Here is a 50634-nt window from a genome sequence, read left to right on the forward strand (position 1 = left end):
CTGATGTCGGTTAACTCCAGCAGTTCTCGACTGATTCTTGTTGTGGCAAGCTGACTTTTCTGAGAAAGGCTGACGTTTTCCCGCACGATCGCATAGCCGCTGATGGCGGATACGATTCCCATGCCGGCAATGGAGGCGAGAATCCCGGCAATCACCAGAGAAATGATGATTTCGATAAGCGTATAACCGGCATCACTACTCAACCGGTCCCGTTTCTCAATTTCAGACGCTGCGGGTTTCATCTGATCCGTAATCCTGCTATCGGGTAAACAACGACGTCAATGAATGGTCGCCCATTGAAATCGTTACCTTCAGTATCCGGCAATCCGGCGTATTGCAGGGCACTTCGACCTGGCTGCCGTCGAAGCGGATATAGGTGCTGTCAGACAGCACATAGGTTCCATACCATCCGGGGGTTTCAACCCTCGTTTTAAACGTATCGAGAGGGGTGTTGTCGGTGAGCAGCAACTGCTTGTAGTCCGCATTCATGCTTTCAAAGATACTTTGCAGGGCCATGCCTTCCTGCATGGATACGATTGGCTCCGCACTCCTGGAAAGGCTGGTGCCCATGAACTGCACCAGCATGACCGAAAGGATGGCCGTAACGGTAAGGGTGACGATGATTTCGATCAGTGTAAACCCCGATTTATCCAACAATTTTAATTTCATGGGATAAATCCTGTGTTACGGGTTACGCGAATGGTTGTGTTGGCACCGCCGCCAGCCAAGAGAGTCAGCAACAGATCATCTTCAATGGGTTGGGTGCCAAGGTCGTCGTCGCAAGGTCGGCCCCGGTCGTCAAAAGAAAGAGTCGCAGCTGTCAGGGTCAGCTTGAATTGGGCGAGATCGACGATGATGGTTTCTTCGCCGGGCAGTTTTCGTTGGTTATTGACATCGTCTGGATCGCCGTCAACAAAAAGCCAGTAGGACTGGCCCGCGGCGCCGCAGCGGATTCCCCATATCCGGCTGGAATTCATGGACAGGGACTGAGCGTAGCGGATATGGGACTTGATGACCTCGGTCTGTGCCAGAAGGTCGGTCTGGCCGATATGACTGCGGCCGATAACCGTCACGCTGATGATGCCGATGATGATCAGCACCACCAGTACTTCCAGGGGAGTAAAACCCGTCTGGTCCCGTGATTGGCGAATTGGCGGCATGCCAATTGATTACCAGAAGTGAAGGCCGAATAAAACCTCAAATCGATGGGTCGCCGTTTTTCAACCTAACGGAGCTTTCGGTCCTTAACGAATTGTATTTACCATTATTTTAACGTAATAAGGAGGCAGGGAAAAAATACAAACCGTTGTCACGCGCATATATACCAAGATACAAGGCTTGGATGTGAACCCACAGATTCATTCGGCCCGGAGCAAGGCGAAAAAAGCAATCGATGCATCTGCAGACCCCTTTACCCTGGATTTCGGTCAATCGACCAGACAGACGGTTACGGCACTGCTATTTTTTATCGTCGTGCTTCTCCTGGTTTATTCATCCAGCTTTCAAGGCGTCTGGATATACGACGACGAACCCAACATCCTGGACAATGAAAACGTTCATTTAGTGCAGATCGATGTCGCCTCCCTGAAAAAAACATTTTTTTTGAAATCACAGGACCTATCTGCCGGTGAAAGGATCAAGCGCCCGTTGGCATACCTGAGTTTTGCCCTGAACTGGTATGTAGGAAAGAATCAGGTGTTCGGCTACCACGCGGTCAATTTTATAATCCATTTAACCGCCACTGTATTTCTATATCTGTTCCTTAAAAACTCCCTGATGTTGCCCCTCTTCGACAACAAGTACCACCGCACGGCCCACACGATCGCATTTTTATCGGCCATGATATGGGCCATTCATCCCATTCACGTTACGGCGGTAACCTACATCGTTCAGCGAATGGCATCCATGGCCGGCATGTTCACCATCATGAGCATGTATGGGTATCTCAAGGCGAGAACCGCTGATAGCCGGAACAGGGCAATCAGTTATTTCGCTGCAAGTGGATGGTGCGCGCTATGCGCCTTTGCCACCAAAGAGAACAGCGCCATGCTGCCGGTTTCCCTGTTTTTCTGTGAGCTTTTTTTGCTTCGGGGCGTGGCAGGTAAGGATTTAAAAAAAATGTGGCGATGGGGCGTACCGGCGCTGGCCATGGTTATCCTTGTCGGCCTGCTTTACAGCGACCCGTCACGGCTGTTCGACGGTTATCAAAATCGGCCCTTTTCCCCAGTTGAAAGGATGCTGACGCAATCGCGAGTGGTCCTGGTTTATCTGAAGATGCTTTTTTATCCACTGCAGTCCGAGCTGACGCTGGTGCATGATATCGATGTGTCGACCTCCCTCTGGTCACCTTGGACGACCCTGCCATGCATCATCCTGGTGGTTGTTTCTCTTCTCACCGCCTTTTTTTGGATTTCCAGGAGGCAGCCGCTTATCGCCTTTGCGGTTGTCTTCTTCTTTATCAACCATGCCATTGAAGGGTCCTTTATTGGCCTCGAATTGATTTACGAACACCGCAATTACATCCCCTCCATGATGCTGTTTTTAATTCCGGTCCTGTTGTTGCTCCAATCCCTTCGCTATTTTTCATACAACCGTAAAATTACAGCGATGGTTGTGCTCAGCGTGGCTGTGGTCCTGGCGTCAATCGGGCATTCCACCTACGCTTACAGCAATCTGTTTCGCCATGGTCTGGTTTTTTGGAGGGACAACGCCAGAAAGTCGCCTCGCTTGAGTGTCGTGCAGAACAATTACGGCATCGAGTTGATGAAACAGGGTTACTATCCCGAGGCTTTTCAGGCGCTTCAGCGGGCTGACGAATTAGACCGCTATTTCAACCTTTCGCAGAAAGGCGTGACCTACCACAACCTGGGATTATTTTACGAAACGATCGAAAACGACTATCCGCAAGCCTTGTCCTATTTTAAAAGGGCGATCGGCATCACCTTGAATTCCAAAACCATGTGGCTGGCCTATTCCATTTGCGAATTGGTCAACGGAAATGTGGAAAAGGCTGAGGTCCACCTCGAGGCATGCATCAACAAATGGCCGGATGATCCCGGGATTCTAACGGCGATGGGAAAAATCCAGCTGTTGAAGGGAAGAACGGAGACGGCTCTTGCCTATGCCCAACAAGCCCGGCGTGCAGAGGCGGGCGCTGTGGAGCCGCTGGCGATTGTCGGTGAATGCTATCGGTTGAAGGGAAACCGGAAAAAAGCCACTTTTTTCTGGCAGGCCTATCGACGCCAACGGCCGGACAGCCTGGTCGCCGCTCTGATTCTGTGTGAACTTTACTATCAGGCCGGAAATTACGATCGGCTCAGCCGCGTTGTCTCCGATCTTCTGGCCGCAAAAGGCGAAAGGGCTTGGGATGACTGGCTGAAGGAGGGCTTGACCCGTGCAATACTATATGAAGCGGTGGCATATACCAATAATGCTGAATTCCTGTTGTCGGTAATTTCGTTTTCGTTGCAGCGTGAATCGGAAAACGCCGGGAAAGGCCGTTGACACAAGAAAGGCCCTTTTCCCGGCTATGATTGTTTTTCAAAGTGCGACATCGAGCTGTGCCCCCTGCCTGCGGCGAGGTCACCCGGCGACCTGAATAGCGGGGATCAGCATTCAATTGAAGAGCAAAGGTAAGCGATCAAGGTGAACCGGGGCGGGGAATGGTCCTGCTCTTTGTATTGCCGGCCAACTGGGTGCCGGCATTCCCTGTAATACCCAGAGTGATCGTATTTCCAGCCACGCTTGTGTTTAACGTGAAGTCACCGAGATTTGTTCCGATGGTGGTGTTGCTATAGATGATCTCGCCGGGCGTGTCCCCTAAAAGCAATTGTTTGGCGAAATGCTGATTGACCCTGCCAACGCCTTCACCCAGGGCGGCATCCAGGGCTTTATCCCGGGCCTCTTCCTGGAGGTTGAAATATTTGGGGATAGCAACGGCCGCCAATATACCCAGAATGACCAATACGGCGATGATTTCAACGAGGGTAAAACCCTTCTGGTTCTCGAGAACATTTTTCGGATTGCGATCGTTTTTCATAATTCCTCGGTTCTAGCATGGAAGCGGTTGTCGTCTCTCTAAATACCAGCACGGATAATGCCAACCCAAATAAAATAATCTGTTCAGGATGCGTTAACTATAAGGAAAAATAGAATAATAGATCTTCCAAAAAAAGATCGCCAACGATAGATCTTCGACCCAAATTCAGGCAACAAAAGCAAATCCTACAAAATTTGTAGTTTGCGCCTTCGTAATTTGTAGGTCATGGGTTTGCCTATGCCTATGGTTTGAATTCGGCGATATCGATCTGGTGCTTTTTTATCCGGTGCCACAAACTTCGTTCCTTGATGCCCAGTAGGGTGGCGGCCTTGACTTGAACACCGCCAGAGCGGCGAAGCGCATCAACGATTATTCTCCGCTCATAATCCTTGATGCGCTGATCCAGATCCGCGTTCCCATTCGAATCGATTGTCGTTTCGTTCAAGTGGATGCTTGACACATGTTGGCTTCCATTTCGCTTTAATGACATGGGCAGGTTGGACGGTAGAATCTTTTCATCTGCCAGGACGGCCGCCGATTCCAGTGCATTTTTGAGCTCGCGTACATTTCCCGGCCAATCATTGGTCATCAGCACCTGAAGCGCTTCCGACGACAAGTGCCGTTCTTTGTCCATTTCATTCAAAAACTTTTCGGTAAGCAAGGGGATATCTTCACGCCGGTGTCTCAACGGCGGCAATAGAATCGAAAAGACATTCAACCGGTAGAACAGGTCCTGCCGAAAAAGGCCCCTGTCGACCATCTCTTCGAGATTGCGATTCGTAGCGGCAATAAACCGGACGTTGACCGTTGTCGGCTTGATGGCGCCCACGCGCTCGATGGCGCTCTCCTCTATGGCACGAAGCACCTTGGCTTGGGTTTCAAGGGGCATGTCGCCGATTTCATCCAAGAAAAGGGTGCCGCCATCAGCCAGTTCGAATTTCCCCGGTTTTTTTGTATTTGCACCGGTGAACGCCCCTTTTTCGTAGCCGAACAATTCGCTTTCCAGCAGGGCTTCAGGAATGGCGGCACAATTGATCGCGACGAATGGCCGGTCCTGCCGCTTGCTGTGCTGGTGAATGCTTCGGGCAATCAATTCTTTGCCCGTTCCGGTTTCACCGGTAATCAGCACCGTGGATTCTTTGGGCGCCACTTTGACAATTTGGTTGAACACACCGCGCATCACCTTGCTCTGCCCGATGATATCCGGAAACAGCTGACGGGCTTCTACCTTGCTCAGCAATTCCGAAACCTGTTCGAATACCATGGTAAACTTACCCATATCATCGGTGGCGGCGGAGGCATTTTGTTGAGGACTGACATTTTTGACGATGCCTAACCCTTTTGTCTTTATAACAAAACGCTTCACCGGATCGATCAGCAGTTTTACGATAAGAATGCCGCAGATCAAGGTGAAGGCGATCAGCAGCATCCCCCACCAAACCACCGGCCACATGGGGTTCAAGGCTCTTGAAAGATAATAAGTGGTCGTATTGTAGGTGACGATGATGGACAAGATGGCGATTCCGGCAAAAATAACCGGAATAATGACATACAGGCTGATATGAAAGCGAATATCTTTCATGGATTGACCATTTTCACCATGTCCCACATGGGCAGATAGATGGCCAGGGCAAAGAACAACACCATGGCCGCCAGACATACCGTCAGTATCGGACCGATGGAATCGGAGATTCGCTTCATGGCGAACTCGAGCTCTGAATCGTAGTGTCCGGCCGCTTCGTGGAGCATTTCATCGAGATTCCCGGATTCTTCACCGATGGCAACCATGTTGATGATGATCGGTGTGAAATAAGGTGATGTGGCCAGCGGACCGGATATTCCGCGGCCTTCTTCCAGGCGTTCGGTAATATTTTCGAATGCCCGGGACAATGCGGCGTTGTTGATGGTTTCGGACAGTATGGACATGGTTTCCAATACGGATATGCCGCTGGCTTGCAGAATGGCGAAGATACTCGCAAACCGCGCCATGGCTGCTTTGCGGACCAACACGCCAAACAGGGGCAGGTGAAGCAGCAGCCGATCGCGCCTGAAGCGCCCGATCTCGCTTTTCAGATAAATGTTGATAAAAATACCCAACCCGATGGCCAGGAAAATCAACGCCGGCCAGTAGGAGATCAAGATGGCGTACAATTTCACGCAGATCACCGTGGGCAGGGGCAGTTCGAGTCCTGATTTTTGAAAAATAGCGGCGAATTTGGGAATGACCATCGTCAGTAAAATGAGGAAAGCCGCCAGCAGGGAGACCATGACGATGGCTGGGTACTGGAGTGCCGATCGGATATCGGATCGAATTTTTTGGTCATGGTCCATGATATAGATCAGGCGGTCCAGGATCTCGGGCAGGGCGCCGCTGGTTTCGCCGGCATGAAGCATGCTGCAATACAGCGGAGAAAAAACCGAAGGGTACTTGCGGAAGCCGTCATATAAGCTCCCGCCTTCCCGGATATCCTGCGATATGGAGACGATGATCCGCTTCAGCTTGATGTTTTCGCTCTGATTTTCAAGTACCTGGAGGAGTTTCAGCATGGGTACTCCGGCGCGGATCAGTGTCCTGAGCTGCTTGGTGAAGAGGATCAATTCCGGCAATTTGACAATGGTGAATCGTTCCTGCAGCTCGGTCAGGAAAAAACCAATCCCTGATTTTGACGCATCGGTAATTTTCTGAGGGATGTATCCCCTGGCCACCAGCGCACTGGTGGCGCCTTCCGCAGAGTCGGCATCGATGGCGCCGGACACGGAGCTCCCGTTTTCAGTAATTGCCTGATAGTAAAATTTTGCCATGAAGTTACTTTATAAAATCTCAGGCGGCTACATCATTACCGCTGTTACTGCTTCGTCGAGGGTTGTTTCCCCCTCGATCACTTTCCGTGTGGCGTCGTCTTTCAAGGTTCGCAGGCGGCCGGATTCCCTGGCGGCGCGCATAATTTCCTGGGAGGACGCCCGACGAAGGATCATCTCCTGGACCATCTCATCGATGACCAGTATTTCAAATATGCCGGTCCGGCCTTTATACCCCTTGTCCATGCAGCTGTAGCAGCCTTTTCCCTGAACGAAATCGGCACCCTGGACTTTATCCAGACCCCAGTAGGAAAGGGCGGCTGAGGGCGGTTTCCATGGTTTTTTGCAAAATGGACATACTTTCCGTACCAGGCGCTGGGCAATCGAAACCAGCATCACCGATGAGACGAGAAAGGGCTCGATCCCCATGTCGATAAAGCGGGTGATGGCCCCGGCAGCATCGTTGGTGTGAACCGTGCTTAACACCCGGTGGCCGGTGAGGGCACTTTGAACGGCAATGCTGGCCGTTTCCGAGTCGCGGATCTCCCCGACCATGATAACATCCGGATCCTGGCGCATGATGGACCGCAGTCCGCTGGCAAAGGACATGCCCGCTTTGCGGTTGAGCTGGATCTGGCGGATTTTGTTTATGCGGTATTCTACCGGGTCTTCGATGGTGATGATGTTGATGTCCGGCTGGTTGATCTTCTTGAGTATGGAATACAGCGTCGTACTCTTGCCGCTTCCGGTGGGTCCCGTGCTCAAGATCATACCGTATGGTTTGTTGATGATCGGTTCCAGTTTGAGAATATCTGCTTCGCTCATTCCCAGATGTTCGAGCGAATAGACGCCGCCGCTGGTGTCGAGCAGTCGCAACACCATGTTTTCTCCGTAGATGGTGGGAATGGTCGATGCCCGGATATTGATCTCCTTGTTGTCCATGCGAATCGTAAAGCGGCCGTCCTGGGGGATCCGTGAAAGGGAGATATCCATATTGGATAAAATTTTAAGCCTTGAGATGATTAGAAGCAGCAACGATTTGGGTGGGGCCGGCACTTCATGAAGCTTGCCGTCCACCCGGAAGCGAACCTGGACGAAATCCTTTTCCGGCGAAATATGGATGTCGCTGGCACTCTCGCGTACGGCCTGGGAAAGAATCGAATTGACCAGGCGTATGACCGGCGCTTCTTCAGCCATGTCGTGCAGGGAACTGACTTCCACATCCTCAGAGACGGATGCCGTTTCGGCATCCTGGGCGCTCTCGATCTGCATGTCGCTCATGCCGTCAAGCACCCCGCCGATAGCGGAATAAGTGCCGTAAAGGCTTGAAATCATGTGGTTGAGTTCTTGGTAGGTGCAGATTACCGCCTCCACCTCGATATTCGTGTACACTTCGATGGCGTCAAGGGCGTTGATCTCCATGGGGTCGGTCATGGCAATCTTCAGCAGATGGCCGCTTCTCTCGATGGGAACCAATTGATATTTCTGGCACATCTCAAGCGGAATGACACTGGACAGAGAGATGTCAATGGGATAGGCGTCCGGCCTGTATTTTTCGATGGTCAACTGCTGGGAAACCAGGTTTACGATCTCGGAGCTGCTGACAATTCCTTCCCGTACGAGGTATTCACCCAATTTCATATTGTTGCGTTTATGATCGGCAACGGCCTGTTTGAGCTGATCTTCGGTCAGCAGTCCGCCATCGATGAGCATTTCGCCGAGTTTTTTCTTTTCTTTCACATTTCCACCCGCATCCTTTAGCGGCCCTGCAGTCGTCAATAGCCTTTTCCCAGAAATGGATCGGAAAAAAGAACGGTTTGGTCAGCCCAGCCGGAGATGATTTCGGCCGAGCCGGACAACTCACCAGGCAAACTGGCCAGCATATTTTCGGCCTCGGCCGGACTAAAAAAGTAACCGGCAACAAAAATTCCGTATTTCAGTCCGGCCTGATCGTCCCATTGGGTAATTATCCGCATCAGCGGTGCGCCCTTGGTTTTAGATGCTTCGACCGATCGTCGAAAAGCGGCTTCCAAAGAGCTGGTTTGGTCCACCTTAAGCCACCATAGCGGGTACGCGCGTTGAACAAACGCTGCCGGAATGGCCGGAAAGGCAATGGTATCGCCTACGCGGATGGCATCGGCATGGTCAATGTGGGGATTGGCATCCAGCACCGCCTCGAGGATGCGGTCACGAAAGTCACCATAGATGATCTTGACCATCAACCCCAGCGTATCGTTTCTCCGCACGGTCAATGCACCGAGAAGCGACGGCGGTGCCAGTTTGAGGTCATCCGTTTGCTGCGTCGACCCAGCGGGCGCGGGGGGGGACATAACCGTTTCAGTGAACGCCGGCGTTTCCGAAATAGAAGCGGCCTGGATCAGTGACGGTGGAGACACCTCCCTGACCGGGGCGGCTGGCAACGCATCGGCTGGCCCGATGGTGTCGGCAGTCGAACCATTCGCCTGAATCGGCTTCATTGGCGGCGGCCTATGGGAATCAACCATCGGTTGGTGATGGTGCGCGTTCACCGTCGCCGGCCTTGTCGGTTGGCTGCCGGTAATCCAAGCGGAGACCGGTGGAAACCAGGCCGGGGCAACCATATACCCAATCCCGATGACAGCGGAAAAAACCAACGCCGAGAAGACCAGCGTGCGGCGATGGCGATGGGCTTGCCCGTGCCCGGACAGGGTCCGGTCCATGCATGAGCGGACCAGGCGCCAGGTGACCCGGGAGCGGTTCTGAACGATAAGCGCCAGCATGCATTGGTGGCACAAGTTAATAATTTTCCTGGGGTAGCCTCCTGTCAGGCGGTAAATGGCGAGCAGGGCCGGTCCCGTGAAGAGCTGTGGCGGACGGGGTTGACCGCTGGCATGTTTGATCCGGAAACCGATCATCCGGCGGGTATCGGTTAGGCTCATCGGTCCCAGAAAATGGATCAGGTTCACCCGGTCGGCCAGATTGGCGTGACGATCCAGAATATCCTGGAATTCCTCCTGGGCGAATAAGACGATTTGAAGCAGTTTGTGGTCGTTGGTTTCGTAGTTCAACAATTCCCTGAGGATTTCAAGGCAGAACAGGGGAAGCTTCTGCCCCTCGTCAATGATCAATACGATGGTTTTATTTTCATCCACGCCTTTTTGAAACAGGTGATTTTTGATCTGTTCCCTGAAACCATGACCGTCGCTGGCGGGGATTTGATTGCCGACGATCGTGGTACAAATATGTTCCAGAAAAGCCAACGGGGAGTTGAACGAAGGGTCAAGAATCAGGTGAGACTCGATGGTGCTGTCGGAGGCGAATTTTTTAAGCAAGGTTCGGCACAGCGTGGTTTTTCCGGCTCCCACGGCGCCGATAACGATGTTGAGTCCCCGCTTCAGTCGAAGGGCCAGCTCGAGCTTCTGCAGGCAGTCCACATGCTGCCTGGATTGGAAAAAAAAATCCGGATCAGGGGAGTTGGAGAAGGGTTCCCGGTCCAGGTTGAGTATGTTGAAATAGTCCATAAAAGCATTGAACCCTCCCCGCGGCAAGCCGCGGGGAATCTTCACCGTAAGGATGAAAAATCAATTTTCAGTTCGCTCGCCAACCCCGCCGCAAGCGACGGGAAATGCGCTCGCTATCGCGGTTCACCCGGGGCGCATAAATCATTGTCGGCGCGCCGCATCGACGCCCAAAAACTGTTATTCGGCCGGCGCCGACTCGACTTTAGGCATGGGTGCCAATGCCGACGCCGGTCGTGTTTTTTGGTTGTGGGGCGTTATAAAGATCAACAGATCCTGCATCTGGTTGTTTTTAGATTCCCCTTTGAACAGATATCCCAGGCCGGGGATTTTTCGAAACCAGGGGATGCCGTAATCAACGCCCCGATCGGTCTGTTTGTTCAAACCGCCGATCACCGTCGTCTGGCCGTCGAAGAGAACCACATTGGTCTTGGCCTTTTTCGTGATCACCGTGGGATTTCCCGATACGGTGCGGGTAAAATCCAATTCATCCTTGTTGGTCATGATGTCCATCTTCAACGTATCGCCTTCGATGACATGCGGGGTGACCTCCAATCGAAGAACCGCCTTTTTATATTCGATCTGAACTTTGTTGTCGTCTACCGTCTGGAAGGGGACCTCATCACCACTTTCGATGATAGCCGTCTGGTTGTCCAGGGTGGTAATGGATGGATTGGACAATATATTGAGTTTGCCTTCCTCTTCCAGTGCATTGAGTTGGGCGGAGAGCAGCAGATCGCCGGACTGGACAATCATGCCCAGGGCAAATCCGGAACCGGCAACAGTGGCGCCGGACAGATCGGCCGGAAAAGTCGCCGCCCATCCGGATGACGGATTGACCGTGTCTGCGGCACTCAAACCGATGGCATCGCCGGCATTGGGGGTCACCCAATAGTCGTTGCCGGTGTAAAGGCCGCCCCATTGCACACCCAACTCCCGGGCCGTTTCACTGGTGGCTTCGATGATATGCGCTTCAATGAGTACCTGGGCTGTGGGCTGATCCAGTTCGGTAATCAATGCGATCATGCGTTCGAGGTCGTTCCGGGTGGCTTGGATGATCAAGGCGTTGTTGTGTTCGTCCAACAACACCGAACCCAGTATTTTTCCGCTGTCCGCTTCCGTCAGAAACTTTTCCAGATTGGTTTTCAGCTTACCGGCATCAGCGTAATCGACGTGAACGATTTTGGTCAGCAGCGGCTCGGAAAGCTCCATCTGCCTTCGCGTGGAGAGAATTTTCTGGTCCGCCTCCAACTGGCGGACGATATTGGCTTTGTCGTCGAGGGTGACGATGCGCAGCAGGTCGCCCTCCCATGCGTAGGAGAGCCCGTGTGTTTTAAGGATACCTTCGAACACCTGATTCCATGGAAGCTTAACGACATTGAGACTGGTGACCCCTTTGACCGAGTTGTTGATGATGATGCTGATGCCAACCGAACGCGACAGGGCCCGCAGCAGCACAGAGATGTCCGCCTGGTGTATTTTCAATGTGACCGGCTTGTCGGGCAGCGGTCTATCGATCCGCTTCTGGTCAACCACCGTTTTATCGGATGGTGGCAGATTTTCCGGCATATCGATGATGCGATGCTGTTCGGGCGGAGAGAACCCCCGCGATTCGGCTGCCCGGGCCTGCCACTGATCGAAAACGGTCTCTTTCTTCTGAACTTTCTGTTGGCTGCATCCGCTGAAACAGGTCAGCAGAAAAAGGGTTGCCAACACCAACACTACCCATTGATTTCGATGATTGGATGACATGGGGCTCCCTGATGGTCTGTCCGAATTTAAGTGTCCATCCATAATCGGCGTTCTCGAATTATTAACCTTCTGGGGCCGGATCTGATGCGGCCCGCCATCTGCTCTTTTCCGGAAAAGACTAGTTGCCGGTAATGGCTTCGTATTCCATCAACCTCAATGTGATAACTCCTGGTGTATGTTGATTGCCGATTTCAACCTGATGCGGATGAATACGGCGAACGTAGTGTCCCTGGTCATCAATGGCTTCCCCCGAAGTGTACTCTATTCCATTGATAATGGCCAGGCGCTGCGTCCCCACTTCGAGAAAACCGGTGTAAATCAGAGTCGGCCGGGTGTCGGCGGTTACTGTTGCATTATCCGGAACGTCGAGCTGCGGGGTATCCGACAGCACGATGTCGGTTTTTAAAAACGGATCCTTTTCCCACTTGCGTTCGGCACTGCGGATGGTGAACAGCTCCTTGGACAACGCCTTGTCTTCCTTGAGCTGTTGGATAACTTTTTGGGCAAATTCGAGAGCCTGGTCGTCAGGCTTTTTGTCAACTCCCTGTCGACCGCCGGTCGTCACTGGACCCCAATACAGATAACCACCCAGCAATACGGTCGCCGCCATGATAGAGACGATTATTTTTTCCCGTCTAGTCATCGATACCACGAATCCTCATTGCGCGCTGAACGACATTAACGGTGCAGCAGCGATACGGAGAGCATGATCGATTTGTTCTCCTCTGCGCATCGGATTTGGATTTTATTAATCCGGTCTACAAAAGGCTGCTCGACGATGGTGTTGATCAGCGGTTGAACATTTAAAAATTCACCTTTGAAAACGACTTCTACCATCAGCAGGCCGTTTCCCTGGTCAAAGGTCTGTGCATCGGGGGTTACGCTCTCAAGCCTCAGTCCGGCGGTGTTGGCAATATGTTGAAAAAGTTGAGTCAGCCGACCTGTGTTCTCGATATCCAGCGCCGTTTTATCAGGAGATTTCAGTTGGGTAGACGGTGCGATGCGTGCTTGGGCAGCCAGCTTGCTGTATATGGGAGACAGTGCCTGCCGCAAGGCAATTTCTCCGTTCAGCACGGATATCTGACGGTCGTAATCCTTCATGCTGCGGTAGTTCGGATAGATCACCAGGGCCAGAAAGGCCAGCAGGCCGAAGGCGCAGAGAATCACTAAAATGGGGCTGCTTTGGTTTTTCGTGTCGGCCATCGTATTATCGCATGGGTCTTGTTTTTCCCGGATGTCGCTCAGGCGAGTTCGAAGTGGATTAAAAACCGCAGAACCGGTCGGTCGTCCAAGAACTGAAGCCGCTTGCTTTTGACAACGGGCTTGTTGAATAGCGGTGAATCATCGATGGTTAGCATGAAGCTCGCCAAATCCGTTTCGAAGCGGATCTTGTCACCCGTGACAACCCCTTCGATCACCAAGGACGGCTCGGTTTTGTTTTTAGAATTCGCAACGCGTGCATCCATGTCGGCACTCAGGGCGATCAATTGAATATTCGCCGGTGTGAGATGGATGACCTCTGCTATGACCGCGGAACCGTAATACTGCCGACTCAAGGTGGTAATCCGGCCTCGTTTCTGGTTTACCTTTGCATAGAGGGCCATGACCAGTTCCTGTGTCAGCGGCACATTGAAGGCGTCCCGCTGCTGGATTAAACGGTCCACTTGGGCGGCTTTTACGGATATGTGGTGTTCCTGCCATAAAAAGCCGCATAACAGCAACGCCAGGAAACCGATGCTGGCGGCTGAGATGCCGATCCGGATCTGGCGTGCCCGGTTCCTTTTTTCCCGGTGACGATAGGTGAAAAGGAAATTGGGAGTCAGTTCATTGGAGGATAGTCCGATCCCGACAGCCGGAACAAAACTCTCCTTATCCGCCGGGAGTTCCGGAATGGTCACCTTCTGAGTAAAGGCGTGTGGATGGGGAAACGGATTCAGAATGTTGACGGGCACTCCCAGTTGAGATCCGATGTGGGAAATGACCGCCGTGTTGGCTGTCATTTTGCCGGAAATAAGAATGTCGCTGACGCCGGATCGTTTGAAATGAAGGGAAAAGTGGGCGATGGTGCGCTCCACCTGCTTGATCAGGCGATCGATGGCGGGATAGATGGTTTGGAAGATATCGACCGGCTGACCATTTTGATGCCGTGTGGCGGTGGTGCTGCCAGTATCCAGGAACCGGTAAAAGTCTTCCTGGGCGGCAGTAAAATATTCATCTCTTTCTTCGGCGGGGAGAACGTCGCGTTCCTCCATGACCAACGCCGATGGCATGCCGCTGGATGACGGATGTCGATATTGCTCGGCGATGGCATCGATCATGCTGTGCATACCGGCCTTGATGCCCCGCGAAAGGATCAGGTCGCCATTGGCGTAAATAGTGATGCGCGACCAGTCCCGGCCGATGAACAGGCAGCAGGTGTTCTGCCCGGTTTCCTGAACCAAACCCGTCTTCAACAGATTTTGGATGGCAAAGGGGACGATCGAAATGCCGGCAAGCGGATAGCCGGACCGACTGAAAAGCTTCTTCAGGGCTTCCGTTTCGGCAATGGGAATGGTGAATGTCATGACCTGGGTTTTGGTCAATCCGTTTTCATTCACATCCCCCAGTATCCTGAAATCCAGCAACATCTCTTTATCGCTGAAAGTGACTTCTTTCGAAAATGTCCAGAAGACTGCATTTGGAATTTGCTTTTTAGGTAGTTTGGGTATGCGGATGCAGCGGGTTTCCACTTTTGCCGATGCCACACAACACCAGATATCATATCGCTTCAGGCCACTGCAGAATCGTGACAATATCGTAGCCAAGGCCCTGGCCAGGTACGGCGTATCCAACCCGTCGGCCTGTTCGATCTCGATGGTGTCGTAGTCCAGAAGTTCAAAGGTCTTGTCCGAGATTCGGTTGACCTTGGCTATCTTGATGCAGCGGTTGCCTATTTCAACACCGATGCCGATGGCTTTCTGAAAGGATAGTGCCTTTAGCAGCGCCATTTTTTGGGATGGTGCGGCAGGTTCGGTTGGATTGGCAGATGACTGGGGGGGAGTATTGTATCGGATCAGATCCAGTAGTTTTTCAGTAGAGGAAATCTCGTCCTTTCGCGCCAATTCAGTACTCCGTATCGATATGGCTGTCGTGTCTCGAAAACGCGCTTCAGTGGCCAAAAGCATTCCGGATCATTGCGGCAAAAACTGCACAAAGCCGGTAACACATTCAAACGGTTACGATTTTGAACCATTTCGCCGGTGTTTGTCAAGGCTTAATAGTCGGGGACGATGGGACTTATCATTTTTTTATTATTGGATATTTGCCGAATCGCCAGCCGATGCTCCAGTTTTGTACCACCCTGATCTAAAACCGTTCATCCGACTCGGTAATAACGAAAATTCTAAAGAATGGCGCATTAGTTCTTGAAAAAAAATGAACCGCCTTCTATTTTCATCAGGACGACAGCCTTGGAATAATCGCTTTTTTCTACAATATGGAAAGATACCGGAAGAGCCGGAAAGACAGATCGGCCTTCAAACCGCCTGTCAGATGGCACAGGACAGGATGACAAGCACTTTTGTTCCGGAAAAACGTCTATGAAGATGCCCAATCGCTCTGTTCGCCTGACCGACCACATGATGCTGATCGGTTTTATGCTGGCGGTGGTCTACTGGATTCTTGACTCCATATTGTCCATATTCACCAGTTACGGCAATCTGCTCGAACAAATGCTGGGCATAAACCTCGACGAGGTGTGGACGCGGATCATCGTGCTGTGTTTGTTTGCCATTTTCGGTTCCCACGCACAATATACCATCAATGAACGGAAAAAAGCCGAAGCCTCGCTCGAACGTGACGCCGCCACTCGTGAACGCTTTCAGCGCCTGCTGTCGCCTGATCTCGCCGAAAGGGTCGTATCCGGCGAACTGAAGGTTGAAAAGGGCGGAAAAGACCGGGTCGCAACGGTCCTTTTTGTGGATATCCGGGGTTTCACCACAATCAGCGAAAACAACCAGGCCTCTGAAGTGCTGCGCCTTCTCAATGAGTACTACGAGGTGTTGGTGGAAGTGGTATTTCGCCATGAAGGAACCGTGGATAAGTTCATTGGAGATGAGATGATGGTGATCTGGGGAGCGCCGGTCGCTCATGATGACGATCCCCAACGGGCCGTGATGGCCGCTCTGGAAATGAAAACCGCACTCGCCGACTTCAACCGTAAAAGAGCGGATGCGAAACGTCCGGAAATCAAGTTCGGCATCGGCATCAACACCGGCAATCTCATGGCGGGGTATATCGGTTCCTCGCATACCATGAGCTATTCAGTCATTGGCGACACTGTCAACACCGCCTCACGATTGTGCTCCGCGGCACAGCCTGATCAGATTCTGATCTCCGAGAATACGTGGGCCCAGGTAAAACACCGATTTGATGCCCATCCATTGGGTAAGATTCATGCCAAGGGTAAATTCAAACCGATCAACGCGTTCGCCGTCGCCGGTGAAAAAAGACACTCCGGATGATTGTCGTTCACTTGCTTTCCTGCCGTGGTTCCCCATCGGTCACAAAACCAGGTGCTGCTTTACGGCGAATGTCAAATATGCTAAGAAGCCTGCTCTTATCATTACTTGAAACGATTGTTCGCTCAATATGACACGTATCGGGTTGGGATATGACATTCATCGGTTGGTGCCGGGCAGGAAGTTGGTGCTAGGCGGCGAAACCATCCCGTTTGAAAAGGGGTTGCTGGGGCATTCTGACGCCGACGTTCTGGTGCATGCCGCCTGTGATGCGCTTCTGGGCGCGATGGGAATGGGGGACATTGGCGACAGTTTTCCCGATACGGACCCCCGTTACCTCAATATCTACAGTATCGACCTGTTGACGGCGGTCTACCGCCGGGTAAACGCATCGGGACTCGAACTGGTCAACATGGATGCCACCGTGTTTGCCCAGGAGCCCCGTCTATCTCCTTACAAAGACCGGATGGCCGAGCGGATGGCCGACAGCATGTCGGTGGATAAGGGGCTGATCAACATCAAGGCGACGACCACCGAAGGGCTTGGGGCCATCGGCCATGGAGACGGCATAGCCGCCATGTGTGTGGTCCTGCTTCGATCCGCAACGCCGAAATCAGGCAATTCGTGTCCTTCCGGAAATGGCTGACCCGGGTTGAGGCCAGGGCTCCAGCGACATTGAAAGCGACGGATGCGTTGGGGATAGCGCTACGCTTCACCTCGTGCTCAATGGAGCGAGAAAGCGGGCCGGGACCGGAATCGACCCATTTGTTGACGGACTCGATGAGAACGCGAGAGGCTTCCTACTGATGGTTATGCGTATCTACAACACACTGACCAAATCAAAAGAGACATTTGAACCGGTGGTACCCGGTCAGGTGATGATATATGTGTGCGGCCCGACCGTTTATGACTCCTGCCATGTGGGTCATGCCCGATCGGTCGTGGTGTTCGATGTGGTGGTTCGTTATTTTCGTGCTATGGATTATCAGGTCACCTACATCCGTAACTTCACGGATGTGGATGACAAGATCATCAACCGGGCCAACATGGTTGGCATGGATGCACGCCATCTTGCGGAAAAATATATCGACGAGTTCCACCGTGACATGGATGCACTCAATGTGATGCGTGCCGACCGGGAACCGAGGGTCACGGAACACATCGCCGACATCATTGACATCATCGAGAACCTGGTGGAAAAAAAGGCCGCCTACCTGGTCGGCGGGGATGTGTTTTACGCGGTGGAGACCTTCAAAGACTATGGAAAGCTATCCGGACGCAAACTGGCCGATATGGTTGCCGGCAGCCGGATCGAAATCAACGAGAACAAGCGTAATCCTTTTGATTTCGTGCTTTGGAAATCCGCCAAACCGGGTGAACCGTCATGGCCGAGCCCCTGGGGTGCGGGTCGTCCCGGCTGGCATATCGAATGCTCGGCCATGAGCAGCCGGTTTCTCGGCGAAACCTTTGATATTCACGGAGGTGGCAAGGACCTGATCTTTCCCCACCACGAAAACGAAATCGCGCAATCCGAAGCTGCCCACGGCAAACCGTTCGCCCGATATTGGATGCACAATGGATTCGTGAACATCAATAACGAAAAAATGTCCAAATCCTTGAACAATTTCCTGATGATCAAGGATATCCTGAAATCCTACCACCCCGAAACGGTCCGCCTGTTCCTGCTCTCGAGCCATTACCGCAGCCCCATTGATTTTTCCGATCAGAATCTGAAAGAATCGGAAAAGGCGCTGGATAAAATTTATGGCCTGCTCAAGCGTCTGGACGAGGAGGCCGGTCATACCGAGGCAGACGATCCGACAACCGGTAAAAACTATTGGCCGGCCTTCCGTGAGGCCATGAACGATGATTTCAACACGGCCAAAGGTGTCGGCATACTGTTTAACTTGGTGAAAGAAGCAAACCGGATACTGGATGAAGAGGGCCGGTCGTCGAAGGCCGAGGGTGATCTGGCATCCCTGAGCATCGACCTGATGCGCATAGGCGGTGTGCTTGGGATTCTCCAACAATCCTGGCAATCCTTTTTCGAGCAGCGGACCAGCAGCCAGCTACAGAATGTGGCGGTCTCCACCGAAGCGATCGACGCACTGGTGGCTGAACGTGCCGCCGCCCGCAAAAACAAAGACTGGAAACGGGCCGACGAAATCAGGGCCCAGCTCGAAGAAGCCGGAATCCTCCTCGAAGACAAAGGCGACGGAACCCATTGGAAAGTGGCCACCTGATCCCGCATGTCATCTTTTAAGCTCGTATCTGAATTCACCCCCTGCGGCGACCAGTCCCGGGCCATCCACACCATCTCCGAACAGATCCTAAGCGGTGTGCACAGCCAGGTCCTGCTGGGAGTGACTGGTTCCGGCAAGACCTTCACCATGGCCAACATCATCGCCACGGTCAATCGCCCGGCGCTGATTCTGGCGCCTAACAAAACCCTAGCGGCCCAACTCTACAACGAATTTCGTTCCCTTTTCCCGGAAAACAGCGTCGAGTATTTCGTCAGCTACTACGACTATTACCAGCCGGAAGCCTATCTCCCCACCACGGACACTTACATCCAAAAGGATTCTTCGATCAATGAACTGATCGATAAAATGCGCCATTCCGCCACCCGCAACGTGCTGTCTCGATCCGATGTCGTCGTGGTAGCCAGTGTCTCCTGCATTTTCGGCTTGGGTGCCCCGGAGGATTACCTCTCCATGCGTGTCACCATTACGACCGGTATGGATCTTCCCCGGGAGCGGTTGCTCTATCAGTTGGTGTCCATCCACTACCAGCGAAACGATATGGATTTCCATCGTGGTGTCTTTCGGGTGCGGGGGGATCGGGTGGAAATTTTTCCCGCCTACGAGGAGGACACGGCGGTCCGCATCGATTTTTTTGGGGATGAAATCGAAAATATCTTTGAATTCGATCCCCTGAAAGGCACCACTATCAGGTGCCTGGACGAGATCACCCTGTTTCCTGCCAGCCACTACGTGACGCGCAAAGCCACGCTCGAGCGGGCCACGAAAACCATCGTTCGGGAACTGAAGGATCGCGTCGATTATTTCCGGAATGAAAACAAGCTCATCGAAGCCCAACGCATCGAAGAGCGCACGCTCTTCGATCTTGAAATGATCCAGGAGATCGGGTACTGCAACGGCATCGAAAACTACTCCAGGCACCTGACCGGCCGTCTGGCCGGCCAGCCACCGCCGACACTGCTCGATTACTTCCCTAAAGATTTCCTCATTTTCGTGGATGAGAGCCACATCGCCGTGTCCCAGATCCGGGCCATGTATAAAGGAGACCGCTCTCGTAAAACCACGTTGGTCAATTATGGGTTCCGGTTACCCTCGGCCCTTGACAACCGGCCGCTCAAGTTCGACGAGTGGTCCAGCCGCATCAATCAGGTCGTTTATGTATCGGCCACACCGGCAGAGTATGAACTGACCGCCTCGAACGGCCGGGTCGTGGAGCAGATCGTCCGGCCCACCGGACTCATCGACCCGGTGGTGCACGTGCGGGGAGCCCGCAATCAGGTGGATGACCTTTATGGTGAAATCAGGAACCGGCAGCAGCGCGGGGAGCGCATTCTGGTGACCACACTGACCAAACGAATGGCGGAAGACCTCACTGAATATTATACGGATCTGGGGCTGTCCGTGCGATACTTGCATTCCGATATCCACACCATGGAGCGCATGGACATCATCCGGGATTTACGGGTAGGCAAGTTCGATGCGCTGATTGGCATCAATCTGCTGCGGGAGGGCTTGGATATCCCCGAGGTGTCCTTGGTTGCCATCCTGGATGCGGACAAGGAAGGCTTTTTGCGATCCAAGCGCTCACTGATTCAAACTTTTGGCCGTGCGGCCAGAAACATCAACGGCACCGTGGTGCTCTATGCCGACCGGATCACTGCTTCCATGAAGGAGGCGATTGAAGAAACCAACCGGCGGCGGGAGATCCAGCAGCAGTACAATGAAATGCACCACATCACCCCGCAATCCATTCACAAGAGCATAACGGATATATTCGACAGCGCCTATCAGTCACCGGATACCGAACCGATGCAGGTGGCCGAAGTTCCGGTTGACTTCGGCCCGGATGATAACATCGAATCCGTTATCCGTGATCTGGAAACCCAAATGAAGGCCGCGGCCCGGGACCTGGCGTTCGAGAAAGCCGCTTCGATCCGGGACCGGATCAAAGCGCTACGAAAACGGCTGCTGTTTGAATCATAAGCATTGGTGAGCGTCATGGTACAACCGATGGGCCGTATGGATTCATCAGACCACCTGTCCGGGATTATTGGCGCCATTTCCGACGGTCCCGGTGTCTACCTGATGAAAGATACCAGCGGAGAAATCATCTATGTAGGCAAAGCGATCAACCTGCAAAAACGGGTGGCATCCTACTTCCAGCGGCAGGATGCCCATGGCGCGAAAACCGAATTGATGGTCGCCCGGGTGGCTGACATTGAAACCGTGGTTACGGCTTCGGAAAAAGAGGCATTGATCCTCGAATCCAACCTGATCAAGCGGCACAGGCCCCGTTTCAATGTGGTGCTCAAGGACGACAAACGGTATCCTTCCCTTCGAATCGATATCAACTCGACCTATCCTAAAATTGAAATCGTCCGTAAAACGCCAAAGGATGGAGCCGTTTATTTCGGACCGTATTCATCCGCCCAAGCCGTGCGGCAGACCGTCAAACTGATCAATAAAACGTTTCCGCTTCGAAAGTGCAGTGATCGCACGTTGAACCACCGCACCCGGCCGTGCATCCACCATCAGATGGGCCAATGTCTGGCTCCCTGTTGCCTGCCGGTTGATCCGAAAGCCTACCGGGAAATGGTTAAGGACGTCATCCTCTTTCTAAAAGGGCGCACCCCGGAGCTGATCAGGCGGATCCGGCGCCACATGCAAAAGGCCTCCGATGCGTTGGAATTTGAAACGGCGGCGGCGCTGAGAGATCGGATGGTTGCCCTGGAAAAAACCCTGGAGCGCCAAGTAACCGTAACCACCGACTTTCTGGATCGTGATGTGATCGGTATCAGTGGCAACAGCGACTTCAGGTTGGTGAGCGTGATGAACCTTCGCCGCGGTTTTCTGCAGGGGATCCGTCATTTTGAAATCAGTCACGCCGCGCCTGAAAAAGGTGAATTGATGGCCCAGTTTCTGGCGCAGTATTACCAACAGACCCACGGGATCCCAGGAGAAGTGCTGGTACCTGAACTGCCGGAAAATAGCGAACTGCTGGAAGAGACCCTCTCTGAGTGGAAGCGGAGGCGGGTGAGGATTCGTCACCCCAAAAGGGGTGAAAAAAAACGGCTGCTGGAGATGGCTGAAAACAATTCTGAAAACACCCTTCGTGAGCGGCTCCAGAAGGCCTCCCGTGAAGCCGCTGTCCTCGATGGGCTGAAACGGCGGCTTCGTATGGATCGACTGCCGCAGCGGATCGAGTGTTTCGACAATTCCAACTTGGCCGGCACGAACCCGGTTTCAGCCATGGTCGTTTTTGTCGAAGGCCGGCCTTATAAGGCCGGCTATCGCCGTTACACCACCCGCACGGTATCCTCCCCGGACGATTATGCCAGTATGGCCGAAGTACTGACGCGACGGTACAGCAAGCTCGGGTCGTCCGGTCCTGAACCGGACCTGCTGCTGGTGGACGGTGGAAAAGGGCAGGTGAATATAGCCGTCGCGGTAATGGAACGGTTGGGATTGACGGGGCGGTTTGCCATCGCAGGGATCGCCAAAATGGACGCGGATAAAAAAGAGACCGAAGACAAGATCTATCTGCCTAATAGAGCCAACCCCGTCAACCTGGGGGCGGATGGCAGGCTTTTGTTGCTGCTCCAGCAGATAAGGGACGAGGCCCATCGCTTTGCCGTGACGTTTCAGCGCAAACAGCGGGCCCGCAAGATGATCAAATCCGCGCTGGACGGCGTCGCCGGGGTGGGGCCCAAACGAAAGCGCCTGCTGATGAGGCATTTCGGCAGCCTGAATAAGATCCGGGCAGCCACTGAGAATGAGCTCAGCAGACTGCCCGGCATCAATGAATCCCTGGCCAAGGCCATCAAACAGGCACTAGTTTAACTTGGCAAGATCGTTCTTCAGCTCCTGAACGGCAGCAGCGGATTTCATCAAGGCATTCTTCTCATCCTCGGTCAGCGTAATTTCAATCACCTGTTCCATGCCGTTTTTACCCAGCTTGACCGGTACACCGATAAAAAGGTCGTTTATTCCGTATTCACCCTGGAGATAGGCGGCACAGGGCAAGACTTTTTTCTTGTCTTTTAGTATGGATTCAGCCATTTCCACGGCGGCGGAAGCCGGTGCGTAATAGGCGCTGCCGGTCTTCAGCAGACCGACGATTTCAGCCCCGCCGTTTGCGGTGCGCTTCACCAGTGCGTCGATGCGGTCCTTGGGCAGCAGTTCGGTGATGGGAATTCCGGCCACCGTCGAGTAGCGGGGCAGTGGAACCATGGTGTCTCCATGCCCGCCCAACACGAAGGCGTGGGTATTTTCCACGGACACATCCAGTTCCATGGCAATGAACGCCCGGAAACGGGCTGAGTCCAGCACGCCGGCCATACCCAGAACCCGGTTCTTGGGGAAACCGGAAGCTTCAAAGGCCACGTGGCACATGGCGTCGAGGGGATTGCTGACGATAATCAGGATGGCGTCCGGGGAATGTTTGGCGATCTGCTGGGTAACGCTTTTGATGATCCCGGCGTTGGTGCTGATCAAATCGTCCCGGCTCATGCCGGGTTTACGGGGAATACCGGCGGTGATGATTACGATGTCCGATCCCGCGGTCGCTTCATATCCGTTGGTACCTGTCAGTTTGGCATCGTGCTTTTCAATAGGTGCGGCCTCTGTCAGGTCAAGGGCCTTTCCCTGGGGAACGCCTTCGACGATGTCCACCAGAACGACATCGCAAAGTTCTTTTTCAGCCAGCCGCTGGGCTGCGGTCGCACCAACATTTCCAGCGCCGACAACGGTAACTTTTTTGTCCATAACATGCTCCTTTGAGGGTTGAAGGGTTATTATTTCGATTTTTAGAAATTGTTCGGAAGAAGAAAACTTGATAACACACAGTCAGTTTATGTCAATATGTTTGTTTTATAAGAAGTTAGTTCTCAAATGTTGACAATAAAAGGGCAAACAGGATAAAACACCTTTTGTGACAAAATATTAGGTTCATTGGGAATCATTTCACGCCGTAAGCGATGAAAATTCGGAAAGAACCGAAAAATGACAAGTTGGGTTGCCGCGTTTTCCCAGTCCCCACAGGACAATGGCGGCAAAACCACTGTTTGACTGCCAGCAAAAACAGGATCGTGAATGGACATCAGCCTGCAAATCAAATCCCTGCTTAATGAAGCCGAATTGTACCGTGCCCAGGGACTGTTTCCCGAAGCAAAGGATAAGTACCATGCAGCGTCAGCCATGATCCACAAGATCGATAAGCTTAAAAACAAGGACAGTCTGCTGAAGGCCATTTCGGACAAGATTCATTCCCTTGAAAAAAAGACGGAGAAGGTTGAAACCGGTCCCTCCTCTCCGGAATTGTCTGAAAAAGGGCAGAACCTGATAAAGAGCCTGTTTGGTGAAAACGATCTGCAAAAAGCTGTCGCCTTAGCCAAGTTCGGTCAATTCGAGCGGGCTATCGTCGAGTTGGAAGCCTTGCTGAAAGACGATGTATACCGCGTGGATGCAGGCAAAAACATTATCCGATGCAAGATGGCGATCGCTTCTGTGGACGATGCCATCGACCAATACCATCGATGGCTTTCCGGAGACCTGTTCAACGGCCATCAACTGGAGTCCATACGGACCTATCTTCAGCCGATTATTGACAGGAAAGGCATCGATAAGATCCTGCCCGTGCCGGTGAGTGAAAGAGATGAAATTCATGCCGGCGCCGATTCAGGCGGAATCGAGTTCAGCATGCCCGAACCCGAAGAGGAAATACTGGATATCACTTCCATCGGCATCACCTTTACCAGTGGCACCCATAAGGGAAAAATGGTCGAGTTCGATGTCAATTTTCAGTCCGGTGGGACATTGAGCCTGATCATCTCCAAAAACGATAAAGGCCTGATCGACGAGTTGAAAACAGGAGATAACCTCGACGATATCCAGTTCTACTCACCCATTGCCATGTTCAAAGGAACGGCCGTCGTTGCCAACAAGACACGGATCGATGCCGGGCCGAAACAGGGCGATTTTTGTCTCGACTTAAAAGTTACTAGCACTTGACGATTAATTAACGCTGCAGTCAAACTTTGAATGCGAACACCGTATTGCGGCTAAACAAGGTCTCCAGCGCTTACATCATTACATCAGCTAAGGACAATCTTTATGGCCATTTTCAACCTGAAGAAAAGGGAAATCGAGTGTAAGGTCGTATACTACGGGCCGGGTCGGTGCGGCAAGACAACGAACCTCGAATATGTATTCAAATCATACAAAAAACAGGTGACCGGAGAAATGGTTTCCATCAATACGGAAGGTGACCGCACCCTGTTTTTCGACTTTTTACCAATCGGTTTGGGGAAGATAAAAGGATGCGACATCCGTGTACAACTCTACACCGTACCCGGACAGGTCAAATACAGCTCGACGCGCAAACTTGTTTTGCGTGGCGTGGACGGCATCGTTTTTGTGGCGGATTCTCTGGAGGTGCGTCGGGAAAAAAATATGATCTCCCTGAAGGATCTGCAGAGCAACCTCAAGGAATATGGCAAAAGCATATTCAAGGTTCCGCTTATTATGCAGTATAACAAAAGAGATCTTGCGGATGAGGGAATCCCACTGATGTCCATCGAACAGATGGATCGTGACTTGAACCGGCAGTTGAAAGTCCCTGCTTTCCCGGGCAGTGCGGTGAAGGGGACGGGGGTGGGAGTGACACTGAAGGCGTGTTTAATGGAAACACTGAAATCCTTGCAAAGGGAATTCAAGTGGGCAAAATAGGGGCCGGTCCTTCCGATGAATGAAAGCGTTGCGTTATCGGGAAGCCTGGGCTTCCTCTCCCTGGGTGACATCATTCAACTGCTTGGTTCAAGCGGTAGCACGGGGGTGCTCCGTCTGATCAACCGTTATGCACCGGATCCGGGATTCATCTATTTTATCGAGGGAAATCCGATCAATGCCCAGAGCGGAGATGTCGAGGGGCTCGATGCCCTATACTCTCTTTTTGGATGGGTCAACGGTTCTTTTGAGTTCACTCGAGAGGCCGTGTTGGCCGATAAACGAATCAACAAGAGCCGGATGGGGATCATCCTGGAGGGCATGAAGCTGCTGGATGACGGTCATATCAAGAAGGTCGGACCGGCCAATGCCGCCGAGAAAGCTGCCGACATGAAACGATTGCTTTCCAAGACCGCCATCGTCAAGGGCCCGCTCGTGGATTACATGTACGTCGTCGATGAGGAGGACTTTTTCGACAGCGAGCATATCGTAGAAGAAGGTAAGCACGGAAGCTGGATCTGGGTGATATTGGAGGGCGTCGTCGATATCGTCAAAGAGGTGGAGTCGGGCACTATTCCCATTATCCGTATTGGCGACGGCTCATTTATCGGCAGTATGGCCTCTTTTCTGTTGCAGGGCCACATCCGCACCGCCACGGCTATCGCCGTGGGCAATGTCCAACTGGGTGTTCTGGATTCCCAGCGCCTGGCCCAGGAATACGCCGGCATGTCACTGGAATTCCGAACCTTCTTAACCAGCCTGGACAAGCGAATGAAACAGCTGACCGATCGCATCGTTGAATATCATGACGGGAATATTCAGACCGCTGAGATCCTGAAAGATAAAAAGGTGCTCCTCCGACAAGGAAAAGCCGAAGAACAACAGCTTTACGTGCTGAAACAGGGCCGGGCCTCCGTTGTGAGAGATACCGAAAACGGCCCGGTCGTTCTGTGCCATCTTTACAAAGGCGACTTTTTTGGCGATGTGCCTTTCCTGCACCTGGGACAAGAGCCCGAAGGCGCATCCATCTATGGTTCGGAAAATATAAAAATCGCCAAGATAGAAGCCGTATCGCTGCAAAAGGAATACAACCGACTCTCGACCACGTTTAAAAACATTGTGGATAATATGGCCACCTGCATGTCTGTGACCGCGGACATCGTCTGCCGTTCCCTGGCTTCCAAAAAAGAGGTGGCCGCGGACACAAACGCCCGGCAATAAATAGGAATGGCCATCGTCGGCATCGGAAACCCCTTACCATCGGGACAAAGGTGAACCCCAATGAACGAAAAGAGAAAGCATTCCAGAGTGGATTCGATCTATCTGCTCAATTATGTGAATCTGGATGAGAATGACAAAGAGATGATGCAAGGCATGGGGCGCACGATCAACGTCTCCGAGTCGGGGATCATGCTGGAAACCCACGTGCCATTCAGCGAGAATGATACGGTGGACGTCGTCGTGGGGCTCAAAGAGGACATGGTGACCATTCGCGGAAAAGTGGTCTTCAGCCGGACCACCGATGCCGGGTTGCATCAGTCCGGCATCCAGTTTCTGTCCATCGAAGATGCATCGTTGGCGACCCTTCGCCGTTACATCGATGCATTCAATGCCTTTTCCGCCAATGCTTGAACTCGATCAGGTGAACATCATCGAATGAATCGACCCCGGAAGGCCAGCCTGTCGGGTAAACAAAGGAATCTTACACATGACACGTGTGGTACGAGAAACTGGTTTTTCAAACTTGAAATTAATTCAACGCGGCAAAGTCCGAGACATGTATGATCTGGGCGATGCCTATCTGATGGTAGCGACGGACCGGATGTCTGCGTTTGATGTGGTCCTGCCCGATCCCATACCGGATAAAGGCGTCGTGCTTACCCAGATTTCCCTTTTCTGGTTCGACATCATGAAGCCGCTGATCGGCAATCACGTCATCACCGCCGATGTCTCTCGCTTTCCTGAATCCTGCCGACCCTATGCCCGGGATCTTCAAGGACGCAGCATCGTCGTCAAAAAAGCCAAGCCGCTTCCAGTGGAGTGCGTGGTCCGCGGCTACATTACCGGGTCCGGTTGGAAGTCCTACCTCAAGGACGGGACCGTTTGCGGCATCCGTCTTCCGGAAGCGCTGGTCGAATCCGACCGGTTGCCAATGCCGATTTTCACACCGTCTACCAAGGAAGAGATCGGCAAGCACGATATCAATATCGACTTCGACGAAATGGTTAAGCGGATCGGCGCGCCGTTGGCGGAACAGGTCAGGGATCTATCACTGGCCATATATAAAAAAGGTGCACAGATCGCCGATGAAAAAGGGATCCTCATCGCCGATACCAAATTCGAGTTCGGCCTGGTGGATGGTAAACTGATTCTCATCGATGAAGTGTTGACCCCTGATTCATCGCGGTTCTGGCCTAAAGCCACCTACACTCCAGGAGGATCGCAGAAGAGTTTCGATAAGCAGTATCTGCGCGATTACCTGCATTCGCTGGACTGGAACAAAACCGCACCGGGGCCCCGACTTCCCCAGGCGGTGATAGACAATACGCGAGCCAAGTATGTGGAGGCCCTGACGCTGCTTTGCGGCGACAGCCATGGACTTTGAAATCACCCCCGTTTTGATGAGGCAGATCAAAACGGAAGATCATACCTTTAAAATAACCACGAAAACCGAAAAAACCGAACTGGCTGGGTGCATCCGCGCCATCGGTCTCCTGCAACCGCCGGTGCTTATAAAATCAGGGCAAGATTTCACCATCGTTTGCGGATTCCGCCGGATCAACGCGTGTGAAACCTTGAACAGGCAAACGATTCCGGCCCGAATACTCCCATCCACGGTCTCAACCATTCGGTGTGCCCAGATCGCCGTATTGGATAACGCTTCACAACGCCCATTAAACATTGTCGAACAATCCCGTGCATACGCGTTGATCCGAAAGTATGCTGATGATTCAACCGCCTGGTTGAAGATTGCCGAATCGGCAGGATTGGCCGGCAGTCAAACTGCAGTGGATCGGATCACCCCAATAGCCGACATGCCGGTACCCATGCAGGAAGCCATCCTCGAGGGAAGCATTGCCCCTCCCATCGCCCTTCAGCTCAGCCAGTTGGCGGGCGATGATGCCAACGCCCTGTGTCGCTTTTTCCGGCAACTTAACACCGGTTTGAACATCCAGCGAGAACTGTTGGCGTTGGTTTCTGAAATCTCACTCAGGGATGATGTTCCCATCGCCGGGTTGATAGCGCAGGCAGATATTGCCGATACTATGAATAATGCGGATTTACCCGCACCACAAAAAGCGCAACAATTGAGAATGACGCTTAAGTCGAAGCGCTTCCCCCAATTGAGCAAAGCCGAAGCGGCGTACAACCAAAAGGTGAAATCCCTTAAATTGAACCCTCGTGTTCAAATTCATCCTCCGCGGTTTTTTGAAGGAACGTCCTACCGGTTGAGCTTGACCATTGATTCCCGCCGGGAGTTGAAATCCCTGCAATCCGAATTGGATAAGCTGGTTCTCCACCCCAATCTGCTTCCGGAATAGATTCCTAAGCAAACGCTTCCTTTTGCACGATACGATGGCGATCCGCTGATGAAATGATCTGTGTATGCCGCCGGCTTATATAGCTAAATGGCTATGATTGTAACGCAGAGCCCCCCTGTGGCTTGCCGCAGCGGATGATTGGCTTGAGTCGCGTCAGTGCATATTAAGGAACCGTTTCGATGATCATCGATTTTACATCCACTCGACAACTCCCCGCTTCACCGATGGCCGGAATACCTGCTTCGTTCCAGGAAACAAGGGAGTAAAGGCTATCGTAGCTATCGTCCTCCTCGTTGCCTTCATCTCTGAAAATCTCTAACAATCTGTAATTTAATAAAATATATTACATTGCGTCAACATGTTTTGCATGTTTCCGGCGGCGAACTAAAAATACATAGAAAATATGGTTATAATTAAAAAACATGAACAAATATTACTTGACAAATACAAGGCAAGATATATAAGCTCTTTTAAGAAATAAATGGAATTCATTTAATATGGGGATTCAGGAACGAAAAGAGAGGGAGCGTGAACGACGCCGGCAACAGATCATGGTTGCCGCCAAGCGGGTCTTTACCAACAAGGGGTTCGCCAAGGCAACCATGGAAGACATTGCCAAAGAAGCCGAACTTAGCCCCGGTACATTATACCTTTATTTTAAAAACAAGGACGAACTATACGCCTCTCTGTCTCTTCGAATTCTTCAATACCTGATGATCCGCCTTGAACACGTCAACGCCGAACCGTTCACCGATGCGTCACAACGCTTGAACGCCCTGAAAGAAGCCATGTTCGATGTTTACGAGTTCGATCCGCTCATTCTGATCAACATGTTCCACATGCAGTCCAGTGAAACGCTGAAGAACCTTTCTCCGGATTTGTTGAACCAGATTGAATCGCTGAGTCGCAGTTCCCTGAAAGTCATGGCAAACATTTTTGAAGAGGGTATCCGCAAAAACATGTTTGTGGACAGACACCCGACAGCCGTTGCCGATATCCTCTGGTCTCTTTTTTCCGGCATCATTCTCTGGGAAACCAGCAAAAAAATCATCAATGGCGAAAAAGACTTTTTAAAAGAGACTTTCGATACCGCATTTGAAATCTTTTCCCGCGGGATCATGCGCCATTGAGCGGCGCACCAACCATTATCTGTTTGACGACAACACTTAACTGGAATGGATGAAAGGGGGGATTAAACAAGGGGAGGGGGACTTCTTTTCAAATGCAATCACCTCGGAAAGATGGTTTGAGAACTAAGGGGCAGACGACAGGGAGCAAATGAAAGACGCACTGAAAAGAAGCCAAACGCACACCAGTCCGACTGAACTTACAACTTTAATCGGAGGAGAGTGACCCATGGCAGAAAAAGAAGTTGTCGAAACATCAGAGGCGCAAATTGCCGTACACTGGCAGGAAGAGGGATACTACTATCCGTCCACCGAGTTCATCGCCCAGGCAAACATGACGGACAAAGGCATCTACGACCGGTTCAGCCTGGATAATTTCCCAAATTGCTTCAAGGAATATGCCGATCTCTTAACCTGGTACGAATACTGGGACGAAATTCTGGATACCAGCGATGCACCCTGCTACAAGTGGTTCAAGGGCGGAAAGATCAACGCCAGCTACAACTGCGTGGACCGTCACCTGAAGAATAACAAGAACAAGACCGCCATCCACTTTGTTCCCGAGCCGCTGGATGAGAAATACGAGCACATCACCTACCAGGAGCTCTATGTGCGGGTGAATGAATTTGCCGCCCTGCTCAAGGATTTTGCCGGTCTGAAACGCGGTGACCGGGTTACCCTGCATATGCCCATGATTCCCGAACTGCCCATCACCATGCTGGCCTGCGCCCGTTTGGGCGTGATTCATTCCCAGGTGTTCGGCGGGTTCAGCGGGACCGCCTGTGCCGACCGCATCGTCGACTCTGGCAGCCATGTCCTGATCACGGCAGATGCCTACTACCGCAGCGGTACGCTCCTCGACCACAAGCAGAACGCGGACATCGCCGTCAAGCATGCCGAAAAAGACGGGCAGAAGGTCGACAAAGTACTGGTCTGGCAGCGCTACCCCGGCAAGTACTCCGCCAAGACCCCCATGGTCGACGGACGCGACTTTTTCGTCAACGACCTGCTGAAGAAATACTATGGCGCCCGGGTGGAACCGGAACGCATGAACTCCGAAGACCCGCTGTTTTTGATGTACACCTCAGGCACCACCGGCAAACCCAAAGGCTGTCAGCACGGCACTGGCGGCTACCTCTCCTACGTCACCGGAACCTCCAAGTTCGTTCAGGACATCCATCCCGAAGATGTCTATTGGTGCATGGCCGATATCGGCTGGATTACCGGCCACTCCTACATTGTTTACGGCCCGCTGGCCAACTGCGCCTCGACGGTCATCTACGAGGGCGTGCCCACCTATCCGGATGCCGGGCGCGCCTGGCGCATCGCCCAGGACCTGGACGTGAATATCTTCCACACCGCCCCCACGGCCATTCGCGCCCTCAGGAAAATCGGCCCTGACGAACCGGCCAAGTACACCTACCACTTCAAGCACATGACCACCGTGGGCGAACCCATCGAGCCGGCCGTATGGAAGTGGTACCACAAGGAAGTCGGCAAGGGTGAAGCCATTATCGTAGATACCTGGTGGCAGACCGAAACCGGCGGTTTCCTTTGCAGCACCCTGCCGGCCATCACCCCCATGAAACCGGGCAGCGCCGGGCCGGGCATGCCGGGTATTCACCCCATCATTTACGACGACGACGGCAATGTGGTTCCCCGGGGAGCCGGGAAGGCCGGCAACATCTGCATCCAGAACCCCTGGCCAGGCATGTTCATGACCATCTGGGGCGACCGTGATCGCTTCGTTGACACTTATTTTGCCCGCTACTGCAAGGATCCCAAAAGCACGGATTGGCGGGATTGGCCCTACCTGACCGGTGACGCCGCCGTGGAGGCCGAAGACGGCTATTACCGGATCCTGGGGCGCATCGACGACGTCATCAACGTGTCCGGGCACCGCCTGGGGACCAAGGAAATCGAATCCGCCGCCCTGGTGGTGCCGGAAGTGGCCGAAGCCGCCGTCGTTCCGGTCAACCACGAGATCAAGGGCAAGGAACCGGATCTTTACATCGCGCTCAAACCCGGTTTCACAGCCAGCGACGAAATGGCCAAGAAGATTTCCGATGTGGTCTGTGACCAGATCGGCAAGATTGCCAAGCCGCGCAAGGTATGGATCGTCAAGGATATGCCCAAGACCCGCTCTGGCAAGATCATGCGCCGGGTGCTGGGTGCACTGTCCAACAACCGCGATGTGGGTGACGTCATGACTCTGGCCAACCCCGAAATTGTCGAAGAGATCAAACAGATGGTCAAATAATCATTTTCAAACAAAACGGACCGGGATCGGAAGTGCTTTCCGATCCCGGTCCGAAAGAGTCATGAAAGGAGGTGAGGGCGCGCCCTGAGCGATCAGGAGAACCAGTAATTTATTTGGCGGCCGGTCAACTTCATTGACGAAAAGGCACAGGAGGAAAAACTATGGCAGGAACCACGTGGGTTTACATCATGTTGGGTCTTTATATTATCTACTGTTTTTATTGGGGGCTTAAAGGGTATTTCACGGAAAAGACCTCTTCCGGTTACTCCATCGCCGGACGATCCATTCCCTTTTTCGCCTTTCTGCTGGCGGCAACGGCGGCATCGTTTTCGGGATGGACCTTCATCGGCCATCCGGGTCTCATCTGGCGGGACGGTCTGTCCTATGCGTTCGCCTCGTTTTACGTGCTGACCATTCCCATCACCGGTACGTTCTTTTCAAAGCGCACCTGGCTGTTGGGCAAACGCTACGGCTTCGTTACCCCGGGCGACATGTACGCCTACTACTTCAATTCTGAACCGTTGCGGTTTCTGGTTGTCCTCACGGCGGTTCTGTACTCCATCTTTTACTCGGCGGTGCAGCTGATGGCCTCCGCCGCCCTGTTTAACGTCATCGCCGGTGTACCGGTGACCTTCGGCGCCATCTTCATGGCCTTCATCGTCTGGTTCTACGTCTGCACCGGCGGCCTCAAGGCCAGCACCAGGGTCGGCGTGATCCAGTTCGTACTGCTGGTCGGTGGGATCGTCATCCTCGGCCTGTTCGTGGTCACCTCGGAGCAGTTTGGCGGCTGGTCGGGATTCTCGGCGGCGGTACACAATCTGGACGCCAAGCTCCTCGAAGTTCCCCGGGTAATCAACACGGTCGATTATTTAGGCGGTGCACCGGGTGAAAGCGCCTGGACCGCGGTAATGATCCTCACCTACATGTTCGCCCTGATGGGAATCCAAAGCTCTCCGGCCTTCACCATGTGGACATTCGGCATCAAGTCCCCCAAACCCTTGGCTTGGCAGCAGGCCTTCATGTCTACCTTCGTGGTCGGCTTCGCCCTGTTCTTTTTCACCGCCTTCCAAGGCATGGGCGGTAAAGTGCTCCAACTGGCCGGACATGCGGCGTTCCAAGATATAACCCAGGCCACACTTGTACCGACACTGATGGTTGAATTCCTGCCTCCCTTCATGCTCGGCGTCGTGTTCATGGGTGCCATCGCGGCCATCCACTCCACGGCAGCGCCTTACATCGGCACCGGCGGATCCATCCTGCTGCGTGATGTCTACTGGCGTTACATCCGCAACCAGGAAGCCAGCCATGCTGAGCAGATCTGGATGAACCGTGTTTTCGCCACGCTTCTGACTATCCTGGCGCTGACCGTAGGCATGACGTCCAAGGCGGCCCTGGTTATCCTCGGTGCACTGGCCACGGCCTTCGGATTCGTCATGTACGTCCTTCTGGTCGGCGTGATCTGGGGCTTCAAATTCCCACGGGTCGGTGCCGTGCTGGGCGTGCTCACCGGCATGATCGCCGTCTATCTCACCTATGCAGTCTGGCCTAACCCGCTATCCATGCACTGTGCGTTCTGGGGTACGGCAAGCGGTTTAACCGTTGCATTCATCTGCAGGGGGCTCGGTTTCAAGGATGACGAAGAGACCGTCAAACGCCAGGCAGAGATCAGGAACTTTCTCGACGACATCGATGCGCCCAGCGCATCGGGCAAGCAGTGGCGCAGCATCATGAAGATCGCCACCCCCGTCTGGTATTTCTTTGCCATCGGCCCGGCCTGTATTCTGGGCAATAAGGCCTTCTCTTTTGCCGGGTTTACCCCCCTGTGGTCCTGGCAGATCGCCTGGTGGATCCTGGGTATCGTCATGATGTGGGCCCTGTGCTTCAAAGCGGAAATGGCGACCACCAACGAAGTTCAGATCGACCGTGCCGAAAAGGAAACCAACATCGTCGTCAAGGAAGCCTAAACGATAAAGGAGGCATCACCCATGAAAAAAGAAGACATGTGGATGATTGGACTGGTTGTGTTCTCCATCCTGTGGACTGCATCCTTTGGATGGGGGCTGTTCGGGTAGGCCGAACGGGCTGCTGTTAATCGATCCGGGCACCGAAAGATCGTTCGCTGCCGGTGCCCGGAAAGCAACGCTTGACTGAGAAGGCACAGGGAGATGTCCCTTCCTGTGCCTTCCCGAAAAAGCGCTGTCTCCCTACAAAATAAAGGACGACATCATGTCACTCAAACCCAAAGCCGTCACCTGCCAGTGCGGACACACGTTCACTTCCAATCGTGATCGCATGTGGTGCGAACGCTGCGCACACGCCGTCTATTACCACGAGAAAGATAAAAACAAATATAAACTGAGCAACATGTACATTACCGGCGTCATCGTGGCTGTAATTACTTTTTTAACCTACGTTTTTATGGAACTCATAGCAACACCGTTACTTTCTTTGTAATACGGTGGTGCTGCAATACCCGATTGCGGTATAGTCGACCGCCCTTATTTTGCAATTCCCGCTCTCACCGCGGCAACACAGCGGCCGCTTTATCTTTCTGCATCCTTTTGCATCCATTGGCTGTATCGTCCGGAACTAAAATCCGTCGTCACAACGTTTGTATTCTTGAAATCCTTTAAAATCGAGGGTATAGATTATTATGGCCAACAAGATTCTGATTGTCGATGACGAACCGAGCATTACTGTACCATTGAAGTTTCTGATGGAACAGAACCAGTTCGAAGTAATGGTCGTTCACAGCGGGGAAGATGCCCTTGCCGCCATTGAGACGTTCGCGCCTGATCTGGTTCTGCTGGATGTCATGCTGCCAACCGTCGATGGGTTTCAAGTTTGCCAGAACTTGAAATCTGACCCGCGCCACGAATCGATCAAAGTGGTTTTTCTTTCTGCAATGACGCGTGATATGGACATCGCCAAAGGACATACACTGGCCGCGGATGCCTACATCACCAAACCTTTTTCCAATGCCGAAGTGGTCAGGCAGGTCGAAGAACTCCTCAACGGATGAAACTGAACAATAAATTCTGGCTGTTCGCTGTTGTCTGCATGGCCTTTACGGCGGTTATCGCCGTGACCCTGGCGGTACTTTTCTGGCGGGAACTCAATCCGTCTGAACAGCAACTGTTGATGCGCCTGTTTAAAGAACAGTTCTGGTACTTTTTCAGTACCGGCGTGTTCCTGTTTGCGGCGTTCGGATTCACCCTGGACTGGTTCTTCCGTTTTTACATCCTGCCGTTGAATCAGCTCATCGAAGAAACCCAGGTGATGAACACCGTCAATCCGGCCCACCGATTGAAGATAGACGGCAGCCGCGAAGTCCAGAAACTGGCGAAATTGATCAATGTCTGCGGGGATCAATACGAGGCCGCCAAGAACATCATCGATCAGTCCGTTGAAACGGCAAAAGCCAAGACGGAAGCGGAAAAAAACATATTGGCCACGATCATGGCCGAACTGACCCAAGGGGTATTGATCTGTGACACGGTCGGCCGAATCTTGCTGTATAACCGGCAAGCGCAACGCGTACTCAACAAGGTTCAACGTCCCAGCACTTCGGATAATGCCGAGAAAGATTACGATTTGGAAACGGACGGCTTTGTCGGTTTACATCGTTCGATTTATTCTCTGATCGACAGGAATCTGGTTCAATATGCGCTAAAAGACATTCAGACCAAGCTTGACCAAAAAAAGGAGAATGTATCCTCTCACTTTGCCGTGGTGACCCAAAACCGGAGGCATATCCGGGTGGAAACCCTTCCCATCCTGGACGAGGACAAACGTTTTGCCGGTTTCGTTCTGATCTTTTCGGACATCACTCACCAGCTGGAACATGCCAGTCGATTGAACCAACAATTAAAAAGAACGGCAAAAAATCTTCGATCGTCAATTGCCGCCATCCGGTCCACTGTTGACTTGATGATCCAGTTTCCCGACATGGGTGCCGACCAGAAGGCCGCTTTCCTTGAAAACATCGCTGCGGAAACCCAGTCATTGAGCCGGCTGTTGAGAACGGAGCTAACCGAAACGGCCAGTTATGCCAATTCTCGCTGGCCGCTTTCACCGATCCTCGCCAGCGAATTCATCCAGACCCTCAAGAACGAAACCATGCCGAACGCCGATCTGGAGCTTGACATCAGCGAATGTGATTCCCGTTGCATGATCCGGGTGGATAGCTACTCACTGGTTTCGGCAATCGGCTTCGTAGTGGCATGTCTCAAAAAAGAGTATGATACGGAATGTCACCGCATACGATTGACCGCGCCTGGCAATCTGGTTCAAATTGACCTGATCTGGCAGGGCGAGCCGGTAAAGATCGAAACCCTGCGGCAATGGAGCGACCGGCCGTTGACCGGAACCCAAAAAGGCTATCCGCTGAGCTTGAAGGAAGTCCTCGACCACCATCACGCAGAAATCTGGCCACATACCGATAAGCAGAACAGTGACCAATCCTGCCTTCGATTCTTTATTCCTATGGTTCAATCAGAAGGTGTGCCGGAAAATATTCGCCATGTTACACTGCTGCCAAAAGGCCGGCCGGAATTCTACGATTTCGATTTGTTTGATCAAGCTGGACAAACTCCGGAAATGGGCCAACGGATGCTCGGAGAACTCAACTATACGGTATTCGATACGGAAACCACCGGGTTGGATCCGCGAGGTGGTGATGAAATAATATCCATTGGTGCCATCCGGGTAGTCAACGGGCGCCTGCTTCACACGGAGACCATCAATCAACTGATTGACCCATGTCGGTCCGTACCTGCCGAATCCATCAAGTATCATGGTCTAGATGAAAGTATGCTCAAAGGGAAACCGACGATTGAAAAGGTGCTGCCATTTTTTCACCGGTTCGCTCAGAATACGGTTCTGGTCGCGCACAATGCCGCCTTCGACATGCGCATGCTGCAGATGAAAGAGAAGGCGACCGGTATTCGCTTCGTCAACCCGGTGCTCGACACCATGCACCTGTCTGCCGTCCTTCACCCGGCCCATAATGACCACACATTGGAAAGCATCGCCAAACGGTTGGGGGTCACAATCGCCAAGCGGCACGACGCACTTGGAGATGCCATCGCCACGGGGGAGGTATTCATCAAAATGATTCCACTGCTCAATGAACACGGGATTTACACCCTCCAAGACGCCATGGCCGCCTCCCAGCGAACCTATTACGCCATGCGCCGCTACTGAGAATAGAAGCCCCAGTGATTATAAAAAAAATTTTCATCGACGCCAATGTCGCTTCCCATCCCGAAACCGAACGGATCAGCCGTCAGCTTGACCTGCCGGTTGAACAGGTGGATGATCCCGTTTCGATTTATCAGTGGATCAACAGTGCGGATGATCCGGTCAGCCGCGGCAAGCAGGTGCTTTACCTGACCCGCAACAAGGGCGGTTTCTTAAAATCGTGCCCGGGCACCCGCGAATACACCTGCTGCGATTACCAGATCCTGCATATAGCCTCCTTTTGCACCATGGACTGCGCCTATTGTATTCTTCAAAGCTATTTCCATCCCCCTCTGCTGCAATTCTTCGTTAACCGGGAAGAGCTTGACACGGAACTGAGCGGACTCTTTGAAAAAAAGGAAATAAGCCGGGTAGGCACGGGGGAATATACAGACAGCCTGATCTGGGAAAGATGGACCGATCTGACCGATTACCTGGTCACCCGTTTTGCCCTGCAGGACAAGGCCGTGCTGGAGTTAAAGACCAAAACGGTCAACATTGAAAGGCTCAAGGCACTGAACCACCGACGAAAAACCATTCTCGCGTGGTCATTGAACACCCCGGTGGTCATGCAAAGCGAGGAGCGGCGAACCGCTTCGCTGGATGCACGGTTGACGGCGGCTGCACGTTGCCAAAAATGGGGGTACCCGCTGGCATTTCATTTCGATCCCATGATTATTTACAATGGCTGTGAAACCGATTATCGGCGGGTGGTCAACCAGCTGTTTCAGCGCATTTCCGCCGAAAATATCGTTTGGATCAGCCTCGGCACCTTCCGCTTCATGCCGGCGCTCAAGCCGGTCATCGCCCAGCGCTTTCCGGATTCCAAAATAGCCTACGGTGAATTTGTCACCGGTCTGGACAACAAAATGCGCTATTTCAAGCCGCTGCGCATCGCCCTTTACCGGCAGATGGTGGGTTGGATAAGGGACGCAGCGCCGGATGTGACCATCTATTTCTGTATGGAAGATAATGAGGTGTGGGAAAAAAGCATCGGATGGGTTCCGGTACGGCAGGGAGGCTTGGGGCGGCTGCTGGACAAGAGTGCCATCAAGATTTGTGATTTGATCCCGTGAATTCTTTTGTTTTCATACTGTCAAATGGCATTCGTTGCCAAATTGGCCTGATTGTGTTGATCCTTGCCGTTTCGGTTGGCCGCTGCGATGCTGTAACATGGGTCAAAGCCAGGTGGGTGGTTGATGGAGATACCATCATTTTAAAAGACGGTCGACACGTGCGTTATATCGGTATCGATTCTCCTGAAATCGATCATAATAATCATCGGGCAGAACCGATGGGCAATGAGGCCCGCGCGATGAATCGCGAACTGGTCGACGGCTGGAAGCTCCGGCTGGATTTCGACCGCGAAAAAAAGGATCGACACGGCAGGACGCTGGCCTATGTCTATCGCAGTGATGGGCTTTTTGTAAACGCCGCCTTGCTCGAAAAGGGAGTTGCCCACGTTTTGTATCGGTTTCCCAACATCGGCCAAGAGACGCTACTGCTTTCCGCCCAGCGGGCTGCCATGGAGCGTGGCAGGGGCATCTGGCAACGCGTGAAAGAGGATAACAAACAACCCCGTGCCTATCTGGCAAACCGGCGGTCAAGGCGATTTCATGCACACGATTGTCCCATGGGCAAACGCATCTCAAAAAAGAATCGAATATGGTTGAGGAGTCAATGGGCCGGCTTTTGGGCCGGTTATGCACCGGCCATGGAATGCATTGAATTTCCGTTACCTTAATTCGGTTGTGACCGGGAAACAGAAAAAAGGAGGGCAGGGCCCTCCTTTTTCAGAACACAGATGGGATGGACGGTGCCGTCTACGCTTCTTTTTCAGCCTTGATCTGTTCGATCACCTTGGTGGCAATCTGGGCAGGAACTTCGTCGTAACGCAAGAATTCCATGGTGTACATACCGCGGCCTCCGGTCATGGAGCGAAGATCCGGCGCATAGGTCTGGAATTCTGCCAGGGGGACCTCCGCGTTTATCACCTGGTTCTTGCCTGCCGTATCCATTCCAAGAACGCGCCCGCGCCGGCTGTTCATATCACCCATGATGTCGCCCATATAATCGTCCGGTGTCGTCACCGTCACTTTCATGATCGGTTCAAGCAGGACCGGTTTAGCCTCTTCACAGGCTTTTTTGTAGGCCAGGGAGCCGGCGACCTTAAAGGCCATTTCCGAAGAATCGACGGCATGGTAGCTGCCAAAGTCCACAGTGGCCCTGAAGTCCACACAGGGGGCGCCGATCAGCGGTCCTTTCTGGCAGGCCTCTACGATGCCTTTTTCGACGGCCGGGATGTAATTTTTGGGGATTACCCCGCCGACGATGGCATCCACAAATTCGAAGCCAGCTCCCCTGGGAAGGGGTTCCATAACGATCCAGCAGTCGCCGTACTGACCGTGCCCACCGGACTGTTTTTTGTGTTTGCCCTGGACGCGGACTTTCTTTTTGATGGTCTCCCGGTAGGGAATCTTAGGGGTTTTAAGCAGGACTTCGACGTTGAATTTTCGTTTGAGTTTTTCGATGGTGCTCTCGATGTGAACCTGGCCCAGACCGGAAAGCAGTATCTCTTTGGTTTCCGCATTACGCTCCAACCGTAAGGCCGTGTCTTCCTCCAGGAGCTTGGTCAAGGATATATAAATTTTATCCTCATCGCCGGTGGCTTTGGATTCCAGAGCAAACGAAATCAGCGTGGGCATGGGTTCGGCGCAGGAATAGCGGATCTTGTTGCTTTCATCACACAGCGTGTCGCCGGTCTTGGTTTCCTTGAGTTTCGCTACGGCTACGATCGATCCTGGCCCGGCTTCCGAAGCCGGTTTCTGCTCTTTGCCGGCAATGGCGAGCAGTTGGTTGAATCGCTCCCGGGTCTCTTTGGTCGAATTATAGAAATTGCCGTCACTGCCCAGTTTTCCGGAAACCACCTTGAAAATAGTCAGTCTGCCGGCATAGGGATCGGCGACGGTCTTGAAAACAAAGGCGGAAAAGGGCGCATTTGGGTCCGATGCCCGTTCAATGACTTCATCGTTGGCTGGGTTCACACCTTGTTTCGGTGCTTTATCCAAAGGCGAAGGCAAGCAAGTGGCAATAAAATCCATCAGCAGGTCGATGCCGATATTATGCGTGGCAGACCCGCAGAGCACCGGTGCAAAGGTTCTTGAAAGCAGGCCTTTTTTCAATGTATCGCGAAGTTCCTGGTTGGTGATGGTCTCGCCTTCCAGATAGCGTTCGATGAGCGCATCGTCCGCCTCAGCCACATTCTCGATGAGCGTTTCCCGCTCCGTCTCCACCGTATCCTTCATATCGGCGGGGATGTCGATCTGTTTTGCATTGCCGTTCTCGTCGTAGCTGTATGCTTTCAGGCCGATCAGGTCGACGATGCCCTTAAAATCGGCTTCGGCGCCAATGGGAAGCTGAACGATAATGGGTTTGGGTGACAGGCACTGCACGGTATCTTCAAAGGTGCGGATGAAATCGGCGCGCTCGCGGTCGAGTTTATTGATAAAAATCGCACAGGGCAGGTCGTAGTCGGATGCAAACTCAGCCACCTGCTCGGTTTGTACCTTGACGCCGTCAACGGCATCCACAAGGATGAGGGCGGTATCGGCTGCCTGCATGCATAGCTTGGCATCGGAGATAAAGTTCTGATCGCCGGGCGTATCAATCAGACTGATGGTATGTTTTTTCCATGGAAGCTGAATGAAACCACTGGAAAGACTGGCCTGCCGCTTGAGTTCTTCCGGTTCGAAATCCATCACCGTGTTGCCGTCCTCCACGCGTCCGACGCGGGTGGTCAGGCCGGCTTTGTTAATCATGATTTCAGCGAGGGAGGTTTTTCCAGCCCCCCCGTGGGCAATCAGGGCTACATTTCTTAAGGATTCATTCATTTGGGCCACTCAAGCTCCTCTCTCCATTGTATTTTCTGCCCTATTGGCAGATTTTCGTTTAAGCAGATATTACTAATTCGACGACTAAAAAAAATCAAGTTTAAAAACCTGATTATAAATCAAAATCTAACGGTCTCAGCAGGATGATGAATTCCCGATTCCCTTTGGGGCCCAATACAGGGGAGGGGATAACGGGGCCGCAAAAAAGCGATAGCCGAGAGAAGAAATCCCGAAGTCCGTCGATGATTTCAGCATGAAGATCCGGATCCTTGACCACGCCGCCCTTGCCAACCTTGCCTTTGCCGGCTTCGAACTGAGGCTTGATCAAAGCCAGGATGATGCCGCCGGGATTAAGAAAGGGAAGGGTGCAAGGGACGACGATCTTAAGGGAGATAAAGGAGGTGTCGATGGTCACAAGGTCCACCTTCCTGGTAATCAAGGCGGGATCCATTTTGCGAATGTTGGTCCGCTCAATGACAATCACCCGATCATCCTGCCTCAGCGACCATGCCAGCTGCCCATATCCCACATCCACCGCAAATACCTGGGCGGCGCCGTGTTTAAGCAGGCAGTCGGTAAAGCCGCCTGTAGAGGCCCCCACATCGAGACAGACCATGCCGGCACAATCGATGCCGTTTGCTTTCAAGGCAGCTTCAAGCTTCAGCCCCCCACGGCTCACATAGCGCAGGTCATCGCCTTTTAATGTGATTTCGGTATCTTCGGGAAATCGGGTGCCGGGTTTGTCGCAGGGCATATGGTTCACGAACACGCGTCCGGCCATGACCAGGGCCTTGGCCCGTTCCCGGCTGAGGCAGAATTGTTTTTCAACGAGCAGTGTATCGATTCGCTTTTTAACAGCCATAAAAACCCTTCCGGGTTCAGCTGGTGAACTGATCGGTTGATAAAGTATTACAGCGATAGGTCATTCGTTACCGATACCCGGTGGTGTAGGGTTGGCTAGCTGAACAGCTATCGGCCCATCAGTTCATCATGGACAGGGCCGTGTTGATGATGGCCGACGCATCCACCTGGTATTTGCATCGCAGGGTATCTTGCGGTCCGTGCTCCACAAAATGATCGTTGATGCCCATCCGTTTGACGATGGTGTTATTGATTTCATGGTCGCTCAGCACCTCGAGAACAGCGCTGCCAAACCCCCCTTGAACGGTATTTTCTTCGACAGTGATGATTCGGTTGATGTTACGGGCCAAGGAAACGATCAGTTCTGTGTCCAGCGGTTTGATGAACCGGGCATTGACCACGGTTGTCTGAATGCCATGGTTCTGCTCCAGCAGGGCCGCTGCGCATACCGCTTCGCTTACGGTGCTGCCCACGGCAATGATCAAAAGGTCGTCGCCATGACTCAGGATTTCACCCTTGCCAATCGGAAGCGTCGTCAAGGTGCTGTCCAGTTCCACCCCGGTTCCTCGCCCCCGTGGGTATCTAAGGGAGATAGGTCCGTCGTGGGCCATGGCAGTGGCCAGCATGTGGCGCATCTCATTTTCGTCCTTCGGGGCCATGACCACCATATTGGGGATGGATCTCAGATACGAGATGTCAAAAAGACCGTGATGGGTGGGCCCGTCCTCTCCGACGATACCGCCGCGGTCCAGCGCGAACACCACCGGCAGTTTTTCGATGCAGACGTCGTGAATGATCTGATCGTAGGCTCGCTGGAGAAAGGTCGAATAGACAGCCACCACCGGACGGAACCCTTCGGTGGCCATCCCCGCGGCAAAAGTGACACCGTGCTGTTCAGCAATGCCCACATCAAAAAAACGGTCCGGATATGCCTTGGAAAAAGGAACCAGACCGGTCCCTTCCGGCATGGCGGCGGTAACGGCAATAATTTTCTCATTGGTTTTTGCCAATTCGACCATGGTTTGACCGAACATATCGGTGTAAGTGGGTACATTGGTGGTCTTTTTTCGGCAGATTCCCGTGTCGATGTCGAAAGAGCTGACACCATGAAAATAGACCGGATTCTGTTCCGCCTGCGGGTATCCCTTGCCTTTTTTGGTAATTACGTGCAAGAGCACCGGTTCATCCATTGTTTTGATATTTTTCAGAATATTAATTAAATGGTCCAGATTGTGCCCGTCGATGGGACCGAAATATTCAAAGTTGAACGCTTCGAACAGCATTCCCGGCGTAACAAAGGTCTTGAACGACTCTTCACCGCGCTTGGCCAATTGGTACATATTTTCGCCGATACGAGGCAGCGATTTGAGGAATTCGCCAAACTCCTTGCGCATCATCTGAAGCCTCGACGCGGAAAAAGTTCGGCTGAGCAGGGAGGAGAGTGCGCCGACATTATGGGAGATGGACATTTCATTGTCGTTCAGGATAACGATCATATCCTTGTCGTTGTGCGTGTCTCCGGTTTGGTTCAGTCCTTCATAGGCAAGCCCGGCAGTCAGCGAACCGTCTCCGATCACCGCCACTACCTTGGATGAATCTTTTTTCAGGCGTTTTGCACAGGCAATACCCAGACCGGCTGATATGGAGGTGCTGCTGTGGCCGGTGGTAAAGGTGTCGTATGGGCTCTCGCTACGCTTGGTAAATCCGGAGAGACCGCCATGCCGGCGTAGCGTATGGAACTGGTCCCGGCGGCCGGTGAGCAATTTGTGGGCATATGCCTGGTGGCCGACATCCCACAGAATTTTATCAGCAGGTGTATCAAAGACGTAGTGAAGGGCGATGCTCAGTTCAACGGCACCTAAGCTGGACGCCAGGTGACCGCCGGAGGTGGAAACCACGTCTACGATGGTTTTACGGATTTCCTTTGCCAGTTCAGATAGTTCTGAACGTTTCAATTTCTTCAGGTCGAGGGGAGAGTTGATTGTATCGAGTAGATGCGAGGATTGGCGCAAGGTTATAGCTCCCTGAGTTATCGTTTGCGTTCGATGACATAGCGCGCAATGGCGCGAAGAGAATCTGCTCCATGGTCAAAAGCGTCAAGTGCCTTCAAGGCATTGTTCACCAGTTGGCCGGCAAGTGCCTCGGCACCGGACAGACCCAACAGCGACGCGTAGGTGTTTTTCCCTCGGGTCTGGTCGGTACCGGTGGCTTTTCCCAGTCGCTCCGGGTCTCCTTGCACGTTGAGAATGTCGTCAGCCACCTGGAAAGCCAGACCGATATTCTGTGCATAGCTGTGCAGCAACTGTTGCTGGCGCGCTGACGCCCCTGACACCAGTGCTCCTGAAGCAACTGATATTTCAATCATTTTACCTGTTTTCAGCCGGTGAAGGGATTCCAGTTCACCTTGTGGAATTACCGTCCCTTCAAAGGCCATATCGCGCATCTGCCCTTCAATCATGCCTTTGAAACCTGCTGCAGAGGCAATCTTGGCGATGGTCAGCAACCAGCGGTGTTGATCGTCCGACGCGCATCGCGAACCGGCTTCGGCCAGGATTTCGAAAGCCAATGTCAACAGCGCATCGCCGGCTAGAATGGCCGTCGCCTCGTCAAATTGGACATGACAGGTCGGTTTTCCTCGTCGTTTGTCGTCATTGTCCATGGCCGGCAAGTCATCATGAATCAATGAATAGGTGTGGATGAATTCCAGTGCACAGGCAAGGGGGAGAACGGCGTCCCGCCTGCCACCGACAATTTCCGCGGCGGCGATACAAAGCACGGGCCGCAACCGTTTACCGCCTGCCATGACCGAATAGGTCATGGCATGGGAAAGTCGTGTGGCGGGCTGTTGGGCGTGCAGATAGTGGTTCAGTTGTTCATCAACCGTCGTCCGCACATCTTTCAGGTATGTCTTCAAGTCGAACATGGTAGATGGGGCCTGTTTTATGCTTCTGCGTCAAAGGGAGTTTCCACGGGGTTACCGGTCCCATCATCCGTCAGCAGCGTAATCCGCCGTTCGGCTTCATCCAGTGTTTCGGTGCAGTACCGGGACAACTTGATGCCGGCTTCGAACTTTTCCAAGGCTTTTTCCAACGGAAGGTCGCCGGATTCAAGTGCCTTGACGATTTTTTCAAGATCCGTGAGCGCTTTTTCAAAACTCGGTTTTGCCTTTGTTGCCATGGGGATTCATTTTTCCTTTGTTCTCTAACGTGGGTATTATTGGCGAAGCGGCTGAACTATTCAGTTCACCTCATTATTTTTCCCGTTTACGGTGACCGTCAATCGACCCTTTCCCAGAAGTATTTCAAGGCGCTGATCAATGGTTACCTGACTGGCGCGGCGAACGATGGATCGATCGGGCAGGGCGCGGGTGATGCTGTATCCGCGCTGCAATATTGCCATGGGATTCAACGCATCCAGCATGGAGAGATTCTTGGAGATGGCGGTTCGCCCATCCCGGATGAGATGGCTGATCTGCCAGATCGAGGCATCCTGAAGGGTGTTGACCTGTTCTTGCATGGATGCCACTGTCTTGGCCGGTGAGACACGTATCAGCATGTTGTGCTGGAAGGCAAGACGTTCGTTTAGGCGTGTCAACGCGTTGTTGATCGACGAAAGCAGTCGAATCGAATAGTCATCCAGCCGCATTCGCATATCTTGAAGCCGTTGGCGGGGATGAACGATCCGACTATTAATTCCATTTATATTATTATATAATAATTTCAATATATTGATGATTGTTTTATAAAGTTTTTGATTAATGTTTTCAAGCTGATTCTTCAGTTCATTTTTTGAGGGAACCGCTATTTCGGCAGCGGCGGACGGCGTAGGTGCCCGAAGATCGGCGACAAAATCGGCGATGGTGAAATCCGTTTCGTGGCCGATGGCTGAGATGATCGGGATGCCGGATGCAAATATGGTCCGGGCGACCATTTCATCGTTAAAGGCGCAGAGATCTTCGATGGATCCGCCGCCGCGTGCTAGAACGATGACATCGGTCGTTCCAATTTCATTCAGCCAACGGACGGCACGGATGATTTCACCAGGCGCTCGACTGCCTTGAACACTGACCGGAACAACTTCCAGCGGCAGGTTGGGAAAACGCCGCTGTGCCACCTTGATGAAATCACGGATGGCCGCACCGGTCGGTGAAGTCACAATACTTATTTTTTTGGGTATGAGGGGCAACGGCAGCTTATGCCGCTGGTCAAACAACCCTTGATCGAAGAGCTGCTGTTTCAGTTTTTCAAAGGCGATCTGGAGGGCACCGACTCCCTTCGGTTCCAGGTATTCAAAAATTACCTGGTAGGCGCCTCTGGGTTCGTAGACGCTGATGCGACCCAGACCAACGACGGACATGCCATCTTCGGGTTTGAATTTGAGGGCACTGGCTTGGGCGCGGAAAATGACCGCACTGATTTGCGAATGAAAATCCTTCAACGTAAAATAGCAATGGCCGGATGAAGGCTTTTTAAAGTTAGAAATTTCTCCAGATATCCAAAAGAAAGGAAATTTATCTTCAAGTAATTGTTTAATATTTTTATTGAGTTCTGTGACTTCGTAGACATGTTGCCGGGAAGGACTGGTACTTGAGCCGTTTGTCGCCATGGTCTCGATGTGGGTGTGAAGTTTATTTCAGGATGAAAAGTGACTGGCCTGTAACGTCCGATAAGATATATTATGTAAAATCATAGATACGATTAATCTGCTTTATGGCCGCTGTTATCCTTGCGCCCGTATTTTTTAATCAGATCGCGAACGGCAGGCACGACGAACAGATTTTCGTGAGGCAGTTCAAAAAGCGATTGTGCCAGGATCACCGTCTTTTTGTGCAGGCTGATATTTTTGTCGATAATGCAGTGCATTTTTCCCTTGATCAGGCAAAAGCCGCTTTTCACGGGTATCCCGCTGGTGCGGAAACTCTGCTCGGAGACCGTAACGTCGAGTTTTTCCGCTAAATCTTTAAGCTCCTGGTAGATCTGCTCAGGTTTCATGGTGCGCCAAATTAAAAAATAAAGCGTGCACGTTAACTACGATTGAATCGATCGTCCCGGGGGATCCAAGCGGCGTTTTACAATCATTGAAGTTATAGCTCCAACCACCTAAATACGAACGCATCGTTCATATCAGCTTTAGGCTTGAAAATAAAGCAACCTGTGTTATATTTGGCGACTACCGACAGTGGTCGGAAGGCAACTACAAACATAAACTTATGCGGAGGTATCAAATATGCAGTCGATTCCAATGGAAAGAACCCAGGCCCAGGTTCAGGTTAACACGTTTGTCAGGAGCGTGTACAACTGGATGGCCATCGGGCTCGCATTGACCGGTGCCGTCGCCTGGTTTGTCGCACACAACGAACCGGTTCTCCGCTTTGTATATCAGGCGCGCTGGATCTTTTTCATCGGAGAACTGGCCTTGGTATTTATGCTCGCCAGCCGTGTACACAAAATGCAGGCATCGACCGCCACCGGAATGTTCATGTTCTATGCGGCCCTCAACGGTGCGACAATGGCCTTCATTTTCCTTGTTTACACAATGTCATCCATTGCTTCCACCTTTTTCATCTGTGCCGGCACCTTTGCGGTGTGCAGTGTTTTTGGCTGGGTAACCAAACGCGATCTCACCGGCCTCGGCAACTTCCTGTTCATGGGGTTGATCGGTATCATCATCGCATCCATCGTGAACATCTTTCTGAAAAGCCCGGCCATGCAGATGATCATCAGCTATATCGGCGTATTGGTTTTTACCGGACTGACCGCCTATGACACCCAGAAACTTAAATCCATGGCCATTTCCCAACCGGCTGGCCTGGATGCCGCCGTGGTCAGAAAGGGTGCCATCATCGGTGCATTGACGCTTTACCTCGATTTTATCCTGATGTTTCAGTACCTGCTGATGATCTTCGGCGGCAACCGCGACTAAATAAAAAAAGCCCCTGAATCATGATCACTCATGGTGCAGGGGCTTTTTTTTGTGTCCGTCTTCAGTATTCAGTTCTCAGTCATCTGACCGCCGATCGCCGTCGTCACCCCAACGCCTTGGCTACCTCCGATGCAATCTGTTGGCAAAGGGATCGCGTTTTTCCTTCAGTAGGACCTTCAACCATCACCCGGCACTGGGGCTGGGTTCCCGAATAGCGGACCAGCACCCGTCCGTTGTCACCGAGTTCATCTTTAACGGCGTGAATGACCCGCACGACCGCATCGATCGTATCGATTTCCGGTTTGGCTTTCACATTTACATTGATCAGGCATTGGGGGAAAACGGTCATGACCGTTGCCAATTCGGAAAGGGGTTTTCCCGATGATTGTATGGCTTGCATCAGTTTCAGGGCTGCCAGCATGCCGTCGCCCGTCGTATGGTGGTTTAAAAAGATCATGTGCCCGGAATCTTCACCACCTAAGACAGCACCGGCTTTCAACATTTCCTGCATAACATAGCGGTCCCCGACCTGGGCTTTGATGTGACCGATGCCCAATTTTTTAAGTGCTGCACCAAAGCCCATGTTGCTCATGACCGTTGTAACCACTACCGGTTTGGCTATCTGCTTTTTTATCTTCATGTCTTTGGCACAAATCGCCATCACCTGGTCGCCGGAAAGCACCGCTCCTTTTTCATCCACCGCGATCAATCGATCGGCATCCCCATCCAAGGCCAAACCCAGATTGGCGCCTTCAGCCACAACCATCCTTGCCAGCGCACCCGGATGCTGGGATCCGCAATTGTCGTTGATATTGATTCCATCCGGCTCGCAAAAAATAGGTTTCACCGTTATGCCAAGGTCTTTGAAAAGTAGCGGTGCAATCAGGCTGGCGGCTCCGTTGGAACAGTCAATGATCAGCTTCATTCCAGCCAGCGACGGTCCTGCGGAAATACAATTCTGCAAAAACCGACGATAGCGTTCCTCGGCGTTATCGACAAGATGAATCGCTCCCACCCGTTTGATCGTCTGGCTTTTTTGGTAAAGCGCTCCACCATCGTTGATCAATTGCTCGATGGACCGCTCGGCATCATCGGAGAGTTTGAATCCGTCCGATTTAAAGAGTTTGATGCCGTTGTCATCAAATGGATTGTGGGATGCGGAGATCACAATACCGGCATCATATCCTTGGGATGCGGTTAGATGGGCCACCCCCGGTGTGGGGAGGACACCGGTCAGATAGACATCTTTACCCATGGAGCAGATGCCGGCCGCAAGTGCGCTGACCAGCATGTTTCCGGAGATCCGCGTATCTTGACCGATGATAAAACGGTCGGACACCTGTTTCCCGGCATCGAAATAAGCAGCGATAGCCCTTCCCGCCTTAAGCGCTGTTTCGCAATCCAGCGGATATTGGTTAGCTACGCCGCGGATGCCATCGGTTCCAAACAGTTTTCCCAATCGTATTCCTCCTGCTGGCCTATCGGGTTTCATCACCGCGAGGATGGTTATCGAATCGCCGGAAACAACGCTAACATCTGCCCGGTTACCTCATCGACGATCTGTTGCAGCCAAACCGTTCCTTGCAGGGATTCGTCAGCATCGAGGCTTTTTATCACGTCCAGGTAGCTGGACCCGACGCTGTCGATTTTTAAGCGGATAAGCTGCATAAATGACTGGTTTTCATTGCTTTGTATGTTATCCAACCAATGGCGGATCAGATCGCCGGCCTGTTCCCGTTTGTCGGCCAGTTGATCTTTTTCGAGGATGAGGCTGGCGGAAGCGCTGTCGCCCATTTGCTGTTGATAGCGTTTTTTGGATGTGGCCAATTTTTCACAAAAGTCGCTGAAACGCAGGAGCCGCTCCGATATTGCGATATGCAGCGTGTCGACCAGCCCCTCATAGAGCGATAGGGGGAATCGTTCTCCGACAAATTGGCGACGAATGTGGACATACCAGTTCATCAGGGCCACCAGGTTGGCCAGGTAAACGATGTTGTTAACGGCCTGACGCTTGACAGTCCGGTATATCCCCGCGGAGTAGGGAACGCTTCCTCCCCTGCCCCCGCCCTCGAATACCAACCGGTCCGGTTTGAGCTGGTCCTTGCGATACACCGAACCCGCGGCAATCAACGTCCCGTAGTCAATGCGGCACGGCCCCACCAACCCCACCCACCCCCCCCCAAAAAAAGGGTTGAGGTTTTTGCAGAAAACCCTTGGGACA

Annotated in this window: 42 protein-coding genes and 1 pseudogene (1 of these 43 running past the window's edge); 21 read left to right on the plus strand and 22 right to left on the minus strand. The window is 52.6% G+C overall.

From position 1 onward, the window contains the following. The 3 genes in view from ACZCED_RS01875 to ACZCED_RS01885 are tightly spaced (at most 16 nt apart) and all read right to left on the minus strand, a layout consistent with a single transcriptional unit that may run on beyond the window. Window positions 1-242, minus strand: the 5' portion of a protein-coding gene (locus ACZCED_RS01875) for a PulJ/GspJ family protein (protein WP_464860091.1). 2878 nt of this gene lie to the left of the window's left edge; 242 of the gene's 3120 nt are visible here — the first part of the coding sequence; the start codon lies at window positions 240-242; its stop codon lies beyond the left edge, outside the window. A 16-nt stretch (window positions 243-258) separates the two neighbouring features. Beyond that, a complete protein-coding gene (locus tag ACZCED_RS01880) occupies window positions 259-669 on the minus strand; it encodes a PulJ/GspJ family protein (RefSeq protein WP_462968110.1) in 411 nt (136 codons plus the stop codon). After that, a complete protein-coding gene (locus tag ACZCED_RS01885) occupies window positions 666-1160 on the minus strand; it encodes a prepilin-type N-terminal cleavage/methylation domain-containing protein (protein WP_462968109.1) in 495 nt (164 codons plus the stop codon). Before ACZCED_RS01885 ends, ACZCED_RS01880 begins: the two co-directional genes overlap by 4 nt. Before the next feature lie 184 nt (window positions 1161-1344). On the opposite strand from ACZCED_RS01885, the gene ACZCED_RS01890 reads away from it, so the two are divergent. Continuing rightward, the gene (locus ACZCED_RS01890) at window positions 1345-3504 is read left to right on the plus strand and encodes a tetratricopeptide repeat protein (protein ID WP_462968108.1); all 2160 of its coding nucleotides are present in this window, start codon (window positions 1345-1347) and stop codon (window positions 3502-3504) included. A gap of 136 nt (window positions 3505-3640) precedes the next feature. Here the strand turns inward: ACZCED_RS01890 and ACZCED_RS01895 are convergent, their stop codons facing one another. The 9 genes from ACZCED_RS01895 to ACZCED_RS01935 form a co-directional block, all read right to left on the minus strand. Continuing rightward, window positions 3641-4039: a type IV pilin protein gene (locus tag ACZCED_RS01895; RefSeq protein ID WP_462968107.1), complete on the minus strand. Its 399-nt coding sequence runs from the start codon at window positions 4037-4039 to the stop codon at window positions 3641-3643. Window positions 4040-4280: 241 nt separating this feature from the next. Next, complete coding sequence (locus ACZCED_RS01900; protein ID WP_462968106.1) at window positions 4281-5621, minus strand: sigma-54 interaction domain-containing protein; 1341 nt, start codon at window positions 5619-5621, stop codon at window positions 4281-4283. Beyond that, window positions 5618-6841, minus strand: a complete 1224-nt coding sequence (locus ACZCED_RS01905; protein ID WP_462968105.1) for a type II secretion system F family protein — start codon at window positions 6839-6841, stop codon at window positions 5618-5620. The genes ACZCED_RS01900 and ACZCED_RS01905 overlap by 4 nt, the downstream gene beginning before the upstream one ends. A 27-nt stretch (window positions 6842-6868) precedes the next feature. After that, window positions 6869-8578: a GspE/PulE family protein gene (locus tag ACZCED_RS01910; RefSeq protein WP_462968104.1), complete on the minus strand. Its 1710-nt coding sequence runs from the start codon at window positions 8576-8578 to the stop codon at window positions 6869-6871. Between the two features lie 35 nt (window positions 8579-8613). Further along, window positions 8614-10338 carry an AAA family ATPase gene (locus tag ACZCED_RS01915; RefSeq protein WP_462968103.1) on the minus strand — a complete coding sequence of 575 codons (1725 nt, stop codon included), beginning with the start codon at window positions 10336-10338 and terminating at the stop codon, window positions 8614-8616. 177 nt (window positions 10339-10515) lie between these two features. Continuing rightward, window positions 10516-12087 (minus strand): type IV pilus secretin PilQ, encoded by a 1572-nt coding sequence (gene pilQ, locus ACZCED_RS01920; protein ID WP_464860092.1) that lies wholly within the window; start codon window positions 12085-12087, stop codon window positions 10516-10518. Between the two features lie 118 nt (window positions 12088-12205). Continuing rightward, window positions 12206-12730: a hypothetical protein gene (locus tag ACZCED_RS01925; RefSeq protein ID WP_464860093.1), complete on the minus strand. Its 525-nt coding sequence runs from the start codon at window positions 12728-12730 to the stop codon at window positions 12206-12208. 35 nt (window positions 12731-12765) lie between these two features. Next, window positions 12766-13290 (minus strand): hypothetical protein, encoded by a 525-nt coding sequence (locus ACZCED_RS01930; protein ID WP_462968100.1) that lies wholly within the window; start codon window positions 13288-13290, stop codon window positions 12766-12768. A gap of 38 nt (window positions 13291-13328) precedes the next feature. Beyond that, complete coding sequence (locus ACZCED_RS01935; protein ID WP_464860094.1) at window positions 13329-15188, minus strand: hypothetical protein; 1860 nt, start codon at window positions 15186-15188, stop codon at window positions 13329-13331. 477 nt (window positions 15189-15665) lie between these two features. Between ACZCED_RS01935 and ACZCED_RS01940 the strand changes: the two genes are divergently transcribed. The 5 genes from ACZCED_RS01940 (at window position 15666) to uvrC (ending at window position 22687) form a co-directional block, all read left to right on the plus strand. Further along, complete coding sequence (locus tag ACZCED_RS01940; RefSeq protein WP_464860095.1) at window positions 15666-16589, plus strand: adenylate/guanylate cyclase domain-containing protein; 924 nt, start codon at window positions 15666-15668, stop codon at window positions 16587-16589. A 127-nt stretch (window positions 16590-16716) separates the two neighbouring features. Then, window positions 16717-17232: a 2-C-methyl-D-erythritol 2,4-cyclodiphosphate synthase gene (ispF, locus tag ACZCED_RS01945; RefSeq protein WP_462968097.1), complete on the plus strand. Its 516-nt coding sequence runs from the start codon at window positions 16717-16719 to the stop codon at window positions 17230-17232. Window positions 17233-17392: 160 nt separating this feature from the next. Continuing rightward, complete coding sequence (cysS, locus tag ACZCED_RS01950) at window positions 17393-18829, plus strand: cysteine--tRNA ligase (protein WP_464860096.1); 1437 nt, start codon at window positions 17393-17395, stop codon at window positions 18827-18829. Window positions 18830-18835: 6 nt separating this feature from the next. After that, entirely contained in the window at window positions 18836-20830 is a 1995-nt protein-coding gene (gene uvrB, locus ACZCED_RS01955; RefSeq protein WP_462968095.1) for an excinuclease ABC subunit UvrB, read from the plus strand. Between the two features lie 36 nt (window positions 20831-20866). Then, a complete protein-coding gene (uvrC, locus tag ACZCED_RS01960; RefSeq protein ID WP_464860097.1) occupies window positions 20867-22687 on the plus strand; it encodes an excinuclease ABC subunit UvrC in 1821 nt (606 codons plus the stop codon). Here the strand turns inward: uvrC and mdh are convergent. Next, a complete protein-coding gene (gene mdh, locus ACZCED_RS01965; RefSeq protein WP_462968093.1) occupies window positions 22679-23611 on the minus strand; it encodes a malate dehydrogenase in 933 nt (310 codons plus the stop codon). The two genes, uvrC and mdh, sit on opposite strands and share 9 nt — an antisense overlap. A gap of 327 nt (window positions 23612-23938) precedes the next feature. On the opposite strand from mdh, the gene ACZCED_RS01970 reads away from it, so the two are divergent. The 14 genes from ACZCED_RS01970 to ACZCED_RS02035 all read left to right on the plus strand — a co-directional run bounded on the left by ACZCED_RS01970 (window position 23939) and on the right by ACZCED_RS02035 (window position 39484). Beyond that, entirely contained in the window at window positions 23939-24856 is a 918-nt protein-coding gene (locus ACZCED_RS01970) for a hypothetical protein (protein ID WP_462968092.1), read from the plus strand. Between the two features lie 102 nt (window positions 24857-24958). Beyond that, on the plus strand, window positions 24959-25573 hold the full coding sequence (locus tag ACZCED_RS01975; RefSeq protein ID WP_462968091.1) for a GTP-binding protein: 615 nt from the start codon (window positions 24959-24961) through the stop codon (window positions 25571-25573). A gap of 15 nt (window positions 25574-25588) precedes the next feature. Further along, the gene (locus tag ACZCED_RS01980; RefSeq protein ID WP_464860098.1) at window positions 25589-26791 is read left to right on the plus strand and encodes a cyclic nucleotide-binding domain-containing protein; all 1203 of its coding nucleotides are present in this window, start codon (window positions 25589-25591) and stop codon (window positions 26789-26791) included. A 60-nt stretch (window positions 26792-26851) separates the two neighbouring features. After that, window positions 26852-27202: a PilZ domain-containing protein gene (locus ACZCED_RS01985; RefSeq protein ID WP_462968089.1), complete on the plus strand. Its 351-nt coding sequence runs from the start codon at window positions 26852-26854 to the stop codon at window positions 27200-27202. A 76-nt stretch (window positions 27203-27278) separates the two neighbouring features. Then, window positions 27279-28175, plus strand: a complete 897-nt coding sequence (locus tag ACZCED_RS01990) for a phosphoribosylaminoimidazolesuccinocarboxamide synthase (RefSeq protein WP_464860099.1) — start codon at window positions 27279-27281, stop codon at window positions 28173-28175. Then, window positions 28165-29112 carry a ParB/RepB/Spo0J family partition protein gene (locus tag ACZCED_RS01995; protein WP_464860100.1) on the plus strand — a complete coding sequence of 316 codons (948 nt, stop codon included), beginning with the start codon at window positions 28165-28167 and terminating at the stop codon, window positions 29110-29112. The genes ACZCED_RS01990 and ACZCED_RS01995 overlap by 11 nt, the downstream gene beginning before the upstream one ends. Window positions 29113-29609: 497 nt before the next feature. Further along, window positions 29610-30242, plus strand: a complete 633-nt coding sequence (locus ACZCED_RS02000; RefSeq protein WP_462968086.1) for a TetR/AcrR family transcriptional regulator — start codon at window positions 29610-29612, stop codon at window positions 30240-30242. 226 nt (window positions 30243-30468) lie between these two features. Continuing rightward, window positions 30469-32499: an acetate--CoA ligase gene (gene acs / locus ACZCED_RS02005; RefSeq protein ID WP_464860101.1), complete on the plus strand. Its 2031-nt coding sequence runs from the start codon at window positions 30469-30471 to the stop codon at window positions 32497-32499. Window positions 32500-32660: 161 nt separating this feature from the next. Continuing rightward, on the plus strand, window positions 32661-34463 hold the full coding sequence (locus ACZCED_RS02010; RefSeq protein ID WP_464860102.1) for a sodium:solute symporter family protein: 1803 nt from the start codon (window positions 32661-32663) through the stop codon (window positions 34461-34463). A 262-nt stretch (window positions 34464-34725) separates the two neighbouring features. Beyond that, window positions 34726-34953 (plus strand): hypothetical protein, encoded by a 228-nt coding sequence (locus ACZCED_RS02015; RefSeq protein WP_462968083.1) that lies wholly within the window; start codon window positions 34726-34728, stop codon window positions 34951-34953. Window positions 34954-35152: 199 nt separating this feature from the next. Continuing rightward, entirely contained in the window at window positions 35153-35521 is a 369-nt protein-coding gene (locus ACZCED_RS02020) for a response regulator transcription factor (RefSeq protein WP_462968082.1), read from the plus strand. After that, the gene (locus tag ACZCED_RS02025) at window positions 35518-37704 is read left to right on the plus strand and encodes a 3'-5' exonuclease (protein ID WP_464860103.1); all 2187 of its coding nucleotides are present in this window, start codon (window positions 35518-35520) and stop codon (window positions 37702-37704) included. The genes ACZCED_RS02020 and ACZCED_RS02025 overlap by 4 nt, the downstream gene beginning before the upstream one ends. Window positions 37705-37718: 14 nt before the next feature. After that, window positions 37719-38816: an SPL family radical SAM protein gene (locus ACZCED_RS02030; RefSeq protein WP_464860104.1), complete on the plus strand. Its 1098-nt coding sequence runs from the start codon at window positions 37719-37721 to the stop codon at window positions 38814-38816. Next, the gene (locus ACZCED_RS02035) at window positions 38813-39484 is read left to right on the plus strand and encodes a thermonuclease family protein (RefSeq protein WP_462968079.1); all 672 of its coding nucleotides are present in this window, start codon (window positions 38813-38815) and stop codon (window positions 39482-39484) included. The genes ACZCED_RS02030 and ACZCED_RS02035 overlap by 4 nt, the downstream gene beginning before the upstream one ends. 79 nt (window positions 39485-39563) lie before the next feature. Here ACZCED_RS02035 and fusA read toward each other — a convergent pair whose 3' ends face one another. The 7 genes from fusA to ACZCED_RS02070 form a co-directional block, all read right to left on the minus strand. Continuing rightward, on the minus strand, window positions 39564-41630 hold the full coding sequence (fusA, locus tag ACZCED_RS02040; protein ID WP_462968078.1) for an elongation factor G: 2067 nt from the start codon (window positions 41628-41630) through the stop codon (window positions 39564-39566). Window positions 41631-41742: 112 nt separating this feature from the next. Next, complete coding sequence (locus ACZCED_RS02045) at window positions 41743-42492, minus strand: TlyA family RNA methyltransferase (protein WP_462968077.1); 750 nt, start codon at window positions 42490-42492, stop codon at window positions 41743-41745. Between the two features lie 118 nt (window positions 42493-42610). Continuing rightward, complete coding sequence (dxs, locus tag ACZCED_RS02050; RefSeq protein ID WP_462968076.1) at window positions 42611-44503, minus strand: 1-deoxy-D-xylulose-5-phosphate synthase; 1893 nt, start codon at window positions 44501-44503, stop codon at window positions 42611-42613. A 17-nt stretch (window positions 44504-44520) separates the two neighbouring features. Further along, entirely contained in the window at window positions 44521-45414 is an 894-nt protein-coding gene (locus ACZCED_RS02055; protein WP_462968075.1) for a polyprenyl synthetase family protein, read from the minus strand. Between the two features lie 17 nt (window positions 45415-45431). Further along, window positions 45432-45668 carry an exodeoxyribonuclease VII small subunit gene (locus ACZCED_RS02060; RefSeq protein ID WP_462968074.1) on the minus strand — a complete coding sequence of 79 codons (237 nt, stop codon included), beginning with the start codon at window positions 45666-45668 and terminating at the stop codon, window positions 45432-45434. Between the two features lie 60 nt (window positions 45669-45728). After that, entirely contained in the window at window positions 45729-47096 is a 1368-nt protein-coding gene (gene xseA / locus ACZCED_RS02065) for an exodeoxyribonuclease VII large subunit (RefSeq protein WP_464860105.1), read from the minus strand. Between the two features lie 92 nt (window positions 47097-47188). After that, on the minus strand, window positions 47189-47482 hold the full coding sequence (locus ACZCED_RS02070; RefSeq protein WP_464860106.1) for a hypothetical protein: 294 nt from the start codon (window positions 47480-47482) through the stop codon (window positions 47189-47191). Between the two features lie 235 nt (window positions 47483-47717). Here ACZCED_RS02070 and ACZCED_RS02075 point away from each other — a divergent pair, with 235 nt between their 5' ends. Next, window positions 47718-48413 (plus strand): Bax inhibitor-1/YccA family protein, encoded by a 696-nt coding sequence (locus tag ACZCED_RS02075; RefSeq protein ID WP_464860107.1) that lies wholly within the window; start codon window positions 47718-47720, stop codon window positions 48411-48413. A 103-nt stretch (window positions 48414-48516) separates the two neighbouring features. On the opposite strand, the gene glmM is transcribed toward ACZCED_RS02075, so the two are convergent. Both glmM and ACZCED_RS02085 read right to left on the minus strand, forming a co-directional pair. Beyond that, window positions 48517-49872: a phosphoglucosamine mutase gene (glmM, locus tag ACZCED_RS02080; RefSeq protein ID WP_464860108.1), complete on the minus strand. Its 1356-nt coding sequence runs from the start codon at window positions 49870-49872 to the stop codon at window positions 48517-48519. A gap of 47 nt (window positions 49873-49919) precedes the next feature. After that, window positions 49920-50634, minus strand: a pseudogene (locus ACZCED_RS02085) (hypothetical protein); the annotation flags it as partial.

It is taken from the genome of Desulfosarcina sp. (assembly GCF_055467485.1).

Coding starts and splice junctions, on each gene's coding strand:
- ACZCED_RS01930 (WP_462968100.1), bottom strand. CDS start 13,290: ATGGCCGACACGAAAAACCAAAGCAGCCCCATTTTAGTGATTCTCTGC.
- cysS (WP_464860096.1), top strand. CDS start 17,393: ATGGTTATGCGTATCTACAACACACTGACCAAATCAAAAGAGACATTT.
- ACZCED_RS01985 (WP_462968089.1), top strand. CDS start 26,852: ATGAACGAAAAGAGAAAGCATTCCAGAGTGGATTCGATCTATCTGCTC.
- ACZCED_RS02055 (WP_462968075.1), bottom strand. CDS start 45,414: ATGTTCGACTTGAAGACATACCTGAAAGATGTGCGGACGACGGTTGAT.
- ACZCED_RS01915 (WP_462968103.1), bottom strand. CDS start 10,338: ATGGACTATTTCAACATACTCAACCTGGACCGGGAACCCTTCTCCAAC.
- mdh (WP_462968093.1), bottom strand. CDS start 23,611: ATGGACAAAAAAGTTACCGTTGTCGGCGCTGGAAATGTTGGTGCGACC.
- ACZCED_RS02025 (WP_464860103.1), top strand. CDS start 35,518: ATGAAACTGAACAATAAATTCTGGCTGTTCGCTGTTGTCTGCATGGCC.
- ACZCED_RS01970 (WP_462968092.1), top strand. CDS start 23,939: ATGGACATCAGCCTGCAAATCAAATCCCTGCTTAATGAAGCCGAATTG.
- ACZCED_RS02010 (WP_464860102.1), top strand. CDS start 32,661: ATGGCAGGAACCACGTGGGTTTACATCATGTTGGGTCTTTATATTATC.
- pilQ (WP_464860092.1), bottom strand. CDS start 12,087: ATGTCATCCAATCATCGAAATCAATGGGTAGTGTTGGTGTTGGCAACC.
- ACZCED_RS01900 (WP_462968106.1), bottom strand. CDS start 5,621: ATGAAAGATATTCGCTTTCATATCAGCCTGTATGTCATTATTCCGGTT.
- ACZCED_RS01990 (WP_464860099.1), top strand. CDS start 27,279: ATGACACGTGTGGTACGAGAAACTGGTTTTTCAAACTTGAAATTAATT.
- uvrC (WP_464860097.1), top strand. CDS start 20,867: ATGGATTCATCAGACCACCTGTCCGGGATTATTGGCGCCATTTCCGAC.
- ACZCED_RS02075 (WP_464860107.1), top strand. CDS start 47,718: ATGCAGTCGATTCCAATGGAAAGAACCCAGGCCCAGGTTCAGGTTAAC.
- ACZCED_RS02060 (WP_462968074.1), bottom strand. CDS start 45,668: ATGGCAACAAAGGCAAAACCGAGTTTTGAAAAAGCGCTCACGGATCTT.
- ACZCED_RS01905 (WP_462968105.1), bottom strand. CDS start 6,841: ATGGCAAAATTTTACTATCAGGCAATTACTGAAAACGGGAGCTCCGTG.
- ACZCED_RS01940 (WP_464860095.1), top strand. CDS start 15,666: ATGAAGATGCCCAATCGCTCTGTTCGCCTGACCGACCACATGATGCTG.
- ACZCED_RS02000 (WP_462968086.1), top strand. CDS start 29,610: ATGGGGATTCAGGAACGAAAAGAGAGGGAGCGTGAACGACGCCGGCAA.
- ACZCED_RS02045 (WP_462968077.1), bottom strand. CDS start 42,492: ATGGCTGTTAAAAAGCGAATCGATACACTGCTCGTTGAAAAACAATTC.
- ispF (WP_462968097.1), top strand. CDS start 16,717: ATGACACGTATCGGGTTGGGATATGACATTCATCGGTTGGTGCCGGGC.
- ACZCED_RS01925 (WP_464860093.1), bottom strand. CDS start 12,730: ATGACTAGACGGGAAAAAATAATCGTCTCTATCATGGCGGCGACCGTA.
- uvrB (WP_462968095.1), top strand. CDS start 18,836: ATGTCATCTTTTAAGCTCGTATCTGAATTCACCCCCTGCGGCGACCAG.
- ACZCED_RS01880 (WP_462968110.1), bottom strand. CDS start 669: ATGAAATTAAAATTGTTGGATAAATCGGGGTTTACACTGATCGAAATC.
- ACZCED_RS01995 (WP_464860100.1), top strand. CDS start 28,165: ATGGACTTTGAAATCACCCCCGTTTTGATGAGGCAGATCAAAACGGAA.
- ACZCED_RS02015 (WP_462968083.1), top strand. CDS start 34,726: ATGTCACTCAAACCCAAAGCCGTCACCTGCCAGTGCGGACACACGTTC.
- ACZCED_RS01895 (WP_462968107.1), bottom strand. CDS start 4,039: ATGAAAAACGATCGCAATCCGAAAAATGTTCTCGAGAACCAGAAGGGT.
- fusA (WP_462968078.1), bottom strand. CDS start 41,630: ATGAATGAATCCTTAAGAAATGTAGCCCTGATTGCCCACGGGGGGGCT.
- ACZCED_RS01975 (WP_462968091.1), top strand. CDS start 24,959: ATGGCCATTTTCAACCTGAAGAAAAGGGAAATCGAGTGTAAGGTCGTA.
- ACZCED_RS02020 (WP_462968082.1), top strand. CDS start 35,153: ATGGCCAACAAGATTCTGATTGTCGATGACGAACCGAGCATTACTGTA.
- ACZCED_RS01885 (WP_462968109.1), bottom strand. CDS start 1,160: ATGCCGCCAATTCGCCAATCACGGGACCAGACGGGTTTTACTCCCCTG.
- ACZCED_RS01980 (WP_464860098.1), top strand. CDS start 25,589: ATGAATGAAAGCGTTGCGTTATCGGGAAGCCTGGGCTTCCTCTCCCTG.
- xseA (WP_464860105.1), bottom strand. CDS start 47,096: ATGGCGACAAACGGCTCAAGTACCAGTCCTTCCCGGCAACATGTCTAC.
- ACZCED_RS02070 (WP_464860106.1), bottom strand. CDS start 47,482: ATGAAACCTGAGCAGATCTACCAGGAGCTTAAAGATTTAGCGGAAAAA.
- acs (WP_464860101.1), top strand. CDS start 30,469: ATGGCAGAAAAAGAAGTTGTCGAAACATCAGAGGCGCAAATTGCCGTA.